Annotated in this window: 41 protein-coding genes and 2 tRNA genes (2 of these 43 cut by a window edge); 30 read left to right on the top strand and 13 right to left on the bottom strand. The window is 40.1% G+C overall.

Annotation, left to right across the window (positions count from 1 at the left end):
- From M2273_RS03220 to M2273_RS03185, 8 genes are all read left to right on the top strand, one after another.
- Positions 1 to 2,353 carry the 3' portion of a DUF3857 domain-containing protein gene (locus M2273_RS03220; protein WP_429392919.1) on the top strand. It extends 227 nt beyond the left edge of the window, so the window shows 2,353 of its 2,580 coding nt (coding positions 228–2,580); the start codon falls outside the window, past its left edge; the stop codon is at positions 2,351 to 2,353.
- A gap of 171 nt (positions 2,354 to 2,524) precedes the next feature.
- Positions 2,525 to 3,763, top strand: coding sequence for a Pycsar system effector family protein (locus M2273_RS03215; RefSeq protein ID WP_429392917.1), 1,239 nt, complete (start codon positions 2,525 to 2,527; stop codon positions 3,761 to 3,763).
- Positions 3,764 to 3,800: 37 nt separating this feature from the next.
- Positions 3,801 to 5,846, top strand: coding sequence for a polyphosphate kinase 1 (gene ppk1 / locus M2273_RS03210; RefSeq protein WP_429392915.1), 2,046 nt, complete (start codon positions 3,801 to 3,803; stop codon positions 5,844 to 5,846).
- Positions 5,833 to 6,723 (top strand): SdiA-regulated domain-containing protein, encoded by an 891-nt coding sequence (locus tag M2273_RS03205; RefSeq protein ID WP_429392913.1) that lies wholly within the window; start codon positions 5,833 to 5,835, stop codon positions 6,721 to 6,723. Before ppk1 ends, M2273_RS03205 begins: the two co-directional genes overlap by 14 nt.
- A complete protein-coding gene (locus M2273_RS03200; RefSeq protein WP_429392911.1) occupies positions 6,724 to 7,356 on the top strand; it encodes a phosphatase PAP2 family protein in 633 nt (210 codons plus the stop codon).
- On the top strand, positions 7,349 to 10,960 hold the full coding sequence (locus tag M2273_RS03195) for a BamA/TamA family outer membrane protein (RefSeq protein ID WP_429392908.1): 3,612 nt from the start codon (positions 7,349 to 7,351) through the stop codon (positions 10,958 to 10,960). Before M2273_RS03200 ends, M2273_RS03195 begins: the two co-directional genes overlap by 8 nt.
- A gap of 25 nt (positions 10,961 to 10,985) precedes the next feature.
- A complete protein-coding gene (locus M2273_RS03190) occupies positions 10,986 to 13,340 on the top strand; it encodes a GAF domain-containing protein (RefSeq protein WP_429392906.1) in 2,355 nt (784 codons plus the stop codon).
- Positions 13,341 to 13,392: 52 nt separating this feature from the next.
- The gene (locus M2273_RS03185) at positions 13,393 to 15,981 is read left to right on the top strand and encodes a BamA/TamA family outer membrane protein (RefSeq protein WP_429392904.1); all 2,589 of its coding nucleotides are present in this window, start codon (positions 13,393 to 13,395) and stop codon (positions 15,979 to 15,981) included.
- 143 nt (positions 15,982 to 16,124) lie between these two features.
- Here the strand turns inward: M2273_RS03185 and M2273_RS03180 are convergent, their stop codons facing one another.
- Positions 16,125 to 17,288, bottom strand: a complete 1,164-nt coding sequence (locus tag M2273_RS03180; protein ID WP_429392902.1) for a putative sensor domain DACNV-containing protein — start codon at positions 17,286 to 17,288, stop codon at positions 16,125 to 16,127.
- Between the two features lie 188 nt (positions 17,289 to 17,476).
- Between M2273_RS03180 and M2273_RS03175 the strand changes: the two genes are divergently transcribed.
- The 9 genes from M2273_RS03175 to M2273_RS03135 all read left to right on the top strand — a co-directional run bounded on the left by M2273_RS03175 (position 17,477) and on the right by M2273_RS03135 (position 29,768).
- Positions 17,477 to 18,061 carry a Crp/Fnr family transcriptional regulator gene (locus M2273_RS03175; RefSeq protein ID WP_429392899.1) on the top strand — a complete coding sequence of 195 codons (585 nt, stop codon included), beginning with the start codon at positions 17,477 to 17,479 and terminating at the stop codon, positions 18,059 to 18,061.
- A 47-nt stretch (positions 18,062 to 18,108) separates the two neighbouring features.
- A complete protein-coding gene (locus M2273_RS03170) occupies positions 18,109 to 19,284 on the top strand; it encodes an MFS transporter (protein ID WP_429392896.1) in 1,176 nt (391 codons plus the stop codon).
- A 114-nt stretch (positions 19,285 to 19,398) separates the two neighbouring features.
- The gene (locus M2273_RS03165) at positions 19,399 to 20,262 is read left to right on the top strand and encodes an SDR family oxidoreductase (protein WP_429392894.1); all 864 of its coding nucleotides are present in this window, start codon (positions 19,399 to 19,401) and stop codon (positions 20,260 to 20,262) included.
- Positions 20,263 to 20,379: 117 nt separating this feature from the next.
- Positions 20,380 to 20,898, top strand: a complete 519-nt coding sequence (locus M2273_RS03160; protein WP_429392891.1) for a DinB family protein — start codon at positions 20,380 to 20,382, stop codon at positions 20,896 to 20,898.
- A 189-nt stretch (positions 20,899 to 21,087) separates the two neighbouring features.
- Entirely contained in the window at positions 21,088 to 21,705 is a 618-nt protein-coding gene (locus tag M2273_RS03155; RefSeq protein WP_429392888.1) for a TetR/AcrR family transcriptional regulator, read from the top strand.
- 306 nt (positions 21,706 to 22,011) lie between these two features.
- A complete protein-coding gene (locus tag M2273_RS03150) occupies positions 22,012 to 23,151 on the top strand; it encodes an efflux RND transporter periplasmic adaptor subunit (RefSeq protein WP_429392886.1) in 1,140 nt (379 codons plus the stop codon).
- 24 nt (positions 23,152 to 23,175) lie between these two features.
- Positions 23,176 to 26,379 (top strand): efflux RND transporter permease subunit, encoded by a 3,204-nt coding sequence (locus M2273_RS03145; RefSeq protein WP_429392884.1) that lies wholly within the window; start codon positions 23,176 to 23,178, stop codon positions 26,377 to 26,379.
- A gap of 30 nt (positions 26,380 to 26,409) precedes the next feature.
- A complete protein-coding gene (locus M2273_RS03140; protein WP_429392881.1) occupies positions 26,410 to 27,831 on the top strand; it encodes a TolC family protein in 1,422 nt (473 codons plus the stop codon).
- 215 nt (positions 27,832 to 28,046) lie between these two features.
- Positions 28,047 to 29,768, top strand: coding sequence for a beta-N-acetylhexosaminidase (locus tag M2273_RS03135; RefSeq protein ID WP_429392878.1), 1,722 nt, complete (start codon positions 28,047 to 28,049; stop codon positions 29,766 to 29,768).
- Between the two features lie 39 nt (positions 29,769 to 29,807).
- On the opposite strand, the gene M2273_RS03130 is transcribed toward M2273_RS03135, so the two are convergent.
- Positions 29,808 to 30,149: a hypothetical protein gene (locus M2273_RS03130; protein WP_429392875.1), complete on the bottom strand. Its 342-nt coding sequence runs from the start codon at positions 30,147 to 30,149 to the stop codon at positions 29,808 to 29,810.
- A gap of 428 nt (positions 30,150 to 30,577) precedes the next feature.
- Here M2273_RS03130 and M2273_RS03125 point away from each other — a divergent pair, with 428 nt between their 5' ends.
- Both M2273_RS03125 and M2273_RS03120 read left to right on the top strand, forming a co-directional pair.
- A complete protein-coding gene (locus M2273_RS03125) occupies positions 30,578 to 32,377 on the top strand; it encodes a glycoside hydrolase family 9 protein (protein ID WP_429392872.1) in 1,800 nt (599 codons plus the stop codon).
- A 90-nt stretch (positions 32,378 to 32,467) separates the two neighbouring features.
- On the top strand, positions 32,468 to 33,640 hold the full coding sequence (locus M2273_RS03120; protein ID WP_429392869.1) for a DUF5009 domain-containing protein: 1,173 nt from the start codon (positions 32,468 to 32,470) through the stop codon (positions 33,638 to 33,640).
- A 419-nt stretch (positions 33,641 to 34,059) separates the two neighbouring features.
- On the opposite strand, the gene M2273_RS03115 is transcribed toward M2273_RS03120, so the two are convergent.
- The 3 genes from M2273_RS03115 to M2273_RS03105 all read right to left on the bottom strand — a co-directional run bounded on the left by M2273_RS03115 (position 34,060) and on the right by M2273_RS03105 (position 35,412).
- Positions 34,060 to 34,452, bottom strand: coding sequence for an iron chaperone (locus tag M2273_RS03115; RefSeq protein WP_429392867.1), 393 nt, complete (start codon positions 34,450 to 34,452; stop codon positions 34,060 to 34,062).
- A 43-nt stretch (positions 34,453 to 34,495) separates the two neighbouring features.
- Complete coding sequence (locus M2273_RS03110; protein ID WP_429392865.1) at positions 34,496 to 34,963, bottom strand: VOC family protein; 468 nt, start codon at positions 34,961 to 34,963, stop codon at positions 34,496 to 34,498.
- A 227-nt stretch (positions 34,964 to 35,190) separates the two neighbouring features.
- On the bottom strand, positions 35,191 to 35,412 hold the full coding sequence (locus M2273_RS03105) for a hypothetical protein (RefSeq protein ID WP_429392864.1): 222 nt from the start codon (positions 35,410 to 35,412) through the stop codon (positions 35,191 to 35,193).
- Positions 35,413 to 35,762: 350 nt separating this feature from the next.
- On the opposite strand from M2273_RS03105, the gene M2273_RS03100 reads away from it, so the two are divergent.
- Positions 35,763 to 36,815: a proline iminopeptidase-family hydrolase gene (locus M2273_RS03100; protein WP_429392861.1), complete on the top strand. Its 1,053-nt coding sequence runs from the start codon at positions 35,763 to 35,765 to the stop codon at positions 36,813 to 36,815.
- Between the two features lie 150 nt (positions 36,816 to 36,965).
- Here the strand turns inward: M2273_RS03100 and M2273_RS03095 are convergent, their stop codons facing one another.
- Entirely contained in the window at positions 36,966 to 38,516 is a 1,551-nt protein-coding gene (locus M2273_RS03095) for an MFS transporter (RefSeq protein WP_429392859.1), read from the bottom strand.
- Positions 38,517 to 38,758: 242 nt separating this feature from the next.
- Between M2273_RS03095 and M2273_RS03090 the strand changes: the two genes are divergently transcribed.
- From M2273_RS03090 to M2273_RS03080, 3 genes are all read left to right on the top strand, one after another.
- Positions 38,759 to 39,124 carry a VOC family protein gene (locus tag M2273_RS03090; RefSeq protein ID WP_429392857.1) on the top strand — a complete coding sequence of 122 codons (366 nt, stop codon included), beginning with the start codon at positions 38,759 to 38,761 and terminating at the stop codon, positions 39,122 to 39,124.
- Positions 39,125 to 39,325: 201 nt separating this feature from the next.
- Positions 39,326 to 40,312 carry a 3-keto-disaccharide hydrolase gene (locus tag M2273_RS03085; protein WP_429392855.1) on the top strand — a complete coding sequence of 329 codons (987 nt, stop codon included), beginning with the start codon at positions 39,326 to 39,328 and terminating at the stop codon, positions 40,310 to 40,312.
- Positions 40,313 to 40,588: 276 nt separating this feature from the next.
- On the top strand, positions 40,589 to 40,897 hold the full coding sequence (locus tag M2273_RS03080) for a hypothetical protein (RefSeq protein ID WP_429392852.1): 309 nt from the start codon (positions 40,589 to 40,591) through the stop codon (positions 40,895 to 40,897).
- A 123-nt stretch (positions 40,898 to 41,020) separates the two neighbouring features.
- On the opposite strand, the gene gap is transcribed toward M2273_RS03080, so the two are convergent.
- From gap to hscB, 5 genes are all read right to left on the bottom strand, one after another.
- Entirely contained in the window at positions 41,021 to 41,998 is a 978-nt protein-coding gene (gene gap, locus M2273_RS03075; RefSeq protein WP_429392850.1) for a type I glyceraldehyde-3-phosphate dehydrogenase, read from the bottom strand.
- Positions 41,982 to 42,863 (bottom strand): GlxA family transcriptional regulator, encoded by an 882-nt coding sequence (locus M2273_RS03070; RefSeq protein WP_429392847.1) that lies wholly within the window; start codon positions 42,861 to 42,863, stop codon positions 41,982 to 41,984. Before M2273_RS03070 ends, gap begins: the two co-directional genes overlap by 17 nt.
- 383 nt (positions 42,864 to 43,246) lie before the next feature.
- Positions 43,247 to 43,972, bottom strand: a complete 726-nt coding sequence (locus M2273_RS03065; RefSeq protein WP_429392844.1) for a 3-keto-disaccharide hydrolase — start codon at positions 43,970 to 43,972, stop codon at positions 43,247 to 43,249.
- Positions 43,973 to 44,172: 200 nt separating this feature from the next.
- Positions 44,173 to 44,252 (bottom strand) — tRNA-Leu (locus M2273_RS03060).
- A gap of 30 nt (positions 44,253 to 44,282) precedes the next feature.
- Positions 44,283 to 44,807 carry a Fe-S protein assembly co-chaperone HscB gene (gene hscB, locus M2273_RS03055; protein ID WP_429392841.1) on the bottom strand — a complete coding sequence of 175 codons (525 nt, stop codon included), beginning with the start codon at positions 44,805 to 44,807 and terminating at the stop codon, positions 44,283 to 44,285.
- Between the two features lie 155 nt (positions 44,808 to 44,962).
- Here hscB and kdsA point away from each other — a divergent pair, with 155 nt between their 5' ends.
- From kdsA to M2273_RS03025, 6 genes are all read left to right on the top strand, one after another.
- Complete coding sequence (gene kdsA / locus M2273_RS03050; protein WP_429392838.1) at positions 44,963 to 45,739, top strand: 3-deoxy-8-phosphooctulonate synthase; 777 nt, start codon at positions 44,963 to 44,965, stop codon at positions 45,737 to 45,739.
- A 4-nt stretch (positions 45,740 to 45,743) separates the two neighbouring features.
- A complete protein-coding gene (locus M2273_RS03045; RefSeq protein WP_429392835.1) occupies positions 45,744 to 46,679 on the top strand; it encodes a KpsF/GutQ family sugar-phosphate isomerase in 936 nt (311 codons plus the stop codon).
- A gap of 62 nt (positions 46,680 to 46,741) precedes the next feature.
- Positions 46,742 to 48,079 carry a nucleotide sugar dehydrogenase gene (locus M2273_RS03040; RefSeq protein WP_429392833.1) on the top strand — a complete coding sequence of 446 codons (1,338 nt, stop codon included), beginning with the start codon at positions 46,742 to 46,744 and terminating at the stop codon, positions 48,077 to 48,079.
- A gap of 221 nt (positions 48,080 to 48,300) precedes the next feature.
- A complete protein-coding gene (locus tag M2273_RS03035) occupies positions 48,301 to 49,704 on the top strand; it encodes an undecaprenyl-phosphate glucose phosphotransferase (RefSeq protein WP_429392830.1) in 1,404 nt (467 codons plus the stop codon).
- 1 nt (position 49,705) lies between these two features.
- Complete coding sequence (locus M2273_RS03030; protein WP_429392827.1) at positions 49,706 to 50,494, top strand: ABC transporter substrate-binding protein; 789 nt, start codon at positions 49,706 to 49,708, stop codon at positions 50,492 to 50,494.
- A 94-nt stretch (positions 50,495 to 50,588) separates the two neighbouring features.
- Positions 50,589 to 50,673: transfer RNA gene (locus M2273_RS03025), tRNA-Leu, on the top strand.
- Positions 50,674 to 50,981: 308 nt separating this feature from the next.
- On the opposite strand, the gene M2273_RS03020 is transcribed toward M2273_RS03025, so the two are convergent.
- Together M2273_RS03020 and M2273_RS03015 are read right to left on the bottom strand one after the other, a co-directional pair.
- A complete protein-coding gene (locus M2273_RS03020; RefSeq protein WP_429392824.1) occupies positions 50,982 to 52,322 on the bottom strand; it encodes an NB-ARC domain-containing protein in 1,341 nt (446 codons plus the stop codon).
- Positions 52,323 to 52,435: 113 nt separating this feature from the next.
- A complete protein-coding gene (locus M2273_RS03015; protein WP_429392822.1) occupies positions 52,436 to 54,361 on the bottom strand; it encodes a WD40/YVTN/BNR-like repeat-containing protein in 1,926 nt (641 codons plus the stop codon).
- Between the two features lie 576 nt (positions 54,362 to 54,937).
- On the opposite strand from M2273_RS03015, the gene M2273_RS03010 reads away from it, so the two are divergent.
- Positions 54,938 to 57,671, top strand: partial view of a patatin-like phospholipase family protein gene (locus M2273_RS03010; protein ID WP_429392819.1) — the 5' portion only. Its footprint extends 719 nt past the window's final position; 2,734 of the gene's 3,453 nt are visible here — the first part of the coding sequence; it begins with the start codon at positions 54,938 to 54,940; its stop codon lies off the right edge, out of view.

The raw sequence follows: 57,671 nt of genomic DNA, 5'->3' as shown, positions 1-57,671 counted from the left end.
TGTTATAAAAGAGATAGTTTCTGAAACCGGTATACAAAATGCATCTCAAATATCGGTAGGTTTTGACCCGGCCTTTGAACGGCTTGATTTTCATGATATCACCATCTGGCGGGATAATAAACCGATTAACCGGTTAAAAACATCGGCCTTTAAAGTAATAGCTGATGAACAGGATCTTTCGAATTTCATATACCAGGGTAGCTTTTCGGCCCTATGCATCCTTGACGACATCAGAAAGGGTGACCGCATAGAGTACGCATATACCATTACCGGCCGCAATCCAATATTCAATGATAAGTTCTGTGAAGATATTTATTTACAATGGTACCAACCCATTGCGCACCAGTATACAGCAATTATCACTTCATCACAAAGGAAATTAAATTTCAAGCCTTTTAATAAAGTACCTGAAGTGGTTATTTCTGAAAGTAATGGCTTAAAACGGTATGAATACGAGGATTTCCAGGTATCGGCTGCCCACGATGATAATAACCAACCGGCATGGTACAATGCCAGGGGATATATACAGATCAGTGAATATGATAATTGGGCTGGGGTGGTTAACTGGGCATTAGGTATAAACCCGGCAGCCACAAATATTAAGGGCGAACTGGCCGACCGTATAAAACAGCTAAAAACCATGGCTGGCGGCAATAAGGAAAAATACTTTAGAGAAGCGGTAAAAACCGTTCAGGACGAGGTGAGGTATATGGGTATCGAGATAGGGCAGTACTCGCACCAGGCAAATAAACCTGAAAAGGTATTTAAACAACGTTATGGCGATTGTAAAGATAAATCACTGTTATTGGTGTCAATACTTAAAGCAAATGATATTGATGCATCCATGGTTTTAGTAAATGCGGATCGTGGTGCACATATTGCAGAATATATACCAACCTATAATGCTTTTAACCACGCTGTTGTAGTTGCCACTGTTAACGGGAAACAAGTTTGGATTGATGCTACTATTGATTACCAGGGTGGTTCGGGTACTGATATTTATTTTCCGGACTATGGCAAAGGACTGATATTAAAGGCAGGAAATACTGAACTTACAACCATATCGCCATCAAAAACCGGCAAAATAATTAATAAGGATATATATAAGATCAAGGATGCTAAATCGCCAGTTCTGTTTACGGTAAAAACCACTTATACCCTTAACCACGCCGATGATATCCGGAGTAGGCTGGCATCATCCGGCATGGCCGAAACAGAGAAAAGCTATTTGGAATATTATTCAAAGACATATTCAAAAATTGAGGCCAGGGATTCAATTATTGTAGTTGATGATCTGCAAAAGAATGTACTAACCACTACCGAAACTTACCTGATCAATAATTTCTTTAGAAAAGATTCTACAACAAATAAATTAGTAGTTGATCTTTTTGCAAATAGTATATCACAACAGCTTCCATCTATAACAGGGCAAACAAAAACACCTGTATCAGTTTCCTATCCTTATGATCTGGAATATACCCAACAGGTGATATTGCCTGTGAGCTGGGATATCACCGAAAGAAGGAATACTATCAGTAGGGATTATTATCGGTTTGCATCTCATTATACCTCATCGGGCGATACCCTGTTGCTTAATTATAAGTTTGCATATCTTAAAGATTATGTCCCTGTCGACAAGCTTTCTGAATTCAAGGATGATATAAAGCAGTTGAATGATAGTGGTTTAAGTTATAGCTTTTCTTATACGCCAAATGATGGCTCAACAATATCAAACGCCAATAACTTTATGGTGATTTTTGCTGGTTTGCTTACTGTAGGACTCATCTGTTTAGGTGTTTGGATCTACCAGCGCGAAACTCCAGGCATTGTTTTTAGTTATGGCGCTACATTTACACCAATTGGCGGCTGGCTTATATTGATTGCCATTGGTCTTGCCTTAACTCCTTTAAATGTAGTTATATCACTGTTTACTAATGACTATTTTAATTTAAAGACATGGAATTTACACACAACGGATAAACTCGATCTTAATTTTAAAATAATAATAGCGTTTGAAACAGCTGGAAACATCATATTAATGTGTTACGCTGTGTTTTGCCTGATATTGCTCTTAAACAAACGTGATATATTTCCTAAAGCCATAATTGGTTATCTTTTGTTTAATGTAACATTTTTATTGATTGATTACCTTGTAGCTTTACCACTTCATAACGATCTGATTTCGCAAAAAGCTTTATATACTTTGATCCGTATATGTATTACTGCGGCCATCTGGATACCTTATTTCAGAATATCTACAAGAGTTAAGGATACTTTCATAGTTCCTTATCCGCCTTATAATTACAGTTATGAAGGACCTGAAAACCTGGTTGAAGAATCTAAAAGTTTATAAGCTTGATTTAACCATTCCTTGTTTGTTCATTATTTCTAAATAAAACACCTAACTATTTGAATGTTAATTTGGAGTGTTAAACTTTAATAATAATTAAGGGTTTAAGCCATTTCTGGCTGTAATTAAAGATTTTTAGAATAAATTTGTCTACTTTAACCATAAAAAGCTACCATGAAATTTCAACAGTTGTTAGACGAGGTTAAGCATTATGTAATATCGTATTTTGATGTACATCATGATCCTGAACTAATATATCATAATTTAAAGCATACAAAGGATGTTGTTGCTGCTGCCACACAGGTAGCTAATCATTATCAGCTAAGTGATGAAGACTTTTTTATAGTAATATCGGCTGCGTGGTTTCATGATACCGGTTACTTTACCGATAAAAATAATCATGAAACAAAAAGTGTTGATATTGCAAACCACCTTTTAAAGCAGCTTAATATAGAAGTTTCTGTAATTGATAAGGTTAATGCGTGTATTATGGCCACGCGGATGCCACAAAAACCAACAAACCTGTTAGAAGAAATTTTGTGCGATGCCGATCTTTTTCACCTGGGTACAGATGATTTTCGCGATAAAACCAGGCTGATGCGTAAGGAAATGGAAGCCATAAAGCATACGGAATTTGATAAGGAGGCCTGGCGCACAATTAATATTGAGCTGTTGCAAACGCATAATTATTTTACTGATTATTGCCGCTTGCTGCTAAATGATCAGAAACAAAAAAATCTGGAGAAGTTAAAAGATAAACAAGCTGGTGTTAAAGAAAAAACTGAAGTGAACGAAGTACCTGAAGTAAATCTGGCTGACGTTGGTCTTGTTAAAGCTGATCTTGTTGATCATGATGATCATGACAAACATGAAAAAAAACATAAAAGTGACAGGCCCGAAAGAGGAATTGAAACCATGTTTAGAATAAGCTCAACTAATCATCAACGCTTAAGTGATATGGCCGACAATAAGGCCCACATCATGATCACGGTAAACTCTATCATCTTATCGGCTATTATCAGTTTGGTTTTACGTAAGCTTGATGAGCATTCAAACTTGTTCATTCCCACATTTATGTTGCTTACAGTAAGTTTGCTCACCATGATATTTTCAATATTGGCAACCAGGCCATCAATACCTCAGGGCTTATTTACACCCGATGATATTGAAAAGAAAACGGTGAACCTGCTTTTCTTTGGTAATTTTTACCGGATGTCACTTGATGCTTACAGTGATGGTATGTTAAAAATGATGGATGATAAAGACTTTCTGTACGGCAGTCTTATCCGTGATAACTATTCTCAGGGAGTTGTTCTGGGTAAAAAATACAGGTTGCTACGGGTGTCATATAATATATTCATGTTCGGGCTCATTCTCTCAGTAATGGCATTTCTTATTTCATCATTGATATAAGATACGTTATTATAATTCTAAATAAAATTTCTGCTGTATGGATAATTACTCATTTTTTGACAGGGATCTGAGCTGGCTGCTATTTAATGAACGTATTTTGATGGAAGCCGAAAAGGAGGATATACCTGTAATGGAAAGGGTGAATTTTCTTTCTATATATTCTTCTAACCTTGACGAATTTTACCGGGTAAGGATGCCTGTTATACTTGCATTGCACAAGCTGTCAAAACATGCCCAGGATGATAAGGAAGATGTTTTGCTGGAAGCCCAGCAGCTCATAGAGGGTCAACAGCAAAGGTTTGGGCAAATATTTACAGGCCGGCTTATTCCACTGTTAAAAGAAAACAAGGTTAAGCTGCTATTTAATGAACCACTCCCGGCAGCAATACAGAATAAAGTAACCGATTTTTTTTTTAGTCAGGTCATGGCTTTTTTGCAACCAATTGACCTGTCTGAAACAGGTAAGAAATTCTTTCCTGAAAACAATAAGTTATACTTTTTAGTAAACCTGGGTTTAAAACAGGCAAAGGAAAGAACAATATTGCTCAATATTCCGTCAAATCAGTTGCCCCGTTTTTATAGTGTGAATGTTGATGACGAGCAATACATTATATTCCTGGATGATATTATCAGGTATAACCTCAATAAGTTGTTTAAAGACGAAGAAATAAATGGTTGCTATAGTTTTAAAATCACACGTGATGCCGAACTTGACCTGAAGGATGAATATCGCGGTGATTTGTCTGAACAGATTGAAAAACAATTGCTAAAACGGGATATGGGTATAGCTACCCGGTTTTTGCACCAACCTGGCATACCTTTACGAACCCTGCATTTAATTACCGAAAAACTGGGTTTACAAGGCTCAAGTGTGGTAGAAGGGGGGATGTATCATAACCTTAAAGACTTGATGGGCCTGCCTGTTAGTTTACCTGGTGTGCGCTACAACAAATGGCAACCCATAACCAACAGCAGGCTAACCGAACAAGGTTCATTATTTGATTACATTGCAAAGCGGGATTGTATTTTTCATGCGCCTTACCAATCATATAACAGCATATTACGTTTCTTTAATGAGGCTGCTACCGATGTAAATGTACAGGAAGTATTTGTAACCCTTTACCGTGTTGCCAGCGACTCACGCATTGTAAATGCCCTAATCAGCGCTGCCAGCAATGGAAAAAAGGTAAGAGTAATGGTTGAACTTAAGGCCAGGTTTGATGAGGCTAACAACATTAAATGGGCCAAAAAGATGAAAGAGGCTGGTGTAGAGATCATTTATAGTGATAAAGCCTTAAAAGTACATGCCAAAATTGCATTGGTTAAAAGACTGGTTAATGGTCGCGTAATCTATTCAGGATTGCTGGCTACGGGTAATTTTAATGAAAGTACCGCGGCTTTTTATACCGATCATATTTTAATGACCGCCAATCCGTTAATACTGCGCGAAATGGAACTGCTGTTTATTTTCCTGGCCAAAAAAGCAAAAACATCTGATGGGTACCCCATTGATTTTAAACATTTGCTGGTTGCCCAGTTTAATTTACAACAGCGTTTTTTAGAACTGATTGACCGTGAAATTAAAAACGCTAAACAGGGATTGCCGGCGGCAATTACCATTAAACTGAACAATCTGGAAGAACGGATATTAATATCCAAGTTGTACGAAGCATCACAAGCCGGAGTTAAAATATCGCTCATAGTGCGTAGTATATGCTGTATTATACCGGGGGTAAAGGGCATGAGCGAAAACATTACCGTGCGTCGCATTGTTGACCGTTACCTGGAGCATGGCAGGATATTTATTTTTAACAACAACAATACTCCCGAAGTTTTTCTCGGTTCAGCAGATTGGATGAACCGCAATATTTATAGACGTATTGAAGTATGCTTTCCGGTTTATGATCAGGAGATCAGGAGAGAGATCACCGATATTATCGATCTGCAATTAAAAGATAATGTGCAGGCTGTAAATTTAAATGACCAGCTGCAAAATGTTGAAATTGAAAGGCATGAGCCTTTGATACAGTCACAACGGGCTATATATGAACTTTTACAGCAAAATATATATGACAGGGTTTAAAATTGATAAAGCTATGCGTAAAGCCATTACATTAATAACTGTATTGCTTGTTTCTGCCGGTATACTTTTAAATATATCCTGTAAAAACAAGCCCGAAGTAAGTAGCAATCTTAAGGGATACGACCTCAGTAAACCTACTAAGTATAATATGCACATCAATTTAACCGAGATATCAGGCATTGATTTTCGTCATGGTAAAAACGATTCCTTATACGCTGAGGAAGACGAGGATGGCAAAATATACTATTTAAAATTGGGTGATAAGAAAGTAAGTGAAAGCCGATTTGCCAAATCAGGCGATTATGAAGACATAGCCATTTGCAACAACTATGTGATCATGCTGCGCAGTGATGGTTCATTGTTTACTTTTCCATTTAACCAGGTGCGAAATAAGGTAATCCCTAACGTACAAAAGCTAAAGGATGTTTTGCCGGCAGGGGAGTATGAAGGCATGTATGCCGATGAAAAATCAAACCGCTTATATGTATTATGCAAACATTGCAACGATGATAAAAATAAGATTAGCAGTGGTTATATTTTGCAGTTACAGGCGGATGGCACAGTTAAACCGGCCGGAGGTTTCAGTATAAACGTAAAAGCTATTGAGCAGCTGAGTGGTAAAAAGCGTGGCGTCTTCCGTCCATCCGCTTTAGCTAAAAACTTAAATACCAATGAGTGGTATATCCTTTCGTCGGTTAATAAAATGCTGATAGTTGCTGATGCCAATTGGAATGTTAAAAATGTGTACGCCTTAAACCCGGCACAGTTTCACCAACCCGAGGGTATAGCTTTTGACAACCAGTTTAACCTTTATATATCAAATGAGGGTGATTTAGTTAGCCCCGGTAATGTGTTGAAATTCAATTCTATAAAATAGATGATAAAAGGCAAAAAGTTTTTTTTAGTATATTTTGTTGTTTTTGTCTTTACTGGTTATACCCATTGCTTTGCTCAGAATCTTGATGTTGATATTTTAAAGAGTATTAACCCAAGACACCCAACTTCGCTTTACTGGCGCAATACCAGTAACTCCGCTTACTATGCTATTGGCGCGGCTTCCTTCGGTACATTAATTTACGGTTTGGCAAGTAACGATGAAATAGCAAAACGTAATGCCACAGAAACCTTTATCTCTGTAGGCGCGAATGTACTGGTTACTCATCTGATCAAATTAAGCGTTAACCGTACACGCCCTGCCGATAAATATCCAAACGAAATATTCGTTAATTCAATGACGCATAACCAATCTTTCCCATCGGGGCATACCAGTTTGGCTTTTGCTACTGCCACAACGTTATCCATACAATACAAAAAATGGTACGTTACGGTGCCCGCCTATGTATGGGCCTCATCGGTAGGTTACTCCAGGATGTACCTGGGCAAACATTATCCAAGTGATGTACTGGCCGGGGCCGCGGTAGGCATTGGTACAGCCTGGGCAGGACACTGGTTCAATAAAAACCTTTTCCAACAACGTTATAAGAATAAAAATACCTTAATCCATGATTAAAAAATTACCCCTGTTGTTTATTTTATTATTAGGTCGATTTGCGGGCCAGGCACAGGATTCAGTGCGTTACCGTGTTATACTCATCGGCGATGCCGGTGAAATGGATATGCAGCAAAATGCCGTTTTAAAACATGCTGCTAATAACATTATTAAAAATAAAACTACGGTGATGTACCTGGGCGATAATATATATCCGCATGGTATGGGCCTGCCAGGTAGTCCTGAAGAGGAGGAAACAAAAAAGATCCTGCAATCACAATACCTGCCCATGCGGGCCAAGGGGGCACCTGTTTATTTTGTCCCGGGTAATCATGATTGGGATAAAATGGGTCCGCAAGGGCTGGCAAAGATAAAACGGCAGTGGCAATACCTCTATGAACAACAGGATAGTTTGCTTAAAATGGTACCCGCAAACGGTTGTGCTGATCCTGTGGAGATAAACCTAACCGAGAACCTGACCGTTATTGCCTTTGACAGCGAATGGTGGTTATTCCCCTTCAATAAAGATAATCCCGGTGTAGAATGTGAATGCAAGACCAAAGATGATATAATTGATAAAATACAGGAAATATATGACAGGAACCGGAATAAGGTGATCCTGCTGGCATCGCACCATCCATTTCAAAGTTATGGTACGCATGGCGGTTATTTTTCCCTTAAAGACCACCTATTTCCGTTAACAGCGGTAAACCATAATTTGTATGTTCCACTACCTGTAATTGGTTCCTTATACCCATTTCTGCGGTCGACATTTAACAATCCTGAAGATCTTGGACATCCCTTATATAAGGATATGATAAAAAGGATCGATGGCGTTTTTGCCGGGTTTCCCAATATGATCCATGTGGCCGGTCATGAGCATGGGCTGCAGTTTATAAAAGACAAGCAGATACAGATAGTAAGTGGTGCCGGGGCTAAAAATACGTATGCTATAAAAGGTAAAAATTCCTTATTTGCCGATGCAACACAAGGCTACGTCATAGCCGATATATTAAGCGATAATAGTATGCGCTTTACCTATTATATTGATGATGAAGCAGGTGTAAAACAAGCATTTACCTTTACCCAGCCATATACTCCGGTACAAAACCTGATTGATGCGGCTACTAAGCCCATTACAGCTGATAGTGTGACAGTTAAAGTACATCCTTCATATAATGACGTAAGCGGTTTTCACCGGCTTTTATTTGGCGAAAATTATCGTAAGGAATGGGCAGCTGATACCAAATTACCCGTAATTAAAATATCTGAGATATATGGGGGCTTAACACCTGTAAGGATAGGAGGTGGGTTCCAGACACATTCGCTGCGCCTGGTTGATAAGAATGGTAAAGAATGGGTAATACGTAGTGTGGAGAAAAGTCCGGAGAAAATATTACCCGAGGAGTTCCAGGAAACTTTTGCAAAGGATTGGGTAAATGATGCCATGAGCGCGCAACATCCTTTTTCGGCCCTTATTGTTCCGCCGTTGGCCGATGCCGCCCATGTACCTCATGCTAATCCTATGATCGGTATAATATCGCCAGACGAAAAGCTGGGCAAATACAACAAGATTTTTGACAATAAAGTAGTTTTACTGGAAGAAAGGGAACCTGGGGGCAAATCGGCCAATACCACAAAAATGATCGAGGACCTGCTGAAGGATAATGATAATAATGTGGACAGCCATGAGTTTTTGCGCGCCCGTTTACTTGATCTGTTAATAGGCGACTGGGACAGACATAGCGATCAATGGCGATGGAAAAATGAAAAAAGCAAATCAGACAAAAGCGATTTTTATACAGCTGTACCCCGTGATCGTGATCAGGTTATGTATACTAACCAAGGTATACTGCCAACCATAGCTGCTCAACCCTGGCTGGCACCAAACCTGCAGGGCTTTAACGGCGAGATATATGATGTAAGGTACTCTTTATGGAAAACCATGTTCATGGGCAGGTTTCCGGCCATGCAGTACAACTATGATGAATGGATGAAAATTGTAAATGATTTTGTAGCTGCCGAAACCGATGAGGTTTTAGAGGCTGGTTTAAAACGTTTGCCCCAGTCATCATACAAATTAAGGCATGATGTATTACTCAGGCAGTTAAAGGAGCGGAGGGCTAATATCCCGGCAGCCATGTCATATTACTATAAGTTTGTAAACGAGATTGTTGACATACATACTACCAATAAAGACGAATTGGTAAACATTAAAGATATACCGGGCCAAGGTCTTAACGTTACGATCAACAAGATCAGCAAGAACGGGAATGTTAAGGATACGCTGATGAATACCAATTACAGTCCCGGTATTACCAAAGAAATAAGGCTGTACATTGCAGGTGGTGATGACAAGGTTGTTTTAAATAATGCTACGTCGCCCATTAAGTTAAGGTTCATTGATAGCACAGGAAACAAAAGCTACGATATTGTTAAATCAAGAAACACGGTACAGCTATATGACAGGGGTAAGAAGTTAAGTATTACTGGCGACAGCTCATCTGTAAACAAACATATTTCTGCCGATAGCGCCAATACCGCTTATTTAAGGGTTAATTTGCTAAGCAATACCATGCCGCTGGCCAATATCGAAATAAACCCTGATGAAGGCGTTTTGCTTGGTGTCGGATTTAAGTATACCCACCAAAAAGGGTTTCGCAAACTGCCTTATAACGATGTGCAAACGGTATTTTTGAGTCATTCATTTTCGACCAAAGCATTTAAACTAAAATATGCGGGCGAGTGGATACAGGCTGTTGGCAATGCCAATTTCCTCATGCAATTTCAGGTGAATGCGCCTGGCAACCTTAATTTTTTTGGCAGAGGGAACGAAACCGTTTTTGATAAAACCGGCGACTACAAAACTTTTTACCGCGCCAGGTTCAATACCGTTCAGTTTGATCCGGCATTAAGCTGGAATAATAAAAGCGGTACCATAATAACTGTAGGTCCGTCATTTCAATACTATAGTTTTGACGATAAGGATAATACAGGCCGATTAATTACAAATCCATTACTTACAAATGCTGATGATAGTTATACCTTTGACAAACGAAAAGTATTTGCAGGGATTGTTGTAAACTTTACCAGAGATAAACGTAATAATAAGATACTCCCGGCATGGGGAAGCTACGTAAATGTTAAACTACAGGGTTATACCGGTTTAAATACATATTCAACAACTTTTACACAGCTTATCCCACAAGCGGCATTGTATAAAAGTTTAAATACCAAAGGTACCATAGTATTGGCCGAAAGAATTGGCGGTGGTATCACTGTTGGTAAAACAGCCTTTTATCAATCTTTATTTTTAGGCGGGCAGGATAACTTATTAGGTTACAGGTTATACCGGTTTGCCGGGCAGTACAGTTTGTACAACAACCTCGAGCTGCGTATAAAGCTGGCAGATTTTGCCAGTTACATTGTTCCGGGGCAAATAGGTATCTTAGGCTTTTATGATGTTGGCCGGGTTTGGAAAAAAGGTGAACATTCTGATAAATGGCATAACGGCACTGGTGGTGGTATTTATGTAGCACCAGCGAGGCTCGCTGTAATAAAAGTAGTAGCAGGTCACTCTGAAGAAGGATGGTACCCATATCTTTCAACAGCTTTCAGATTTTAGTTTTGGGTAATTTTTTATAACAACAATGCACACTGAGGTTTTAAATATTAGCAAGGACGACTGTTTTTTATGCCAGGTACAAACGTGCCTGTCATTTAATCCGTTTGTGGAGCATTTGAAAGAACGGATACAAACAGAAAAGACACTTAAAAGTGAATTTTACAAGTATGTATTAGACAAATTTGAACAGGATACCTGCATAGATCTGGATATGCATCCCGAAAATGCTGAAAAGTATAGGGAGATGCTTGAACTGATCTATAGTATACTTACGCCTCCTATTTTAAACGAAAAAGAGTTTTATTGGGCGTTGAGTACACCCGTACCCGAAAAAATATTTTTTAGTACCGATGCCTTTTTTGATTTTCATTCCAGCCACCATTCTGGTTTACATTCGGTAAATATTAGCCAGGGCGAATTATTTAGCCAGCGGCAAAAACGGTTTATTTACAATTTAATATTGGATCGGCTTTATGGCTTTTCAACCGTGTTGAAAAATGAATTGCTGTATGCCTATGTTGATCCTGAAACAAGCCTTTCGCGATATTATAACATTCAAACCAATACCCAGTTCATCAATATAAAATTAATAGGCGATTTGCCGGCGCTTACTTTTGAAACAATTGAGCCCTATATTAATGATTATGAAGGAATCGAAAAATTAGAGGACATATTGCCGCTTACAAATTTCAGGTTTGAAGGTTTTTCGGTTATCACTTTAACTGATGTAACACTTCCGCATGCTATTGAGAGCATCAGGAATGAATTGGTTAACCATGCCAATACAGAAACTGATCAGTATAACCTCATTATAGATTCACTTAAAACCCTGTCCGAAAATCCGGCTATTGAATTTGGGTTACTACCATTTTTAACGGTTAATAATAAACTAATATTTGACACCAATGAGTGCTCACAGAGTGTATTGATCACATCGGCAAAGGAATTTAGCCTGGCCGAGGAGACATTTTACTCCATAACTGATGATTATAAGAAGAATCCGAGACCCGTATTTTTCAGATCGATTACAGAAGAAAAGGTATTAAAACACCCGTTCCTCAATGTTTTAAAGCAATCAGGCATAAAATCATACGGCATTTTCCCTGTTTATTACAATAAAAAAATGGCAGGGATAATGGAGGTTTACTCTTATGAAGAGATAGTTTTTTATGAAAAACTATTATCAAAACTGCAGGTAGCTATTCCGTTGATAGCGCAATTATTGCAAAATAGTATTGATCAGTTTGCTTCGCGTATTGAAAGAGTTATTAAAAATAAATTTACCTCACTGCAGCCATCGGTTCAATGGAAATTTAATGAGGTAGCGTGGAGCTATCTTAAAAAAGGCACCAGAAATAAAAAGAACCAGGAAATTGAAACTGTGGTTTTTGATGACGTTTATCCGTTGTTTGGCGCAGTTGATATCAGAAATTCGACCATTGAACGTAATAGCGCCTTACAAGAAGATCTGAAAGCCCTGCTTACCATCATAATGGAAACATTGGCTGTATTAAAAGGGCATATACACTTAACCCTTACCGACAAGCTAATATACAAATGTGAAGAATGGCTTGAAAAGGTAAGCGGATTTATAACCACCAATGATGAATTGATGCTTGATACTTTTCTGCATGATGAAGTTAACCCCTTTCTTAATCATTTCAGGCAAAACTATCCGGATGAGAAAGTGATCATTGACAGGTATTTTGATGCATTAAACGAAGAGACAGGTTCGGCGTTCGGCAACCGCCGCAACCTCGAAACCTCCATGCAACTTATTAATACCTCCATTAATCATTATCTTGAACAGGCACAGGAAGAAGTGCAGGAGTCGTTCCCATGCTATTTTGAAAAATTCCGTACCGATGGGGTGGAATATGATATTTATATTGGGCAATCCATAGCCCCCGACCGGGTATTTGATCTTCTGTATTTAAAAAACATCCGTTTGTGGCAGCTAAAATCAATGGCCGAAATTGCAAGGCTTACCTATGGGTTAACTGACCAGCTTTCAAGGCCGCTGCAAACAACACAGCTTATATTTATACATTCAAATTCTATCGATATAAGTTTCAGAAATGATGAAAGACGGTTTGATGTGGAAGGTGCTTACAATATCAGGTATGAGGTTGTAAAAAAACGCATTGATAAGGTTTTGATAGCCGGAACTATTGAACGTTTAACACAACCCGGCAAAATAGCCATGGTTTACTTTAACCAAACAGAAGCCGCAGAATATCAGGAATATATTAAGTACCTGCAGGAGGAAAATGTATTAGCCGATGATCTTGAATATCTTGAATTGGAAGAACTACAGGGTGTTACAGGTTTAAAAGCGTTAAGAGTGGGAGTTAATTACGAAATAGCTTTAGAAAAATAAAACTATTTTGTAATATGCATATATACTGCTATCGCGAAACAAGAACCTTTGTATGGTACCCCGTAAAAACCTGTTTAAATATTTATTCCTGTTTTTAACGGGCTTTTTACTATTAAACTCTTTACGATCACAAGCGCAAATATCGGGCGATAGCATAAAACTGGCTATTGAACCAGATTACAATAAAGTAAGCAAAACCCACCGTTTTTTTCTTGGCGAAAACTATCGTAAACTTTGGTCGGCTCCGGTTAAGCTAAGGATATTTCATATATCTAAAGAAAAGGGTGGTTTGAAAATTTTACAGAGGGGCGGGGGGAAACAAACCAAATCATTGCGCCTGCAGGATCCAACCGGGCAGCAATGGGTTTTAAGAACCATTCAAAAATATCCTGAAAAGGGGTTACCGGTAGATCTTAGGCCTACTGTAGCCAAAGATATATTGCAGGATCAGGTATCAGCCGCTCATCCATTTTCGGCATTAACGGTACCGCCACTGGCCCTGGTATTGGGTATACCTCATTCTAACCCCGAAATTGTTTATGTACCTGACGACCCGGCGCTGGGTGAGTACCAACAAGATTTTGCCAATCAGGTTTTTTTATTCGAAGAGCGGGAACCGCTGGATGCCGAAAAAACAGATAATACAGAAAAGGTACAACGTAAACTACAGGATGATAACGATAACCGGGTTGACGAAAAGATAGTTTTAAGGGCGCGCCTGCTGGATATGCTTTTAGGCGATTGGGACAGACACGAGGATCAGTGGCGGTGGGAGAAGATAGATGGTAAGCATGAAACAATTTATGAACCCGTTCCCCGCGACCGTGACCAGGTATATTACAAAACATCGGGTTTATTTCCGTGGATAGTATCTCACCAGTGGTTAAAATCAAAGTTTCAGGGCTATAGCAATCAAATAAGGGACATTAACGGCTGGAATTTTAACGCCCGGTATTTTGACCGTTATTTTTTAAACCAATTAAGTGAGGATGATTGGAAAGAACAGATAGCTTATGTTCAGGGTAAACTGACTGATGATGTTATCAATAAAGCGATAAAACGTATGCCCGATACCATTTATCAACTTTCAGGTAAAGAGATCGCAAATAAAATGATAGCCCGCAGAAATGTGCTTGCCCAGCAAGCTTTAGAATATTACCGGTTTATATCCAGGGAGGTAGAGATACCTGCAAGTGATAAAACGGATAAGTTTAGCGTCAATAATGAAACTGGTGGCAACTTAACAGTAACGGTTAACAAAATTAAGAAGGATGGCAGCATTGATAAAGTAACCTACCAACGCACATTTAAACCTGATGTAACAAAAGAAGTTAGGCTATACGGTTTTGCGGGCGAGGATGTTTTTTCGGTGACCGGTACCGAGCCTTCACCAATAAAAGTACGCATGGTTAGCGGTGATGGGGTGGATAGTTTTTATGTAGATAATAACCTGCATAATAAACGTAATTTATATGTGTATGATCGTTCTGATCAGCAAAATAAGTTGCCGCTGCCATCGCAGGTAAAAAATAAAACATCAACAGACACCGCTGTAAATCAATATGACAAAACCAGTTATAAATTCGACAGGTTTGAACCCATCATACTGGCAAATTATAGCAATGATATTGGCATATTACTTATTGGAGGGTTCTCTTATGAAAAACATGGGTTTAGAAAAGAACCCTATGCTTTCAGGGAAGAGTTTTTAACCAATTATTCCCTTGAACGGAAATCATTGTTGTTCACCTATGTTGCTGAGTGGAAAAAACTGATCGGTAATAATGATCTGGGTATTAATATATTGTCGAGGGGGCCTAATAACCTCAGTAATTTCTTTGGAATAGGGAATAATACTGTTTTTGAGAACCAGGGAGACCATAAAATGCCTTATTACCGTAATCGCTATGATTATGTTACCGGCGATGTTTCTTTGCATCATACTTATGGCAACCTCCGATTAAGCGCGGGCATAGCTGGCCAATTTTACAACAGCAAGGCATCAAATAATACCAAGCGCTTTTTAAATGGCTATGATCAATTAAACCCCGATGAAAGTGTTTTTGGTACGAAGCTTTATGCGGGACTAACTGCTAATGCCCAGTTAGATACACGTAACAAAAGGATCATACCCACCCAGGGAGTTCTCTGGAATACAACTATCAGCGGCTTTAGCGGAGGTGGTGGAGGCAGCCATAATACCTATGGACAGATCTTGTCTGAGTTTAGCTTTTATTTAAACCCCGACAGGGATTCTGTTTTGGTGATCGCCAACCGTACAGGTTTAGGAACTACAGTTGGTGATGCCGCTTACTTCCAACTCATGAAACTGGGGGGCGCGCAAAACTTCAGGGGTTTTCATACCAACAGGTTCACCGGTAAAACCATCGCTTACAATAACCTCGAATTGCGTTTAAAAATACTTGATTTTAGTTCGTACCTGCTTCCGGGGTCAGTGGGATTGATTGGCTTTAATGACATAGGCCGTGTTTGGGTACCCGGTGAATCGTCAGATCAATGGCACGACGGTTATGGTGGTGGCATCTACCTGATACCAGCGCAGCTTGTCTTGATTGAAGGTGTGGTTGGTTTCTCCAAAGAGGGTGCCTTGCCTTATATATCTGTTGGTTTCAGGTTTTAAAAGAATAACGCGTCATTGCGAGGAACGAAGGCAGCAAAGGGCCTGTCATCCTGAGCTTGTCGAAGGATCGCGCGGAGAGGCTTGCCCACCATGCTTCGACAGGCTCAGCATGACAGCTTTATTTTGAATCTATATATGTGAGGTCACAATAACAAAATATCTATCTGATGCGCATGAACCATGTTTACAATCGGAGACCATGCAAATACCGTAAACCGGCCATCCTGCGAAGCTACCAGTGCAATGGCATCCTGTTGATCAAACACAAATTGAGCGGCTGCCAGGTGCCGTGTGCCACCGTTTTGAGCCGGGTGTATTACTTTGGTTGAACAGCCAACCACAGGCTCAGTAACAATGATCTCTTCAACTCGTGCGCTTTTTGATGAGCGGCCTATTTTGGCTCCAAAAGCCAACAGCTCGTGCTTATCATTTATTACCGTTGCACCATCAATAGATGTTAAACCGCCAATGGTATCTACGGCCCTGCGCAGTTTTTCCTGCCACGAGGTATGGTATTTTTCAATCCCCTCATGTATCATCAGATCAGTAAGACCTGAAAATGCCGGGGATACAGGATAGGAGATAGGTGTAATGATAGATTCCATCCACTCTTCATTACCTGTGGGCACAACCAGTAATATGCCCCCGCGTTTGTGGGCCTGCATGGAGGCCGCCAATTGTACCAGTACGTTTACAGGGTCGTTCCAGGATGAGGGCAGGGTAAAATCAAGCATAGAGGTAAGTATTGTAGGGCAGTCTGAAAGGGTTGAACCCTGCTCATCCACTACTTTTATATCATCACCTTTTAAAATGGCAATGTTCACAAATTTGCCAAATCCATCAACCCGGCGATGTTTTACAACCAGCAGGCCTGGTTCAATTACCTCTAATACAAAACAATAGGCCGGTATTGCCAGGGTGGTTCCCCATACATAAAGTTCGCCATCCTCAATCCACACGCCCAGATGTATCCCCGGTTGCTGAACAGCAGAAGCAAATTTTGTTAAAATGTTTGGTGCAAGCGATATTTTATGACCAAACAGCAATGGTTGTCCGGCACTTTCAGGAGGCAGAAAAGCAAGTGTAAATTTTGGTGAATATCCCTCTTCACGGCGCAAACTGGCCCAAAAGGCGATGTCAATTATCGTTTCAATTATATTAATATCGGGTGTAGGGGCAGCAAGATCGGCCTCATCTCCGGCAGCATTTACTTGCGAGTGAAAATACTTAAAATGCCGCTCTATTGATGGAGCCACAACCCGGGCAGCTTTATAAGTAGGTTCAGATGTTGTGCTGCTGGTTTTCATTTTTTAATGAGTAGGTTTTAAGCGTAAATTGCTTTGTTTATTTAATTTATGTTCTCAAAAATAATGCTTATTAACTATGGGCACAAACAAATGGCTCAAAATTGCAATTGCCGGATAATTCTGTTTTGATAAAATTATATCTTTATTTTTGATTGACTGCATTACCGCTAATGCTGAAATTAACTACAATGTACAATATACTTTTACAATATATTATTGATTATTCATCGTTGCCAGTATCTGACGAGGACTTTAAGCGGATACAGGATGCCTTTAAACCTAAAAAACTGCGAAAAAGACAATACCTTTTACAGGAGGGAGATGTATGCAAATATCTTTCATTTATTACAAAAGGCGCGTTGCGTCAATATTCGGTAGATCATAAAGGCATTGAACACATCGTAAGATTTGGTATTGAACGATGGTGGGTGGCCGACTATGAGAGTTTTACCACACAGCAACCAGGTACCTATAATATTGATGCGTTGGAAGATTCTGAATTATTACAAATTACCAGCGCGCACCTGGAAGAACTTAAAAGAACAGTTCCGGCTGTTGATGCTACCATGAAAAAGATAGATCAACGCAGCTATATCTCACATCAAAAAAGGATTCGCTCGGCCATTAGCCAAACTGCCGAAGATCGTTATAATGAACTGATGAATAATTATCCAGAATTGGTTCAGCGTTTTCCTCAAAATATGATCGCTTCTTATCTGGGTATTTCCCCAGAAACTTTAAGCCGTATCCGTAAACAGATTGTTTCAAAGTAGGGTTTTACACTTATAAATTATCCATACTTTTGCACTTTAAAATAAGTATGGATCAGGTAACGGCTCCCGGGAAATTAAAATTACGAATTGCCTGCGGAGTATTCTTTTTTATTTCGGGTTTTGGATACTCATCCTGGGCCTCACGTATCCCATCAATACAACAGCAATTACATTTAAATGAGGGGCAGTTAGGAGCGGTATTATTTGCCTTGCCAATAGGCTTAATGCTCACTATCCCTTTAACCGCTAAAATGCTTAAGCATTTTAGCAGCAGGAGCATAATGCTTGTGGGAGCTATTGCTTTTAATCTTTTATTGTGTGTACCCGGTTTTACAGCATATATGTGGCAACTGGTTGTACTACTCTTTTTCTTCGGATCGGCCCGTAATATATTTAATCTGTCTGTAAATGCGCAAGCGGTAGGTGTGCAGTCGTTTTACGACAAATCTATCATGGTTACCTTTCACGGCATCTGGAGTATGGCTGGCTTTGCGGGTGCCGCGGTAGGTTATTTAATGGTATCATATAATGTTGCTCCATCTTATCATTTATTGTTTGTGGGGATAGGCATGATCATTATAACAGTCATCTTTTATCCATATGCTTATCATGAAAAGCCAGTTGTTCAGGCTAACAGATCTGTTTTTTCGTTACCTGATAAACACCTGCTAAAATTTTCTTTGATCTGTTTTGCTTCTATGGCCTGCGAAAATACCATGTACGACTGGAGCGGGATTTATTTTCAAAAGGTGCTGCATGCTTCAAAGCCGGCCGCAACAGCGGCCTTTGTGGTTTACATGGTAGCCATGACCATTGGGCGGTTTACAGGCGATAAATTGGTTGCATCGGCAGGGATAAAGAAAGTGTTGAGTTTTAGCGGTATTTTGATCCTGACAGGCCTGTTGTTTTCGGTAACATTGCCCTATACCTATACCGTTTATTTAGGGTATGCTATGGTGGGTTTGGGCGTATCATGTGTAGTGCCCTTAGTTTTCAGCATGGCCGGTAAATCGCAAAGTATGAATACCGGGCAGGCGCTGGCTGCAATATCTACAGTAGGTTATCTCGGGTTTTTAATAATACCACCGGCTGTTGGTTTTATAGCTCAGGCGGCTGGCCTGCGTTGGGCGTTTGGTATTGTTGCGGGTTTTGGGGCACTTATTATTTTAATGGTATCTAAAATTTCGGAAGCAAAACCAGAAGTTTTGCCGCAAAACTTATAATTATTCTATTTATTGTAAAAGGCTTGACAAATGTCAATGCAATTTTCTGCCTTATGTCATTTGGCAGGTTTTGTGGTCACCGCACCTTTGTTATGTAAATAAATACATAACAAAATGAAAAAGATAATTTTTATAACCGGCACAAGCACCGGTTTTGGTAAATTAATGACTCAAACTTTATCAAAAGAAGGTCACACCGTAATTGCTGCAATGCGTGGCGTAAATGGTAAAAATCAGGCAGCAGCCCAGGAACTTGCTGCATTGCCCGGTGTCGATGTTATTGAGCTGGATGTAACCAGCGATACATCTGTAAATGAAGCTATAGCACAAAGCCTGGCCAAACATGGCCGTATAGATGTATTGGTTAATAATGCCGGTGTAGCAGGTTTTGGTTTAACCGAAGCTTATACACTTGACCAGGTAAAACGCTTGTTCGATGTTAATTTTTATGGGGTGCTGCGTACCTATAACGCGGTATTGCCATCTATGCGGGCAAATAAAAATGGCCTGATCGTCAACATTTCAACAGGTGCCAGTGGCTTTACAATGCCTTTTATGGTGCCTTACATGGCTTCAAAATTCGCGATGGAATCTTTAACAGAAGGCATCCAGCAGGAATTAAAAGCTTATGGTATCGAAAACGTATCCATTCAAAGTGGTGTATACCCAACCGAAATGAATAACGGTAGCAAAACTGGTTTTAATGCTGATAAAGAAGATATTATTGCCGCTTATGGTGATGGCGCCACCAATGCTTTTAATAAGATGGGTACAGCTTTATTTGGAAAGATGGCTGAATTTAAAATGGACCCGCAAACCATTGCCGATGGGGTTCTTGAATTGATCAATAAAGAAAAGGGAACCCGCCCGCTGCGTTTCCCGCTCGATGCAATTGCTTTAGGCGCTGATCATGAATTTGTAAAATCACGCGCAGATATCAAAGATAAGTGGTTAAAGAATTACGGATTTACTTTATAAGTAATACCTTGGTGCCATAATAATATATTACATAAAACATATTACATAGAATGTCACGCCGAACTTGTTTCGGTGTGACTTCAGATTTATATAGTCATAAAAAATCAAAACCAAATCATGGAAACTCAACCGGAAATAAATACCCAACCAACTGAACTTTTTATTAAAATAGCTGTATCCAATTGGGAATTACAGAACACCAGACTAAACGGATTGTTAAATAAGCTGACTGATGAAAAGTTACTTTCAGAAACAGCGCCGGGCCGTAATAGTGGCCTTTATTTATTAGGACATCTTACTGCGGTGAGCGATGGTATGTTCACATTTCTGGAACTTGGCGAAAGGCTTTATCCGCAGTTAGATCATATTTTTGTGAAAAACCCGGAGACATCCGAAATTGAAAAACCTTCAATTACTGAGATAAAAGAATATTGGAATAAGGTAAATATATTGCTTAAACAAAAAATGGATGCAATGCAGCCCGCTGATTGGTTTACAAAACATAGCGCCATATCTGCAGAGGATTTTGAAAAGGAACCACACCGCAACAAGCTTAATATACTCATCAATCGTACCAATCATCAGAGCTATCATATGGGGCAGTTGATCTATTTGATAGAAAAAGCCTCCGTTTAAACATCTTTTACCTGACATTAAGATGAAATGAATTTGACAAAGCGATGGTAAATAAAATTCAAATCCTGTATACTTTTGCCTAACGCTGTTAAATAAATTAATGAGTGTTAAAACCGGGTGATAAAATTTGTTCCCGGTTATTTTTGAAAAATCATTTAACGCTGTTAAATAATTTAATCACATAAAAAAGTGGCAAGTAAAGAACGAATACAACGCTTAAAAGATGAAACCAGGATAAACATCCTGGAGGCATCACTCCAGATTGTGAAAGAGGAGGGATGGCAGTCTTTAAGTATGCGTAAAATTGCCGATGTAATTGAATACACCGCGCCTATCATATATGAATATTTTGCAAATAAAGAAGCTATACTGCTTGAGCTTACCCGAAAAGGATATTTAATTTTATCCAGAGATTTGCAGGAAGCCCGTGGTAAGCATCGCCTTCCCGCTAAGCAGTTGGAAGCTATGTGGCTGGCTTATTGGAATTTTGCCTTTGATAACAAAGAGCTTTACCAGCTGATGTTTGGAGTAGAGATGAATTGTTGCTGTGACCTTGTAGAAACCCTGCCTGAGTCAGAAAACCCATCCACACTGTTTAGCGAAGTAATAATTGAGCTAATGGATATAGAAAATCCATCCAAAGATTTGATCTGTTTAAAATATTATACTTTTTGGTCGGTTGTTCATGGTCTTATTTCTATCAATATTCTCAGAAGGGGTTATTCTGATGAGGTAAACCGCCAGGTGTTAAAAGATGCCATTGGCAGTATAATCAGATCTATTGAGAGAGAGAAAGAAAAGGTGTAATTTTTTAATCTATAAATAACGGTGTTAAATAATTTAACACTGTTAAATGAAACTTCTAAGCATCTACGTAATAATAAAATATAAATAAAATGGACATTAACTTTTACCTACTACTAATCAGAGGTGTTAAAAATATTAACACCGCTAAATCAAAGCAATCATGTAAAGAGAGTTAGCTACGCTAACGCATTTGTAAGTGATTGCAAAATATAACTAAGAATATAACTCAATCAACATATACATCTACCAGCCTTTGGGCTGGGTTTTTAACACCCTATCATTTATCATCATTAAAATTAATCATTCATGAAAAGTATCATTTTAGCGCTCATCGCCCTCTCATTATATGGTTGCTCTTCAGCGCCGCAAACACAGCAAGCTCCGCCGCCACCATCATTACCTGTAGCAACCATTGCTTCAGGAACAGAAACCACTTACCAGGAATATCCTGCATCAATAGAAGGTACTGTTAATGTAGAAATACGCCCGCAGGTAAGCGGAACTTTAGATAAAGTTTTTGTTGACGAAGGCGCCTTTGTAAACGCAGGTCAGCCAATTTTCAAGATCAACGAACAGCCGTACCGTGCAGCTTTAAACAACGCGCTGGCGAACTTACATTCCGCTGAAGCATCACAAATAAATGCACAGCTGGAAATTGATAAGCTTACCCCGCTTGTTCAAAATAAGGTAGTATCTGAGTACCAGTTAAAAACCGCCAAAGCTGCTTACCAGGTTGCTACAGCCAATATTGAATCGGCAAAAGCAAACGTATCAACAGCACAGATCAATGTGGGGTATACCCTGATCAAAGCCCCTGTAAGTGGTTACATTGGTCGTTTAGAAAAGAAACAAGGTAGTTTAGTTGGCCCACAAGATGCCACCTCACTTACTCAATTATCAGATGTACATGATGTACACGTTTATTTTGCTTTAGGCGAAAAGGACTTTGTAAACTTTAAAGAACAATATCCTGGTCAAACCCTAACGGATAAATTAAAACAACTGCCATCAGTATCATTATTACTGGCAGATGGTACCGAGTACACCAAACAAGGTAAAATAGATATGATCGACGGCCAGTTTGATAAAAACACCGGAGCAATTACCGTACGCGCAACTTTTGCTAACCAGCAAGGTCTGTTACGTTCTGGTAACACCGGTAAAGTTCGTTTAAGCCTTGAACATAAAGACGCTTTAATAATACCTGAGTCAGCAACTGTTGATATGCAGGATAAAGTGTTTGTATTTACCGTTGGTGATAGCAGTAAGGTGAAAAAGGTCGCCATTGGCATTGTTGGTAAAAACGGAGCCAATTACCTGGTTAAAGACGGCGTAAAAGTAGGCGACCAGATTGTGTTAAGCGGTGTTGATAAATTACAAGAGGGTATGGTAATCCAACCTCAAAAGGCCACAGATAAAGTAGCCGCCGCTGTAACAAAAAACTAATACATACACTTAAACTTTAAAGTCATGTTTCAAAAATTTATAGAAAGACCGGTACTCTCAACTGTTATCTCCATATTATTGGTGATAGTTGGTGTGCTTGGTTTAACAAAATTGCCCTTAGAGCGGTTTCCGAATATCGCCCCCCCGTCGGTATTGGTTTCTGCTGTGTACCCGGGCGCAAATGCCGAGACTATTTTACGTTCCGTTACGCCTTCATTGGAAGAAGCGATTAACGGTGTGGAAAATATGACCTATATGACATCCACTGCCAGTAACGATGGTACATTGGGCATCACCGTTTACTTTAAACAAGGTACCGACCCCGATCAGGCAGCTGTGAACGTTCAAAACCGTGTTTCTCAGGCAACAAGCCAATTACCTGCAGAGGTGGTACAATATGGTATAACTACTACTAAACAGCAAAATAGCTTTATTGGAGCTATGGGTATTTACTCAGAAGATCCCAAAAAATACGACGCGATCTTTGTAAATAACTACGCACAGATCAATATCATTCCCGAAATCAAACGTATTCCGGGTGTAGGTTCTGCCAGCGTATTTGGTGGTATTAAGGATTACTCCATGCGTGTTTGGTTAAATCCTACTCAATTAGCAACTTACAAAATTACACCCGCCGAAGTGATGGCCGCTATACAGGACAAAAATCTGGAAGCAGCGCCTGGTAGGTTAGGGGAGCGAAGTAATGAAGCATTTGAATATGTAATTAAATATAAAGGTAAGCTTACCACGCCAGAGGAATATCAAAATATTGCTATCCGTGCAAATTCAGATGGTTCTGTATTACGTTTAAAAGATGTAGCACGTGTTGAACTGGGTGCTTATAGCTATAGCAGTGTGAACCGCTTAAACGGGCATGAGGGTATTACTATTGGTATTATACAATTGGCAGGCTCAAACGCCAACGAAATCCAGATTGCCATTGATAAGCTGATGGTGAAATTATCAAAGGATTTCCCTGTAGGTATCAAATACAATCAGTTTTATCGTACCAAAACCGACCTGGATGAGTCAATTGACCAGGTTGAACACACATTGGTAGAGGCTTTTATACTGGTATTTATCGTGGTATTTATATTCCTGCAAGATTTCAGGTCTACATTGATCCCGGCTATAGCGGTTCCGGTGGCCATTATTGGTACCTTCTTCTTCATGAACCTCTTCGGTTTCTCTGTTAACCTTTTAACCTTGTTCGCTCTTGTATTAGCCATAGGTATTGTGGTGGATGACGCGATTGTGGTGGTGGAGGCGGTGCATGCCAAAATGGAGCATGACCCGAGCCTAACCCCAAAAGCGGCAACTACCGAGGCAATGCATGAAATTACCGGTGCAATTATATCCATTACGCTGGTTATGGCGGCGGTGTTTTTACCGGTTAGTTTCATGACGGGTTCAACGGGTATATTCTACAGGCAGTTTGCGTTAACTATGTCTATAGCAATCATTATATCAGCTGTAAACGCGTTAACATTAAGCCCGGCATTGGCTGCCTTGTTCCTTAAAAATAAACATGCCGGAGGTGATCATGATAAACCCAAACAAAGTTTCACTCAGAAATTTTATGCAGGCTTTAATGGCGGGTTCAACTATATGACCAACAGGTATGTTGGTGGCTTGAAATTTCTGATCCGTAATAAATGGATTAGTATGGGGGGCCTTGCATTAATAGTTGCTGCTACAATTTTCCTGGTAAACAGAACAAAAACGGGCTTTATTCCTACAGAGGATCAGGGCTTTGTGGCTATCGCTGTTTCAACACCATCCGGAACTTCATTAGCTAATACCAGTAAAATAATCAACCAGGCAGAAAAAGAGTTGAAAGCCATGCCATCAGCAAGATTTGTTATGGCGTTGTCTGGTTTTAACTTCTTAACACTATCCAACAGTCCATCAGCGGGTCAAATTTTCCTGTTGTTAAAACCTAATAAAGACAGAGGTGCCGTTAAGAATATTGATGATATACAAAATATAATAAGAGGGAAATTAGCCGGCATACCAAGCGGTACTTTCTTTGTGTTTAGTTTTCCAACTGTTCCTGGCTTTAGTAACGTAGAAGCCATGGACGTACAGCTACAGGACAGAACCAATGGCAGATTGGATAAGTTTAGCGGTGTAGCCAATAACTTTATCGGAAAGCTGATGGCAAAACCTGCAATTGCTTTCGCTTTCACTTCATATAAAGCAGATTATCCTCAGTTACAATTAGAAGTTGATGATGAAAAGGCTAATCAGTTAGGGGTAAGTGTTAGAGACATCCTGGCTACTATGCAGGCTTATTTTGGTACTGCACAGGCATCAGACTTTAATCGCTTTGGTAAATACTACCGTGTGGTAGTTCAGGCTGATATTGCCGACAGGACTGATCCTGCGTCTATTGATCGTGTGTTTGTTAAAAACAAGGCAGGAGAAACTGTGCCTATTAACACGCTCGTTAAACTAACTCGTGTTTATGGTTCAGAAACTGCTTCACGTTATAACCTGTTTAACTCTATCGAGGTTCAGGCTATCCCTAAACCGGGCTATAGCTCAGGTGATGCGATCAAGGCTATAGAGGAAACAGCTAAAGAACAATTGCCAACTGGTTATGCTTATGAGTTCTCTGGTCAAACACGTGAGGAAATTTCCTCAGGCGGACAATCGGCTGTGATATTTATGCTTTGTTTGATATTTGTATATTTCTTATTATCAGCACAGTATGAAAGTTACATCCTGCCATTGGCGGTAATACTTTCAATCCCTACAGGTATATTCGGGGTGTTCGTAGTGTTAGGTTTAACCGGTATCGAAAACAACATTTATGTACAGGTAGCTCTGATCATGCTCATCGGTCTGTTGGCTAAAAACGCTATTCTTATTGTGGAATTTGCTGTACAGCGGCGTAAGCAGGGGCATAGTTTAGTTGACTCGGCCATCGAGGCAGCCAGATTAAGGATAAGGCCAATCGTCATGACATCACTGGCATTCGTATTTGGTTTGTTCCCGATGAGTATCGCTACAGGTCCATCTGCACAAGGTAACCATTCTATAAGTATTGGTGCCGCTGGTGGGATGGTGTCAGGAGTATTGTTGGGTTTATTTATCATACCTGTATTGTTTGTAATATTCCAGAAACTGCAGGAAAAAATTAGTGGTGTGCCTTTAGCTGTATTGAACAAAGGAGATCACAATGCAGATGTTCATACAAAAGACCTTGAACTGGCAAATAATTAATTGAGCATTGTTATTAATAATAAAAATAAAATGAAACGATATATAAATCCATATGCCTTTTTGATATTGCTGGTAGCTTTTGTAAGCGCCTGTAAAGTATCAAAGGATGTGGCTACACCCAAGCCCGAGTTACCTGTAGCATTCAGGAACTCGGCTACTACCTCCGATAGCAGCAGCATTGCTGATATACAGTGGAAAAACTTTTTTACCGACGCTACCCTGCAAAAACTGATTGACAGCGCCATAGCTAAAAATTACGATATGCAGATAGCTGTTAAAAACATTGAAGCATCACAGCTGCTGTTTAAACAGGTAAAATGGAACTATGTACCAGAACTGAACCTGAACGTAACGGCCAATACCAACCGTCCGTCAGATAATAGCGTTACCGGTTTGAGCTTAACTCAATATAACATCGGCACCAAGCACATTGAGGATTATAACGCAAACCTAGGTTTAAGATGGGAAGCCGACATCTGGGGCAAGATTCGTAACCAGAGCCGTTCGGCGTTGGCGCAGTACTTGCAAACTAATGAGGCCAAAAAGGCTATCCAAACCAATATAGTAGCCGGTGTATCGCAAGGTTATTACAACTTGTTGATGCTGGATGCACAACTGGATATAGCCCAGAAAAACGTAAGGCTGAATGACAGTACTTTACGTATTATTCGCCTGCAGTTTGATGCTGGTCAGGTTACTCAGTTGGCCGTACAACAGGCCGAAGCTCAGCAGCTTTCAGCAGCACAACTGGTGCCTGGTTTTGAACGCGATATTGCCATACAAGAAAACGCGATTAAAATTTTAACCGGTGCCCTGCCCGACAAAGTTGAGCGTACTGCCCATTTAGATGAGTTAACCATTCCTGAAAACCTTTCAGCTGGTGTACCGTCAGCTATTGTAAGCCGCAGGCCCGATGTGAAAACCGCAGAACTTGCCCTGAATGTTGCTAACGCCAACGTAGGTATAGCACAGGCTAATATGTACCCTTCATTAACTATTACTGCTAATGGTGGTTTAAATACCTTCAGGGCAAGTAACTGGTTTACTGTTCCGGCATCGTTATTTGGTACAGTTGCCGGCGCTTTAACTCAGCCATTGCTGCAACACAGGCAATTAAAAACACGATATAAAGTGGCTTTGGTTGACCGTGAAAAAACCGTACTGCAATTCAGGCAATCAGTTTTAAATGCAGTAGGCGAGGTGTCCGATGCGCTGGTTCGTATAGAAAAACTGAAAACACAACAGTCTATCATCGCTAACCGTGTAAGCACCCTGGAAAAAGCTACCAGTAATGCTAACTTACTGTTCAGCAACGGTCAGGCTACTTACCTGGAAGTGATTACCGCGCAAAGCAGTGTATTGCAAAGCGAACTTGATTTGGCAACTGTTAAAAACGCGCGTTTAAACGCCATGTCGGATTTGTACCGCTCATTAGGCGGTGGTTGGAAATAAGCAATAACTCCATCATATATAATTACAAAGCGACTATGCTCCGGCATGGTCGCTTTTTTTGTTAGCTATTTTTACTTCAAAGCCAAAACCAGGGGCATCAGATAGTGATGCGTTTTTTATTTTCCTCTACTTTAACATATTACAAATAAATTACCCTGATATATCCAAAAAATCCCTATCATAGTGCACCCCAGTAATTTTGAACTTTTTATTTAATGAAACTTAAACTTTTAGCGGCGCTTCTTTTGTTTTCTGGTTATTTAAAGGCGCAAAACGTAAATATTATTCCGCAACCCAAATCGGTTATTAACACTGCTGGCCAATTCAATTTTAATAGCCATGCTACAATTGGTGAAAGCGACACTTCTTTAATATCGTTAGCCAATTACTTTCAAAAAGAAATATCTAAGGCAAAAGGCATAACGCTTGTTGTAAGTAATAATGAAACAATCAGTGCTATTGACCTTGTATTGGTTAATACACCGCAAGCAACGGGAGCATATACGTTGAAGATAACACCTGAACACATCACTATCATATCGCAAAGTAAAGAAGGTATTTTTTATGGCTTAACGTCGCTGTTACAATTGGTAAAAGATCAGCAGCGGGATAACGATGGTGATCTTTGCATACCGGCCTGTAATATAGCAGACTTGCCGCGTTACCAATGGCGAGGCTTAATGCTTGATGAAGCAAGGCATTTTTTTGGTAAAGAAAAAGTTAAGCAATTACTCGATTGGATGGCTTATTACAAGCTTAATAAGTTTCACTGGCATTTAACAGATGTGCAGGGATGGCGCATCGAGATCAAAAAATATCCTAAACTTACATCTGTAGGTGGTGTTGGTAATTACAGTGATTCAGCTGCCGAAGCCCAATATTATACCCAGGACGATATCAGGGAAATAGTAGCTTATGCTGCCAGCCGGTTTATAACTGTGATCCCTGAAATTGATATGCCGGGCCATGCCACAGCAGCTAACAAAGCTTACCCCGAATTTACGGGCGGCAGTGTTGCTGGTTATCCGAATTTTACGTTTAACCCGGCCAATGAAAAAACCTACCAGTATTTAGCCGATATCATCAAAGAAACCAATACGCTTTTTCCGGCCCACATGATCCACCTTGGTGGCGATGAAGTTGCGTTTGGGATTAAAGCATGGTCGCTTGATACGGCTATGGCACATATGATGCAAAAAATGAATTTTGAAGGAGTTAGTGATCTTGAACGCTACTTTTTTAAACGGATGACGGATACTGTTACGAGCCTGGGAAGTAAAATACTGGCTTGGGATGAGGCCACCGGAACTAATCTGCCTGCCGATAAAACCATTATTTTTTGGTGGCGGCAAAATTTACCCGGCCAGTTACACCTGGCGCTCCAAAAAAACTATGAGGTAGTACTTTGTCCGCGTTTGCCTCTGTACTTTGATTTTGAGCAGGATAATAGCCATATATCAGGTCGCAAATGGAATGGTGAGGTCAATAAAATAACTGATGTTTACAATTTTCCGGATAGGCAAATACCGGCAGACGAATTGAGTTCAAAACTCATCATAGGTATACAGGCCAATATCTGGACGGAGCGTATAGGATCTGAAAAACGATTGGACTTTATGCTTTTTCCGCGTATAGCCGGTTTGGCCGAAGCAGCGTGGACCGCGCCCGAACTAAAAAATGAAGTTTTGTTTAATGAACGGTTAAAGGCAGACTTGAAGAATTATGATAGTGCAGGTATCTATTATTATAATCCATTTGATCCTGCATTTCATCCCGAAGCTATTGACTTTATTCCTCGTATCAAAGTATCTGAAATTCAAAGATATAAGCATCGTCATGCTTCAAAAAAATCGCATGTCAAATCCCCCGTAAAAGGTAAAAAGGGTTTAACCAAAAAACACAAAACATCAGGCAAACTGCATAAAAAAAGGAAATAACTTATTGGGTTATTTCCTTTCGTAATTATGTTTTTAAGCCTATCTGTAAGTAGAAAGGTGGGTTGTTTTTATGCTGAGCATAAATGATTTTCCGACGCTTATTTTTACGCTTTTATCTAATAAAAGGGCTTTTACCGCCTCGTCGGCTTTAATTGCCTCGTAAAGGTCACGTGCCACTGCCGATCCACTAATGTTATTCATAACCTTACCATTTTCCATGGTGATGTTAAATGTATAACCTGATTTTCCGCGGTCACCTGCCGATTCAAAATCAGTTATATTCAGTTTAAACTGCTGGTCTTCATTCAGGCTTTTTTTCAAATGCAAACGGATAACGGGCATGTACCTTTTCCAGGTAGTTAAATACTTTCTTTCTTCCATACTGTGCTTTCTATATAAAAATGGAGCCCTTGTGAGGAGTATTCTACAAGGGCTTCAAACGATGTTAAGAACGGGGACGTATCCCGATCTTATATTAAATAATTTGTTGTTTGTTAAATTTAAGGTAGCCTGGCTTTTAAACCGCCAATAATGTTACCACATTATTTTTCAAAGCTACCTAAATTAAAGGGTAATGAACTTATATAATTCATATAAAGTTCTGTAATTAACATTTTTATTAAATTCCTGCAAACAATCTATTATTAGGCTATTGGTAAACGTATAATTTTAATCTTGTAGTGGTTATATAGGGGTAACCAAAGTTAACTTTAAGCTTATTTATAAAGCTAATTAGTAATTTGCAGCTATAACCACAGGTTAATATAATGCTGTTAACACCATTTCTTTACCCAGAAAAAACTTCCTTAATGACGATCGCCAATTTTAAAATGAACCATACCGGGCAATTTAAAGCAATCCTCACCTGTTTTTTAGTTTTATTAGGTTCGGTCATCAAAGCCGCACCCATAATTTATGTTAATCAGGTTGCTTTTGATGCCCGTGGAGCAAAAATGGCCGTTATAAGTAATGATAATAAGCTAAGTGGCAATACTATGTTCACGCTGATAAATGCATCTGGTAAAGCCGAATTTAAAGGTACACTAAAAGGTCCGCAGCAAATAAATGAATGGGCACAGGGTAAATATTTTTACCAGGCCGATTTTTCCTTGTTCAAACAAACCGGCAAATACAGGGTAAGCATTACTGTAAACGGCAAACAATACCAGTCGGATGAGTTTGAGGTAAGCGAGAACGCGCTGGCGGTAAATACCATTCCATCCATTATTAGTTACTACAACAAACAAAGAGCTAATACGCCAACCGAATTGGAGGTTGATAAAGCGGTAATTCTTTATGGCAGCACAAAAACAGCCGATGTGCATGGGGGATGGTGTGATGCATCTGGCGATGTAAGTAAATATTTTTCGCACCTGGCTTATGCCAATTACATGTCGCCACAGCAAATACCTCTGGTTACGTGGTCAATGGTTAACGCGGTACAAACTGTGCCTGGTTTGCTTAATAAGTTGGGGGCTTATGAAAATATGGTTAACGAGGCGTTGTGGGGTGGCGATTATATGGTGCACTCGCTATCAAAAGAGGGCTATTTTTATATGACCGTTTTTAGTTATTTTAGTAAAGATCCCAAAGCACGCCGGATAGTGGGTTTAAGGGCCAACAGTGTTACTACTGATGAATACCAATGTGCTTTTCGTGAAGGCGGCGGTATGGGCATAGCGGCCCTTGCCAGGATCTCTCAGCTAAAAAAAGACGGGGAATTTAAATCGGCGGAATACCTTGATGCTGCAAAACGTGCTTTTGCCCACTTGCTGATTAACAATACTAAATATGACGATGACGGCAAAGAAAATATAATTGATGATTACTGTGCCCTAATGGCTGCAACTGAACTATGGATAGCTACGGATAGCTCGCTTTACCACGATGAGGCTCGTAAACGCGCGCAAAACATAGAGAAACGCATGAGCCCGGCTGGTTACTTTATAGCTAATGATACCGGCCGGCCGTTTTGGCATGCTTCTGATGCAGGCTTACCGATAGTTGCTTTGTGCAGGTATTTGAGTAAAGAGAGCAATACAGAAGATAGGAGTGCTGCCTTAGATGTGATCAAAAAAGCACTTGATTACAACTTGCGGGTAACCACAGCGGTAAGTAACCCTTTTGGTTACGCAAGGCAAACCTTCCGCATGGGTGATAAAATTAAAGACGGATTTTTTATACCACATGAAAACGAAACTGGCTGGTGGTGGCAGGGTGAGAACGCGCGCTTAGGATCATTAGCTACGGCTGCATTGATAGGGGGCAGGCTGGTTTACCCGGAAAAAGGTGGTTGGGGAGTGAAGAAGGGATTTGCCACTTATGCATCTGATCAAATATCATGGATATTGGGTTGTAATCCTTATTCCATGTGTTTTATGTACCAGTTCGGTAAAAATAATGTGCCATATATGAGCTCAAGTTTTGGTCATGGATCAGGCAAGGGAGGCATATCTAATGGTATTACCGGTAAAGAGGGTAATCCTGATGGCAGTGGGATTGATTTTAAAACACAAGACAAAGGCAATGAGTGGCGCTGGACGGAACAGTGGCTGCCTCATGCCGCCTGGTTTTTACAGGCCATCACCGCTATGGCCCAGCCTGAATAATATGAATAATACTTAATAAGTCACCTTAGTTATTATCTTTATCGGCTTTAGGTCATATTGTTAAATAAAGATAATAAACAAAGGCACCACATGAACCAACTACCCAGGCGTTTATTATCTATAGATGTGTTCAGAGCGGTTACCATGTTGTTCATGATATTTGTGAACGACCTGGAAGGCGCACATAACATACCAGATTGGATTGAACACGTGAAGGATAATGTTGACGGATTAGGTTTTGCTGATACCATTTTCCCGGCTTTCCTTTTCATTGTAGGGCTTTCACTGCCATTCTCCATCAATAATCGTTTAAAAAAGGGCGAATCATTTATTTCAATCGCCGGTTATATTTTGCTGAGGTCAATGGCTTTAATTATCATTGGCGTTTTTCATGTAAACCTGGAAACTTATAGTAATGTATCGCTGCTATCAAAACCCATGTGGGGTTTACTGGCTCATATTGGTTTTTTCATGATCTGGTTGGATTACCCTGCCGAAATGGTTAAAGCTAAAAAGTACGCACTTATGGGCACGGGTATAATTATACTTATTTTTTTAGCTATTGTTTACAGGGGCGGCAAACCTGGTCATATCCATATAATGCAGCACTCGTGGTGGGGCATATTAGGTATCATTGGCTGGGCTTATTTGGTTTGTGCAAGCGTGTATCTATTGGTTAAAGGCAGGCTTTGGGTATTAATTACCATGCTCCTGATCTTTTTGACTATAAGTATTGTTTCGCATTTGGAGTTGTTTGATATGGATCTGTGGGTAATAGATGATGCATCTTCAGTTTCACTGGTAATGTGCGGGGTAGTGATCTCGGTATTATATGCGCAACTGGCCGAAAAAGGAAAAGCAAAATACATTTGGGGCATTTTTGCAGCGATAGCCGTAGCTATGCTGGCCGGTGGTTTTATAGTAAGACCATATACGGGCGGTATATCAAAAATATACTCCACAACGGCTTGGGTAATGATATGCTCAGGCATCAGCATATTGGTTTTTGAACTTATGATATATCTTGTTGATGTAAGGGGAAAGCAAAACTGGTTTAAGCTTATCCGCCCGGCGGGCACAAGCACCCTTACCTGTTATTTAATTCCGTACTTTCAATTTTATATTTTAAAGCTGCTCCATGTTAAATACCCCCATATCATTAATTCAGGGACAGGGGCATTGATAAGAGCGATGGTTATCTCTTTTTTAGTGATCATTTTGGCAGGATACCTGGAAGGAAGAAAGTTCAGGCTAAAAATATAAAAGCCAGGGTATTTCACCTTACAACTATTTACAATTTCTGAATTATTAATCATTTACCTATCTTAGGCTTCAGTTAGCCGGGACTAATCAACCGCAGGCCAAATATCTACAAAGCCCAACCAATCATGTGCTTTACGGTTCTGTAATGGCGACTTGTATGTAGTTGCACAAAAAAATATCCTATGTTGGTAGCTATAATGAAGATCTTTATTTTTTTATGTATTTTAATTGTACCGCTGCGCGGTCCGTCAAGAAGAAGAGAAACCAAATATGACCAGCCGGAAAGTGCTAAGATTTTTTCAAAATATAGCGTTAATGAGCAAGGCATGTTAGAACGGATAAATAATGAACACAAAAACAAATAGGAGTAATCTCTATTAATTACTCCTATTTCTATATAAGTTGGGGCAACCCCGAATTTAATCTTTACTTTTTTTAGTTAGCGCTAAAATTTCATTCTGCGCTACACGGGCCAGTATAATTTTCCTGATCAGTTCAATTGGTATTACTTCATCAGGTAAAAAATGAAGGGTTGATCCGGAGACTTTAACATCCTTAAGATCTTCTTTTAAGGTTTTTACCAGAGCTGGGTTCATTGTATAAAAGCTGCAATACTTTTGATTCGTGCCAATGCCAACCAGCATATAAAGATACTTATAGCAGGGTAGCTGGTAGCTGATCGATTCTATAGCCTGCGGAACTGTTGTTTGGATGATTGATCGCAGCTTTTCAAGCGTAGCCCTAAACTCCACGGGTTGCTGTGCTATATATTCATCAGCAGTACGCGGAGTTGGGAAATTTGAACCTCTCATAATATAAATATAATGAAATCGATTTGGGTTATCACCAACGTTATTATTGCTCGTATGCTTCTTTTAAGGTTTTAATATCGAGCTTACCCATTTTCATTACTGCCTGCATTACGTTAGCCGATTTTTTAGGGTCCTGTATCCAATCATTTAGTTCAGCTGGAACTATCTGCCATGACAAGCCGTATTTGTCTTTAACCCAACCACAAAAGGACTTTTCACCACCATCAGAGGATAGCGTTGTCCAGTAAAAATCAATTTCCTCCTGGGTCTTACATTTAACAGATAATGAAACAGCTTCGGTTAATTTAAACATTGGGCCCCCGTTTAAGATCATGAATTCTTGCCCTTCAAGTATAAAGGTAGCCGCCAATACGGTTCCTGCAGGTTGATGTTGCCCTTCGCCATAATAGCTGATGTCTTTAAGTTTTGAGTTTTTAAATACTGTAGTATAAAAATTAATTGCCTCTTCAACTTTACCGTCGAACCATAAGCAGGTGGTGATCTTTTGCATAATAATTTCTCCTTTTAATTGTAATTACTGTTTTATCATTTTGTTTTGATATCTCAAAGTTACTTGCTCTGATTTCCATTAAAAGGGTGTGAAAGTGACAATCTGCGGGGGGTATTGCGCAATAGTGTAAGGCGATGAAAACAATAAAGCCTGATCCGTTAAACGGGTCAGGCTTTATACATCCAAAAGGATCAATATTGAAACTTATTTGCCTAAGGCTTTATAAGTTAGGCGTTTTTTGATTTTTGTCCGGCGTATGGTAAAGATGATATAAAGATCACCATGCCTATACCAAAAGTAACAAATCCACCGTAAACAATTCCGGCTGACGCGTCAATTCCACTAACCGAATCGGCCGGGTTAAATGCGTGATTTGGGGTAAAAGCAATATAACCGCCTACAATTAATATGCCTATCGCTGTAATTAAAAGCCCTAATGTTTTTTTCATGTTCAGTAATGTGAAGCTATAATGCGACAAATGTATAAACTTTAATGTAATCAACAAAAAACCCGATGCTTAAATATCGGGCTATTGTGAATAATTTTCTCAATATAGGTTAAATCAGGCTTTGATTGATAATTTATCGATGCCATCTTGTTTGATTTAATTAGCCATGAACTAATTTATACAATAGGGTAGGAATAAGCCCCGTCTAAATTTAAATGTATTCTGTATCCCCACTTTTGGTGATAGTCGGATCTACCTTAAAGTTTATACATTAGCCCCGCATAAAAGCACATGCAAAAATAAATCTTTGGTAAGTTTAGATTTGAATTGGCTGCATTGAAAAAATGAATATGAAACATTTAAAGATCTTAATATTAATAGCCGCTACATGGTTATGTGCGTGCAAAAATCCCGAAGGGCAACAAAAAACAGAACTGAGCTTAAGCAGCTTTTTAAAAGATACCACCGATGGTGTACAATCGGGCGGGATAAAGGTTATCGCTATTAATACCCCTAAAGGAAAATTCAATGTATGGACAAAGAAAATAGGCAACAACCCTAAAATCAAGGTGCTGTTGCTTAATGGAGGTCCCGGTGCCACCCACGAGTATTTTGAATGCATGGAAAGCTTTTTACCAGCCGAAGGTATCGAGCTGATCTATTATGATCAATTGGGTACCGGTAATTCTGATAACCCAAAAGATACTTCTATGTGGAGCTTGCCTCGTTATGTAGAAGAGGTAGAGCAGGTAAGACAAGCATTAAAACTGGATAAAGATAATTTTTACCTGTTAGGGCATTCATGGGGTGGGATACTTGCTTTGGAATACGCGTTCAAGTATCAGCAAAATTTAAAGGGGCTCATTATATCAAACATGATGGCCAGCTGTCCCGACTATGGCAAATACGCTGATAATGTGCTGGCAAAACAATTTGACCCCAAAGTATTGGCACGTATTAGAGCTATTGAAGCAAAAGGCGATTTTCAAAATCCTGAATATATGCAACTGTTAATGCCCAATTATTACGCTAAACATATATGCCGCTTCCCGGTAGATGAATGGCCCGAGCCTTTAACCCGTTCTTTAGATAAAATAAATCAATCATTGTATGTAACCATGCAAGGGCCAAGTGAATTTGGCATTGCCGGCAAGTTGCTTAAGTGGGACCGCAAGGCTGATCTGCCCAAAATTGCTGTTCCGGCATTAAGCATCGGGGCGAAGTATGATACTATGGATCCCGCGCATATGCAATGGATGGCCACGCAGTTTCAAAATGGCAGTTACCTATATTGTGCAAATGGTAGTCACATGAGTATGTATGACGACCAGCAAACTTATATGAACGGCTTAATTAAGTTTATTAAAGGAGTAGATGCGGGAGAAAAAAAGATAAAATTATAAGCTGAACATCCTATACAACATTTAAACAAAAACGCCCGATGAACATATCGGGCGTTTTTGCTGAATCTGTTTGATTTTACCACCGTTATTGTTTACCGTAGTGATGTGCCGCAATCAAATGCAATGAAAGTATTTAAGGATCTGTTCTGATCAGGGTGCATTAGTCTTTTTTATGGTGCTATTCTTAATAAACAGGAACGACATCAATGCTCCCAAAAAAGCAAGTGCTGCGGATAGCTGCATTACCCTGGCATAAACATCAATAAAACTCGCATGGTATAGTTTTTTAACTGCTGCCTGCTCATGTTCATTAAAACCTGTGGTCACTTTAGCGTCACCCAGGTTAGCGGCCTGTGCCATTACTGCCTGTTTTTGTTTGGAGTTTAACTGAGTATGCTGTATTCGATGTTGTAATGATCCCGTGAAAAATAAAACGGCCAAAGCGCCTAAAATAGCATTGGCAAAAACATTTGATATACGCGTAAGGGCATTGTTTACACCAGATGCTGTTCCTGAAAAATGATCACTTACTGAGCCCATTACCGCCGCGGTGAGTGGCGCAACAGTAAATGACATACCCGCTCCAAAAACAAGAATCCCGGGAAAAAAGGTTGTCCAATAATCACCAGGGCCGTTGGTTTGTTTTACAAAAGATAAGATCAGCAGGCCTGCACCTGCGGCGGCGGGGCCACCTATCAATAATAGGCGGGGGCCATATTTATCTGCAAGACCACCTGCGAATCGTGCCATAGATATCATGAGTATGGTGAAAGGCAAAAAGGTAAGTCCAGATTGTAACTGACTGTAACCCTGTGCCTGAACTAAGTTTAATGAAAGGAATAACATACCCGCGCCAAGCCCGGCATACAGAAAAAAAGTAAGCAGGTTTACCCCCGTAAAAGTCATATTGGTAAATAATTTTAACGGCATCATGGGGTGCTTACTCTTACTTTCAATAAAGATAAAAGCAGCCAGCAATAACAAGCCGGCTCCCAAAGTAGTATATACCTGCCAGTTATTTAAACCAACGGCAGGTACCCGCAGAAAACCAAAAGTAAGCGATGCTAAGCCCAGCGCGATGGCTACAGCCCCGGGAAAATCCAAAGCATGGTCGCTTTCTTCGTCGCGACTTTCTTTCACTTTTTGCCATAGGATTAAAAGAGCAACCATACCTATGGGAATATTAATGAAAAATATATAACGCCATAAACCTGCATCGCCAAAGGCCCCACCCAGTATTGGGCCACCCAGGGTGACCACCGTAGTAAACGCCGACCATGTACCAATGGCCTTGCCCCGTTCTTTTTCATTAATTGAAGAGGATATCAATGATAAACTACCGGGTATCATCAATGCCCCTCCAATGCCCTGCAGCATTCTGAAAACTATAAGCAAAGTAACATCGGGTGCAAAACCGCAGGCCGCTGAACCTATTATAAAAATAAAAATGCCTGTCATGAATACTTTTTTACGGCCCAGCTTATCGCCCAATGATCCGCCTATCATAATAAGGGAGGCCAGCATAACCAGATAGGCATTTAGTATCCAGAAAAGATCGGTACCGGTTGCGTTTAAACTTTGTTGTAATGATGGTAATACTACGTTTAGTGCTGTGCCATCAATAAATGCCATTGCCGATGCCATGATTGATGAAACCATGATCCATTTACCAGCAGAACTACCAAGTGCAACTGTTGCCATAAAATAGGTTATATGGTAAATGTAAGAAAGTACAATCACAAAATTGTTCTTAGTAAAGTTAAATTATAAGTGCTTTTTCACTAAACAGCCAGACTGCCACCGAATGGAATGAAAAACACCCGTATTGAAATAATCGTTAAACTTTTTATCTTTACTCAACCTCAGCTCAGGAACAACGTTTTATTGCCAATTACCATAATTATCAGATTCTGAGCATTCAGCAACAATTAAAAACGAAAATAATGGAACATAAAGCCACGTCTATTCGACCATTCATTGGAGCCGAAAATTTTGAAATATCAAGAAGTTTTTACCGGGACCTGGGTTTTCAGGAAAGTGTTTTGGCTCATAACATGTCTTATTTTAAAACTGCGGGTTTAGGATTTTATTTACAAGATGCTTACGTGAAAGATTGGATAGACAATTCAATGATTTTTTTAGAAGTTGAAGACGTTAATCAGCATTGGAACGAATTGGTGGCTTTGGACCTTGCATCTAAATACGAACGTGTTAAACTAACACCAATCCGGGGATATGACTGGGGTAGGGAATGTTTTTTGCACGACCCGTCCGGAATCCTCTGGCACTTTGGTGAATTTTACAAATAGTTAAAACTGTCAATAAATTTTTACTACAGGTCATCATTGTTTTTTATAAGTTCATCACGTCTGGATATTTCAGCGGCACGTGTGGTGCCGGCCACTAATCAGGTAAATTTTTTTGGATAAAGAAAAATAAAAAAACTACCTTTCAACCTGTCATCGCAAGTGTATATAAAAGTTTGAAACTATAAATTGTTAAAATAGAATATGAGAAACTTATCCATGTTTGGCAATAATGCCATTTGCCGTTTTTTTTGCATGCAAATTATCCTGACGTTATTTGTTTTTTCGACAGTTAAGGCATCAGCTGGCGAGACAGAACCGAAGAAAGACCCCGATGTGATTGGCCGGTGGGACCTTACCATCACCAAAGCTGGCAAAAGCTTACCTTCCTGGTTAGAAGTGCAGAAATCAGGTACACATACGCTGATTGGTCGATTTGTATATGCTTTTGGTAGCGCGCGTCCTATTTCAAAAGTTAAACCTGATAATGGTAAATACAGCTTTTCTATTCCTCCACAATGGGAAGAAGGGAGCAGGAACATGGATTTTCAATTTGAAGTTAGCGGCGATAAAATAAAAGGCACCATGGTTTTTACCGATGGCGTTACTTATGAATTTACGGGTGTCCGTGCTCCATTACTTATCAAGTATAAAAGTCCGGTTTGGGGCACGCCGGTGAAATTATTTAACGGAAAAAATGTTAAAGGCTGGCATGCAGATGGCAAGAATCAATGGATAGCAGAGGGTGGTATTTTGAGAAGCCCGCATTCAGGCGCTAACCTGATAAGTGATAAAACTTTTACCGATTTTAAACTTCATATTGAATTCCGATACCCGCAGGGAAGCAACAGCGGCGTTTACCTGAGGGGCAGGTATGAATTGCAGATCATCGATACAAAAAGCGGCGACCCAGAGCCTATCAACAACCAGTTCAGCTCCATATATGGTTTCCTGCCGCCAAATAAAATGATGGCGAAAAATCCAGGCGAGTGGCAATCTTATGATGTTACACTGGTTGGCAGAATGATAACAATTGTAGCTAACGGAAAAACGGTAATATGCGACCAGGTGATCCCCGGCATAACCGGAGGAGCGATAAACAGTCAGGAAGGAGAACCAGGCCCGATACTGATCCAGGGTGACCATGGACCGATTGATTACAGGAATATTGTTATTACTCCTGTAAAGTAGTGGATACTAAGAGACAACAAAGCCTTCCTGAGCAATCAGGAAGGCTTTGTTATTTCAAGACATAGTTAGATTGAATCTTTCCATTGAATACACAACTTCGGCGCTTGTAAAGCGTATACAAAGTAACTCACGAATAAGAATGATCTCGATTGGAATACGGTGAGGTTGAAATAACAAAAACCATTGTAGAATTTAAGCCTTCAAGAGGCCAATAAGGAGCAACGTTGCACTATGGTTCAATTTCAAACGGCAAACGCCTGAACAATATAGGAATTGATGAAAACAGCAGAAGAAATAATTTGGTCAAAAGCAGCTCACGCCGAATATCCATCTTATTATAATGAAACAGACATTGAGGACATGATGGAATCCTACGCTGAGCAGTTTAAACCTCAATGGGTTCCGGTACAAGACGTTTTAACTTCAGAGCTTATTAACAACCTTGATAATCTCTACTTGTGGGATGGCCAAAAAAGGGTAACGGGCAGGTATAGCCCAAGTGATGGAAAGTTCTACGGTTACCTAACCAAGTCTGAATTTTTGGCAACACATTGTATGGAATTACCTGGCCCGCCCAATATTTAATATATCTCCCCACTCACTATGGTCGGTGTTATAACAACAGAGCCCTCCTGATTGCTCAGGAAGGCTCGTAACCAGTGACCGGGCCATATACTTCATTCGCAAATAACTATGGCCCGGTAAGATTTAAAGTACAGATACCAATTCGGCTATCCTGTTGGAAATGCCGACCTCATTATCGTACCAGGCGACTACTTTCACCAATTTTCCGATGGATTTGGTGAGATTACCATCCACAATGGAGCTGTGAGTATTACCCAATATATCTGCAGAGACGAACTGCTCTTCGGTATATTCCAAAATTCCTTTCAAAGATTGATCTGCATAGCTTTTTAAAATAGCATTGAGGTCTTTTGCTGAAACTTCCTTTTTAAGATTGATCGATAGGTCGACAATCGATCCGTCGATCACCGGGACACGGTAGGAGAATCCGTCCAACTTGCCTTTTAGCGCTGGCAAAACATCACCTATCGCTTTTGCAGCGCCGGTTGTGGTAGGTATTATTGAATGCGGTGCAGAGCGCGCCCTTCTCAAGTCTTTATGCGGCGCGTCCTGCAAATGCTGGTCGGCTGTAAAAGCATGCACAGTGGCCATAAAGCCGGATTCAATACCGAACTCCTTATCCAGTATGAATAATACTGGAGCAATACTGCCCGTTGTACAGGATGCTGTTGAATAGATCTGGTCGCCGCCGATCAGGTCATTGTTTACGCCATGCACAATGGTTTTGATCCCGCCGGTTGCAGGGGCAGTAATTAGTACCTTTTTTGCACCCGCGTCAATGTGAGCCTGCGCGGCCGATTTGTCAGTAAAGCGGCCGGTCGATTCGATGACCACATCAACACCCAGATCTCTCCATGGCAGGTTTTTAGGATCTTTTTCGCTCAGTAGTTGTATTTTTCGGTCATTTACCAACATGGCGCCGCCTTCTTGGGCAACCGAGCCTGGAAAGCGTCCGTGAGCGCTATCGTATTTCAACAGGTGGATCAACGTCTGCAGATCCGTCAGGTCGTTGATCGCAACAACCTCGATATCCTTTTTGTTTTGTAAAGCCCGTAGCGTCATCCGGCCGATGCGGCCAAATCCATTAATTGCAATTTTCATATTTCTGTAGTTTTAAAAATCTCCTGTAATCTGATGGTGTAACCATCAGGTGTCTTAAAAATAACCGTCTCATGGATACCAATCCCCCTAAACCGCAACGCAAAGCGATTTCTTCAAGCGACAGATCGCTTTGCTCCACATAAACACTGGCAGCTTCCACGCGAAGCTTTTCAATGAATTTGGCTGGGGAAATTCCAGTTTGCCTGGTGAATACCCGGGTGAAGTTCCGCGTACTCATGTTCAGTTGTTCCGCTAAACGGCCAATATTCAGGGGTTCGTGCAAGCGCCCTGCCAGCCATTCTTTTAACTGTACGGCCAGGGCAGAAGTATCAACCAGTGTCCCGAATTGCACCTGGTAAGCCTGCTTGTTCAGGTAAAAGAAAATGAGTTTCCTTGCTACATGGGCTGCAACGGCCCGCCCGCAATCTTCCTCTACCATCGCTAAAGCCAGGTCTATTCCGGAAGATACCCCGCCGGAGGTATACAACTGCCCGTCCCGGGTATGAAAATAATGATGGTCCAGTAATAGGCCCGACCTTTCTACAATGGTAGCGCCAACGCCTATCGTTCCGATCCGGCGGATTTGGTTATGCACGCCTGCCAGCCAGGTATAGAATTGCTTATAGTTTGATTCAGAGTCGTTCCCGACAATCAGTAGCGTATCAATACTACCCAGATCCCTTAACGCATTACCATTGATTTGTAGCCCGCCAATGCCTTTCATTGTTTCGCCATCCGGAGAAATCAATAATACCTCGTATATATCCCGGAGCGCATTGGCATGCCTGAAAACATCAGCAGGTCCTGCGAAATCCATCAAGAAGTTACCGGACATCACCACAATAGTGATCTTCTTCTTATCCATGTTCAAAATTATATAATACTAAACCTGTCTCAAAGGACATAAATTATACAATTTAGGCCATGTACCAGTTGCCTGGATATTGCCAAATTGGGTTCAATGACAGACCTAAATGAAACGAATGCGAAATTTTGGACTTTATGTTAGAGGCCTTTGGCATTCCGAACAGCCAGACGCGGCTGCCGTTGATGGACCTTCAGCCTATTGTCGGTGTTATCACCGCACCATTAAAACAACAAAGCCCTCCTGATTTCTCAGGAAGGCTTTGTACTGAAACGATTAGCCACTCTGTTTGATAGTTAAGGCCGATTTGAAATATCTAACCCGATTCCGATATCTATCGGGACTATCATTGATTGTTTTAATTTTAACCATTCGATGATTTTCTATAGTTCTTTTATTTTAATATTTCTGAACGCAATACCGGTAGCCCAGTCTTGCAGAACGAGATGGCCGCTGATATGCTTGCCGTATTCGGGGTAAGCGTGAAAATGCGAGTTTGCTACTTTTTGTGCCCAAGCTTTGGAAGTAAAGTCCTCCTCTGTGGTGAGTATACCATTAAGATAAAACTGCACTTTGCCGTTTTTTTGCCTTATTTCAGAATGGTTCCAGGTATTCTCAGGTTTGGTTTTCGCCAGTTTTTTTTGCGAAGACATTCCGAATAAGCAGCCTGAACGGTATTGCGGTTTGGCATAGTCTCGGTTGGCATTGTCGAGCAATTGATATTCCGGCCCTGATGCCCAACCTGTCGGAACATCTTTTCTTTCTAAAACGTTAATAAAAACGCCGCTGTTTCCTCCTTTTGGCAGTTTCCAGTCAAATTTCAGATCATAGTTCTTATATTCCTTATCGGTGATCAAATCACCCGGACCTGTCTTATCCATTGCATCACAGAATAGCTCCCCGTCCTTGGCCTTCCATACAGTGAATGCCCCCTGGCTGTTATACAAATGCCAACCGCTGGTCGAGCTTCCATCAAATAATAGCTTCCAGCCCTGTTTTTTTTCTTGTGCGGAGAGCTTATTGTTTTGGTCTCCACTGAAGGAGTAGCAAGTAAAGATGGCTGCCGATATAGCCAGGATAAATAAACATTTGGTGTAGTTCTTTTTCATAATTTTTCAGGTTCTGATTTATTGGCATCAATTTGCAAATAATTTTATCAAGATCGTTAAGATTTCTCCCTAAGAAACTAACATAATAGTCAAAGTGCAATTTGAACGGGATTATTATAGATGAAATAATATTCAACCTATGGTCGGTGTTATCACCGCACCATTAAAACAACAAAGCCCCTTCTTTCGAAGAGGCTTTGTACCCAGCGCCGGAGTCGAACCGGCACGGTTTCCCACAGGTGTTTGAGACCAGCGCGTCTACCAATTCCGCCAGCTGGGCATAGTATGTTGCAAGTGATCGTTGATTTTCTTACAAGCGGGCTGCAAATGTATCTAAACTCTCTTTAATTCGCAACAGATATTTTTGTCTGTAGTAAATTTCTGCAATTTCATTCCGTCTGCTTTCCTGCGCGGTATGGTCGATTTGTTCATAATCTGCAGTAAGTTCTGCAATCTTGTCGTTAATATCTCCCTCAATAGCAAGCACTTCCGCGGTAACTTGTGCCAGTTGTTCTGCATCTTCAACTTCCATCAGGCGCTCATTAATATCCATCATTTCCATTAAAAAATCTGCCGGAAGTTGTGGTTTTGCACCCTCAGATACCAGATCATGCAGCTTTAAAATGTATTTCATACGGCGTGCCGGGTCCGAAAGTACCTGGTAAGCCTTGTTATTTAATGTTGATAGTTCCAGTATTTCCTGTTGTTTGGCCTCATCCTCGCCCGCATAAAAATCAGGGTGATATAACTTACTCAGTTCGTAAAACTTTTTTTTTAGCGTGGCCTGGTTTGTATTAAATGATTCAGGGATGCCATAAAATTCAAAATAGTTCATAGCGCAAAGGTAAGGAGATGTAGACGTGAATTTCATTGATTTAATTGAATTACATGAATTTTGATGATCAGTTAACATTCATGATTGCGAATTACTTTCTAATTCGTGTAATTCATGGTTATCCTTATCTTTGCTCCTTATACCATAAATAAGCTATGTTGTTTGAACAAATACGGCAAAAGCCGTTCTTTATATTAGGGCCCTGTGTAATGGAAAACCAGGAACTTTTATATCAGGTAGCAGAGAAAGTTGCCGAAGCTGGTCAGCGCTACAATGTACCTGTGATCTTCAAATCGTCATTTGATAAAGCCAATCGTACATCTATCCATTCGTATCGTGGCCCGGGTATTGAAAAAGGTATGCAAATGTTGCAAAATGTAAAAGATCGTTTCGGACTGCCGTTTACAACCGATATTCATGAACCCGCACAGGCAGCCATAGCTGCACAAGTGGTTGATATATTACAGATACCAGCCTTTTTATGCCGACAAACAGATTTGCTGGTGGCTGCTGCCCAAACAGGTAAAATAGTAAATGTAAAGAAAGCTCAATTCCTATCTGGCCAGGATATGTTTTATCCGGCTCAAAAAGTGATAGAAGCCGGTAATACTCAGGTTATACTTACTGAACGGGGTAACATGTATGGTTACAATAACCTGGCTGTTGATTTCAGGAACATTTATGATATGAAGGCTTTTGGCCATCCCGTTTGTATGGATTGTACCCATTCGGTACAGCGACCAGGAGGGGCGGGGGGCAAAACAGGTGGCGACCGTACCTTTGTACCTATGATGGCATTAGCTGCAAAGGCTTTTGGTGCCGATGGTTATTTTATGGAGATACATCCCGACCCGGATAATGCGTTGAGCGATGGACCTAACATGGTTAAATTACAGGATCTGGATAAGGTAATGGCGCCTTTAGTGGGATAAATAAATGAAAGATATTGCCAAAAAGGTTTTTGATATTGAGATTGAATCGCTGCAACATGTGGCTGGTTTAATTGATGATGAGTTTTCGAAGGCCGTAGAAGCTATACTGGACGCTAAAGGTAAACTTGTAGTGACCGGCATAGGCAAATCTGGGCTTATTGGTAAAAAGATAGCCGCTACACTTGCCAGCACTGGTACGCCCAGTTTTTTTCTGCACCCTGGTGAGGCTTTTCATGGCGACCTGGGTATGGTTGGTACTGATGATATTGTGATGATGATATCATACTCCGGTGAAACCGAAGAAGTGCTCAGGATAATTCCATTTTTAAACTGGAACAAGAATTTAATTATCGGTGTTACGGGTAATCCCAATTCAACTGTGGCTAAAAACAGTCACCATCATCTCAATATAAAAATTGCCCGCGAAGCTTGTCCGTTGGAGCTGGCGCCTACATCATCAACTACAGCGGCCCTGGTAATGGGCGATGCGCTTGCCATAGCATTAATGGAATCGCGCGATTTTAAACAGCATGATTTTGCCCGTTTTCACCCCGGCGGAAGCCTGGGGCGTAAGTTGCTGGTTAAGGTGAAGGATCTGATGCGTACCGATAAACTGCCCTTTATAACAGAACAGGCTTCGTTTATGGAGTTGTTGCTTAATATGTCGGCAGGGCGCTTAGGCATGGTAATGGTGGGCGATGCCACTTATATTAAAGGTATAGTTACTGACGGCGATCTGAGGCGTGCTTTATTGCTTCACCCTGATACATCAACCTTAACTGTTGCCGAAATAATGACCATAAATCCTATCATCATTGATGGTGAGGAATTTGCAAGCCAGGCCGAACAATTAATGATAGAAAAAAAGATAACCACACTGCTGGTTGGTTCGGCGCAAAACAGAAGCATTAAGGGCGTTTACCAGATCTATAGTCAATAGAGTAGGTTGTGCTCACAAAAAATAAATCTATATTTACAACCTATCTACCGCTGCTATAAAACATGTTTGATCATCAGTCAAATCAACCCGTTGAAAAATTTGTACCGCCTGCAAATATCAGTATCGCAATTATTGGTTTGGGATATGTAGGCTTACCATTGGCTGTGGAGTTTGCTAAAAAATTCCCGGTAAAGGGATTTGATATTAAACAAAGTCGTGTTGATGAGCTAAATAGTGCCTTTGACCGTACCCTCGAAACTGAATCAGCTATACTTTTATCAGTATTAGCAACCGATATTACAACAGACAGGGGGCTTATATTTACGTCAGATGTTAATGATATTGCCTCATGCAACGTGTTCATTATTTCGGTTCCTACACCTACAGACCAGTACAACCGCCCCGATCTGAGCCTGCTGATCAAAGCCAGCCAGAGCGTTGCTGGGGTACTTAAAACAGGCGATGTTGTGATCTATGAATCAACCGTATATCCCGGTGCTACCGAGGATGTTTGTGTGCCTGTATTAGAGCAAATTTCAGGATTGAAATACAATAGTGAATTTTTTGCCGGATACTCGCCTGAGCGCATTAATCCCGGCGATAAGATTCATACACTTACCAATATTTTAAAAGTAACATCAGGGTCAACGCTTGAGGCTGCAGACTTTATAGATGGACTTTACCGCACTATTGTAACAGCCGGCACACATAAGGCGCCAAGTATAAAAGTTGCAGAGGCCTGCAAGGTGATCGAGAATTCGCAACGCGACATTAATATTGCTTTTGTAAATGAGCTGGCCAAAATATTTAACATTATGGATATTGATACCCATGCTGTTTTGGAAGCTGCCGGAACTAAATGGAACTTCCTGAATTTTAAACCGGGCCTGGTTGGTGGTCATTGTACCGGGGTTGATCCTTATTATTTGGCTCAAAAGGCGCAGGAGGTAGGTTATCATCCTGAAATTATACTGGCCGGCAGAAGACTTAATGATGGCATGGGTACCTACGTTGCTCTTGAAGTAATTAAGCTGATGATAAAAAACGATATATCAGTTAAAAAATCACACATATTGGTGCTTGGTTTTACCTTTAAAGAGAATTGCCCTGACGTGCGTAATACCAGAGTTATTGATATTGTTAATGTTTTAAGCGGATTTGATGCTCATTGTGAGCTATATGACCCCTGGGCTGATCCGGCCGAGGTTAAGCATGAATATAATGTAGACACCATAAAAGATCTGGATAAGTTAAGCGGAAATTATGATGCTATAATTGTAGCAGTTGGGCACAGGGAATTTTTTGATCTGAATTATGACAAGCTCAAGAAAAACAGCTCATCGGTTATATATGACATCAAAGGAATACTGGATAAGGATATGGTGAACGGTCGTTTGTAGATCCTATATATGCATTAAAATTAATGTTTGTTTTATCGACAGACATATTGGTTAGTTGCTTAATTATTTTATATTTGATTTTGTATAAATTTCTTAATTTTTAATTTTGTTGATAGTAATATGAAATTTTTGTAACTGGTTGCGCATTCAATTATCAGATTGTTATTTATAAATAAATATGCTAATTTAGCGTGCATTTTCTACTTCAATAAGCTCTATAAATGATTCACAGATACGCTACTTTTATTAAAGCAGTGAACCTTACTATTGATTATATTATACTTAATATAAGCATGGTAATTTCTTACTTCATCGAAGACAGATCGTATATTTTTTGGATAAATAACAGAAGGTATTTACCCATTGTATTGGTATTCAATTTAATTTGGTTGTTATCTGCCAATATCACCGGTTTATATGAACACGTTTTAAACAAAGATTCTATAAGAACTTATCGTGGTGTAATTAAAACGTACCTTTTGTTTGTGAGTTTTATATGCTTTACCATTATTATATTGATTGGTACCAAAGCTTATTTTATTACCCGCGAATACCTGTTTTATTCATTAGCCCTGTTTGGATTTTTATTGGGATTATGGAAACTGGTGTTTTTAACCATACGTAAAAGCGACCGTGCGTCATTAATTGATACCAGGGCCGTAATTATTATTGGCGGCGGCAGGATTGGATCAGACTTGCATAGTTTTTTTAAGCAAAACCCTGAACGTGGTTACAGCTTGGTTGGCTTTTTTGATGATAACCCTGAAAAGGTTATGGATAGCCGTCTTTACTTAGGCGGTACTGATGATTGTATCAGTTATGTGCTCAATAATAAGGTTGATGAGATATTTTGTACCCTTCCAAATTCAGAGGCCCTAACAATCGAAAGGCTAATGCTCGATGCTGATAAAAACCTTATTAGGTTTAAGTTCATACCTGAGTATTATGATTATGCTAAAAAACCAACTTTTATACAAAGTTTTGGACATATCCCGGTAATATCAGTAAGGCCTGAGCCACTCGAGAATATGCTTAACAGGTCAATTAAACGCTTGTTTGATGTGGCGTTTTCGCTGTTCATTATCCTGTTTGTTTTCAGCTGGTTGTTTCCTATACTGGCTATTTTGATCAAACTGGAATCAAAGGGGCCCATCTTTTTTGTACAGGAACGTTCGGGCAGGGATAATAAACCATTTAAGTGTTATAAATTTCGCAGTATGCGGGTAAACAATGATTCTGATAAAAAACAAGCTACCCGTGGCGATTCACGTATAACTAAAACAGGGGCATTTATACGTAAAACAAGTATCGATGAGCTGCCTCAGTTTTTTAATGTGCTATTGGGCAATATGTCAGTAGTAGGGCCAAGGCCGCACATGATTAGCCACACACAACAATATTCACAGCTGATAGATACCTTTATGGTAAGGCATTTCCTTAAACCAGGTATCACAGGCTGGGCGCAAATAAAAGGTTTAAGAGGTGAAACCCAAACCACACAAGCTATGCTTGAACGTGTGGAGGCTGACGTTTGGTATCTGGAAAACTGGTCGTTCCTGCTGGATATGAAGGTCATTTTCCTTACCGTATGGAATGTTGTAAAAGGCGAGAAAAACGCGTTTTAACATGGCTGTTTTTCACGATCAACTAAATCGTGTAATAAGCCTGCCAGCAGTGCCTAAAAGGATTATATCTGTTGTGCCATCACAAACTGAACTATTATTTTATTTAGGGCTCGATACCGAAGTTATTGGCATTACAAAATTTTGTATCCACCCGGAGCATAAATTTAAAGCCGTAACCAAAGTAGGGGGGACTAAACAATTAAATATCAATCAGATAAAGGCAATGCAACCCGATCTGATCATAGCCAACAAAGAAGAGAACGAACGTCGCCAGATAGAAGAGCTAATAGGCGTTTGTCCTGTTTGGATAAGTGACATTCATAACCTTGATAGTGCGCTGGATATGATCCAATCTGTGGGCACGCTCATCAACCGCGGGGTAGAAGCTAAAACTTTGTGTGCTGATATACTCAGTCGATTTGATAAACTCATCTTACCCATTTTAAACCAGCGTGTGGCCTATTTTATTTGGCGCAAGCCCTATATGGTTGCAGGGCGCGATACTTTTATTGATAGCATGCTGCAAAAATGCGGATTGATCAACGCGTCTGAAGCCGATAGATATCCTGAAGTAACGGCTCAAGGACTATTGTTGGCAAAACCCGATGTGATATTTTTATCTTCAGAACCATATCCATTCAGGCAAAAGCACATAGATGAATTTAAGGAAATACTGCCTAATGCAAAGGTAATATTGGTTGATGGCGAAATGTTTTCGTGGTACGGCAGTCGGTTATTGTATGCCCCGGCATATTTCAATGAGCTAATGTATAACGTAACATTAAATTAATAGCAAAGAAATGAGGCAGATAGCCAAAAAACAAAAATTATGTTTTATAGTTTAGCATAAAACGCTATCTTTGCGACCTGTTAAAAATCCTAATGCGGAAGTGGCGTAATTGGTAGCCGCACCAGACTTAGGATCTGGCGCTTCACGGCGTGGGGGTTCGAGTCCCTTCTTCCGCACCACATGGGAATGTGTCATTTTCCCGAGAGGGCTGCTCTAAAAGAGCAGCCCTTTTTTATTGATTATCTGCAAGTTATGACGAAAAGCCGGGTTGATGAAGGGTATTCTAAATGCACCGTCAGCATAATTGCCGCAGAAAATACCTTGATGCGGGAAAAGGCGGTTTGATTTACAGTCTTATAACGACAAAGGCGAACAAGTTGGGGTACCCATCAAAGGCAGCGCCATCTATAATAAGCCAACCGAAGAAACATGAAGGTTTTATGGCTCGGAATACAAATGTCAAAATAAAAGATGGAAAACAATCTTGTCAGGCGGTAGGTGTTGGGACGCCTTTTTCCATTGAGATTTCTATCACCTTCGCACTCCATGAGGGGTTGTTAGAACCAAGTAATTTTAAAAACCTCCCGTTAGTCAATAACTTGTCCCGATATCGAATTACGACCTCTTCGGCACTTAAATATTCTGCTAAGGAATCGTACATAAACTTCAAAAGATTATCATTTGCTTCTCCGGTTGATACCAGTAAGCCACAATTAAGGTAAATATCGACATGCTCATCTAAAGAATGGGCATGAACGAAATTTAAAGAAATCCACTTGGGCGTAATTTCTGAAGGAAATTGATCATCAGCTTTCGTTTCATAAATATAGTCCACTAATCCAATACTAGTAGTGGCCATTTTCCTTAAGTTACGAATAAGGGTTTTTTGGTCACTCAAATTATGAAATAATCCCTCGATATATTTATTATAAAGCTTGGAGACAGATACTGGCAGTTCCACAGATAAGGATTTTCCCTGGTCAAGTAGTGACGATGCTTCCAAAATGATAGCCTTTAAAATAATAATTGGGACCTGTTCATTCCCAATTTGGGCAGATCGAATGAAACCAAGAACTCTTTCTCTAATTATTTCTCTCTGATTGCCGAATTTGTCTGCGCCTGCGTAGGTTTCTATGAATCCGTCAAGCAGGTAATCAATAAATGCCAAACTAAGTGTATGTGGAATAACCTCGTTTATATTCCTGATCGCTAAAGATTTTCTGGATGTAAAAACGGTTAGAAACGTGTTTTTTCCGCCATTTTGCGGCTCGATAGCTGCAATCTCAAAATCATTCATCTCTGAAACGCCGTCAACAAGGGCAATTATCCTTTTTTTTCGTAATAATGCATTTAAAAGGGTATCGGAAATTTGAGCTTTTCCTGTAATCAAAAGCATCTGGTTTTTACAAGTATTGTCCAATGTTTCATCAATTCGATTAATAAAAACAGGCAGTGCGATTTTTTCCAGAAATCGCAAATTGGGATCTTTATTTGACACCCAATTGCAGATTTGTACGGCCAAAGTGGTTTTGCCACTTCCCCCTTGTCCTTGAATGACGACCGAGCATCTGTCTCCTGACTTTATTGTTTGTTTTAGTTCAGAAAGGCCTGGTGTATAGTTGTTTGTTGTTTTGTTGAAAGAAGTGAAGCTTTGATTGTTGATTTTTAACGGCGCAGGAAGCCATTTTAGGCGCTCGGAAATCTCCGGAGAACTTTGGAACACTTTCCAAAAGTCATCGACATAACGATTAACATAAGCATCGAGACAATGATCAGAATCAATCAGGAAAAGTAATAAATACTTCGAGGTGTTTTTCCGACATAACATGAAAACGTTTTTGATTTTGCAGTTATACCGTCTGAAACACTTATTAGAAAACGATATTTCTTATTATATTCCAGATCATCGTTGCTCCAATAAATCTGAGGTAAGTCATTTAGTTAAAAACTGCGGGTAAGCTTTTGACTTCCATTTATTGCGACGATGGAAACAACTAAATTTACCGAGTCTAATTTACCTTTATTAAGTTGTAGCTTGGGGATTTGGTGATTATTTTGGGATACAAGCTCAAATTTAATGATATCGAAGACACGATTATCCTTCTTAAGAGTCTTGAAATATCCATTATTTCCTATAACTTTTACTTCTCCATTTTGTTCCAAAAGATCGAATAAAGAATAATAAGTTAGTCTTGGCGATATCTGAAACCAATTTTCGCCATTATCCAAAGATTCTAAGATATTACCATCTGTGGTTAATAGCCATAAGCGATCCTTGCCAAAAATAAGATTTGTAAATTCATTAATCCGATCAAACTTTTTTATCGCATGCCAGGATTCTCCGCCATTCGTTGTTTTTAATAAAAAACTACCTGTTTTTACAAGTTGGCCATGCTTTTTTTGCGGTTGAACGATGATAAAACCATTATTGAAATCTTTATCAAAGATAATATTGGAAAAATTAAAATTCTCTCCATCTGATAAAGGGTGCTTTGACATCCAGGGGCCATTGGGTGAGGTAGAAATCCATAACATGCCATGGTTGCCAACGATAAAGCACTTTGTTAATGACTCGTTCGCAACAATGGCATTCAGCGAGTCCTTTTTGTCGAAATCATGATTAGTCCATTTTGCCCCGCCATCTAATGTATTATACAGTTTACCTTCATAAGTTATCAGCCAACCTGTTTTATTTGTCTTATCAAAACATAACCCTGTGATTTTACTATGACCGATCTGCGAACCTTTAAATTTCCGCTGCCCCGAAGAATAATATATCTTTCCTGAATCACCGGTGAGCCAGATATGATCTTCGTCATTACAGTAAGCGAACCTCATGCTTGGAGACGTATATGGTATTTGAAGGATCGGCGGACTATTATTTTTTTCACTTCGGAAACTGTTACTCGTGAAGATAAAGGTTTGATTTCTAAATTTTATAAAACGATGTGAATCATCTCTCGATAAAGTATCGCCGTAAAATGTTATACCACCATCAGTAGTCGATAAGCGTCTACCGTAATCCACTACAAAGAAGCAGCCATTACGACTATCAAAAAAATGCATTTTTTTGATAGTTAAAAATTTATTTTTCAGTGAAAATGCTACTTTCCAATTCCGTCCGCCGTCTTCAGTTTTGCAAAGCAGGGTAGTGTCTGCAGCTAACCATCCAGTTTTCGCATCGACCATTGATATGTTGTTTATTCTGCATTTGAGCATTGGTGTTTTTGTATGTGAAATCAGATTGGCATTCTTACCAAGACCAATGGTGAAAATTGTTCCGCTATCTGTCCCCACAAAACATTTATTGTCGGTCACATCAAATGCTGAAAATACGCTTTTATCGAGGTCATTTATTTGATCAGACAGTTCATCAACTATTAAGTCAGTCCACTTTTTACCTTGATCATATGTAACTAATAAACTTGCTGAGGCGAGAATGAAGCCATATTTGTCATTGATAAATTTCACTCTCAATAACTTATTTTCTACGTTATAGCTATAGCCACGCCAATTCACCCCACCATTATAAGTCTGGAAAATCTCGTTCTGATTGGTAAGGATAATTCCATATTTGTTATCAGAACTGAAAGAAATAGATTCTATATTGTTCCATGTGGCCTCATGATAAATATTTTCCCATGATTTGCCACCATCCTTGCTTCGAAGAATGATTCCATTATTTCCGGCAGCCCAGCCATTAAGATTATCCGGCGAAAAATAAATACAATTTATATAAACATCAGTAGGTACATGGGTGGAAGTGATCCAATTTCGTCCACCATCAACGGTATATTGAATAGTCCCATAATCTCCACAAACCCATCCATAGTTTTTTGTTTTCGAATAATATTCACCTTTTACCAAAAAGTTATTGTTTTGATATCTCGATTCGTTTAGATACCGAGATATAAGAGTTTGTCCCCGCAATTGAAAGGGCAAAAACAAAATAGCAAAAAAGAGGAAGGGGGATTTTAGTGTCATCCTTTTAGGCTTTATCTAAAATACATATAAAATTATCAGCTATATCTAATATTGGGTTGTTTTTTTTAATTAAGTAATTGGTTGATAGGTAATTAATCCATCTATTTCTAAAAACCAGACACTTTCGGACGCGGTTACTCGATATCGAGATCAGCAACAGCCACCTATTTAATACAGCTGATGATCTGCGATCATTAGAGTAGAAGTATCGGCGGTCATTCTGAGGTAACTTTTATGTTCAACAGGTTCTTCGTAAGCTACATAGATGGAAACCTGTTTATAATATTAGTTTAGGTTTAATAGATAGAAGTAATTAAATATTATTAATTTTCACTAAAGAATCGAACCTCAAACCGCTTATTTAAATTCCGCTTGAACAAGCAGCAAATTGATCTTTGATGATATTCGCCTAATTATTACCTAACCGACAATTATTTCAGTTTTTAACCCTTTCTTATCATGGACATTATAACCGATCTAACCTCCCGTGCTGTATCATTTATCTCGGTATACCGGGACATTTGCAAAAGCTGTGAACTGGAAGCCAACCTGCAAATTGAGCAGGTCAAAGGAAATTTCGAAGTATTTAACCTTAAAGACCTTAGGGTACGGGGAAAAATCGATAGCCAATTCCATGAAAATCCGGAAGAAACAGCACTGCGAAAGCGAAATGACCTTATCGACAAACTATTGATCAGCTTGGTATGGAAAGGAAATATAAAAGATAATAAATTGATATTGAAGGACCTGGCCGGTTCGATAATTTTCCTTGTAGATATTCTGATCAAGAACCAGGAAACTGTAAAAAACTTGCATTACAAGCCAGAAGAAATACAGGCTATGAATATTGATTCCAGCCCCTACTTCTGGCGTGTATGTTTTCGGTATATGCTGTATCAGAATCCGGAAATTCGTATTGAGTTCGCCAAAAGCCTGGAATACATACCGTTGCTGATCTTACTCGCAGTTGGTGGAAAAGGAAAAAAGCCTTACAAAAAGCGGCTATACCAGGTTTGGGGAAAGGGGGCGGAGAGGTTAGGAGTCAACGAAACACGAAAATATTGGCGGCAAGGCAAGAAAATAACTGATGAATGTAAAGACTGGAGGGATTGGTGGGCAGGTGATTTTACCGGAACAAGTAAAGGAAAATATACAGACGAAAAGTCACTCTATCAAAACCCTAACTCCCGGATCAACCAGATCTTTAGGCTATTGACCGATGACACGGCTCTTTTGAGCCTTCTCAAAACGCAGGAAATACCTTTGCCCTTTGAAAGTCTATATCATTTGGAAATGAATGAGATTGTTAAAACCAGGAATAAAAGGACAAAGGATGGCTGTATAAGCGACCTGTGGCCTGTTAAACCCTTTCCCACTGACGCCAATGACCCGCTTGACCGGGCAAAGCAATTGCAGTTTGCAGGCCTGGCGCTTTCGGGCGGTGGGATACGGTCAGCTACATTTAATCTTGGGATTATACAAAAACTTGCAGAACTAAATGTACTTAGCCGGTTTGATTACCTGTCCACGGTTTCCGGGGGAGGGTATATAGGTTCATGGCTGGTTTCCTGGATATACCGATCCGGATCTGTTACCAAGGTCAGTAACCGGCTTAACCCCAAACTGTCATCAGATCCCATGGGTGAGGAGGTTCGGCCTATCAGATGGCTTAGGATGTATAGCAATTATCTCTCACCAAAAACCGGGATCATGTCCGGAGATTCCTGGACAATAGGAATGACATGGCTGAGAAACGCGTTTGTCAATCAGGTCATACTGGTGCTCCTGCTTTGTACTATCCTTTCAGCCGTAGTCATGACCCATAGCCTTTGGCACAGCTGGAGTAAAAAATTAGTGGGGGTTTCCTGGGATCATGTCTTGGTGATAAGTGCGGTTTTGTTGCTTTTCGGGGCGATCATAACCGGGCTAGCTATGCGGGTTTTTGATCGGACGGATTCGCCGCCAAGTCGATTTAAGATTGGCTCGAGTAGGTTGCTGCCTATATGGTTGGTCGTCTGGGCAACATTGACCGGTTTCATTGGCAGTGCCTGGCTTGTCGCTAATATCAATGGCGAAAAAACGACCGAAGATTACTTCAAAATGAATTTGCCTATTGGCATATCGGGATTCTTCGCCATGATAGTCATAGCGGTCCTGGGGCGTTACCATGCCAGGAGTAAGACAAAAAAAAGCGAGTGGAAGCTATGGAGTGCCGTGGCCTTAACCTCTGTCCTGTCGGCAGGGTTTGGTGTTTGGTTATTGGCTTTAGTGTGCGACGTTTTGACCGCCATCGGTTCAACACAGGTAAATACTGAAGAATATCAATTTATTTTCGGTACGCCGCTGGTTTTGGAAGCAACCAGTGTTTGCGTAGTTTGCCGTATGGCACTAATGGGCGACCTTTTCCCTGAAGAACGAAGGGAATGGTGGGGACGGGTCGGTGCCGTCGTACATCGTTTTATCCTCATTTGGATATTGATCTCAGCATCGGCCCTTGTTTTACCGTTTTTGATCGCTCAGTTGCTTCCCTCCGCGGATAGCAAGATATTACCTGCGGCTATTGCTACTTGGAGCGCTGCCATCGGTACAGCAGTGAAACTCGCTTTTCAATCGAAATCAGATGGTGACAAGGTAACAAATGGTGTAGATTATGTGAACTTGTTTGTCAAATTCGCCCCTTATCTTTTTATGATCGGTTTTTTGATGATCGGTTCCAATATCTTTGAAGCCTTAAGCTACAAAATATTTCCCTATATCCGGGGCTGCAGTTTTTTCAGCAATGATTTCAGAACTTATTTAGCGCTAACCCTTATACTGGGTGCCATAACTTTTATATTAAGCTGGCGAGTGGGGGTCAACGAATTTTCCTTACATCACTTTTACCGGAACAGGTTAAGCCGTGCCTACCTTGGAGCGACACGCCGAAGGACCTCCAGAGACAGTACAGCCAACCGGTTTACCGGATTTGATGATAATGATGACATCGCCATGAAGGACTTAGCGTATGACGAATATTTGTATTCCGGGCCATACCCGATCATCAATACAGCTTTGAACGCGACTACTGTTTCAGCATTGGACAGGCAGGATCGGAAAGCTGAATCCTTTATCTTTTCGCCACTCTTTTGTGGCTTTGATTTCAGTCCTACAAATTCGGCGGCGGACTCGAGTAACGGGATATTTCAATATGGGT

It is taken from the genome of Mucilaginibacter lappiensis (assembly GCF_050433765.1).
In the GTDB taxonomy this organism is placed as follows: domain Bacteria; phylum Bacteroidota; class Bacteroidia; order Sphingobacteriales; family Sphingobacteriaceae; genus Mucilaginibacter; species Mucilaginibacter lappiensis_A.
Note: the sequence above shows the minus strand (reverse complement) of the source record. Positions and strands in the feature narration are given on the sequence as shown.

Bases quoted from the DNA above. Each gene is read 5' to 3' on its own strand.
- M2273_RS03215 (WP_429392917.1), top strand. From the start codon at position 2,525: ATGAAATTTCAACAGTTGTTAGACGAGGTTAAGCATTATGTAATATCG.
- ppk1 (WP_429392915.1), top strand. From the start codon at position 3,801: ATGGATAATTACTCATTTTTTGACAGGGATCTGAGCTGGCTGCTATTT.
- M2273_RS03205 (WP_429392913.1), top strand. From the start codon at position 5,833: ATGACAGGGTTTAAAATTGATAAAGCTATGCGTAAAGCCATTACATTA.
- M2273_RS03200 (WP_429392911.1), top strand. From the start codon at position 6,724: ATGATAAAAGGCAAAAAGTTTTTTTTAGTATATTTTGTTGTTTTTGTC.
- M2273_RS03195 (WP_429392908.1), top strand. From the start codon at position 7,349: ATGATTAAAAAATTACCCCTGTTGTTTATTTTATTATTAGGTCGATTT.
- M2273_RS03190 (WP_429392906.1), top strand. From the start codon at position 10,986: ATGCACACTGAGGTTTTAAATATTAGCAAGGACGACTGTTTTTTATGC.
- M2273_RS03185 (WP_429392904.1), top strand. From the start codon at position 13,393: ATGGTACCCCGTAAAAACCTGTTTAAATATTTATTCCTGTTTTTAACG.
- M2273_RS03180 (WP_429392902.1), bottom strand. From the start codon at position 17,288: ATGAAAACCAGCAGCACAACATCTGAACCTACTTATAAAGCTGCCCGG.
- M2273_RS03175 (WP_429392899.1), top strand. From the start codon at position 17,477: ATGTACAATATACTTTTACAATATATTATTGATTATTCATCGTTGCCA.
- M2273_RS03170 (WP_429392896.1), top strand. From the start codon at position 18,109: ATGGATCAGGTAACGGCTCCCGGGAAATTAAAATTACGAATTGCCTGC.
- M2273_RS03165 (WP_429392894.1), top strand. From the start codon at position 19,399: ATGAAAAAGATAATTTTTATAACCGGCACAAGCACCGGTTTTGGTAAA.
- M2273_RS03160 (WP_429392891.1), top strand. From the start codon at position 20,380: ATGGAAACTCAACCGGAAATAAATACCCAACCAACTGAACTTTTTATT.
- M2273_RS03150 (WP_429392886.1), top strand. From the start codon at position 22,012: ATGAAAAGTATCATTTTAGCGCTCATCGCCCTCTCATTATATGGTTGC.
- M2273_RS03145 (WP_429392884.1), top strand. From the start codon at position 23,176: ATGTTTCAAAAATTTATAGAAAGACCGGTACTCTCAACTGTTATCTCC.
- M2273_RS03140 (WP_429392881.1), top strand. From the start codon at position 26,410: ATGAAACGATATATAAATCCATATGCCTTTTTGATATTGCTGGTAGCT.
- M2273_RS03135 (WP_429392878.1), top strand. From the start codon at position 28,047: ATGAAACTTAAACTTTTAGCGGCGCTTCTTTTGTTTTCTGGTTATTTA.
- M2273_RS03130 (WP_429392875.1), bottom strand. From the start codon at position 30,149: ATGGAAGAAAGAAAGTATTTAACTACCTGGAAAAGGTACATGCCCGTT.
- M2273_RS03125 (WP_429392872.1), top strand. From the start codon at position 30,578: ATGACGATCGCCAATTTTAAAATGAACCATACCGGGCAATTTAAAGCA.
- M2273_RS03120 (WP_429392869.1), top strand. From the start codon at position 32,468: ATGAACCAACTACCCAGGCGTTTATTATCTATAGATGTGTTCAGAGCG.
- M2273_RS03115 (WP_429392867.1), bottom strand. From the start codon at position 34,452: ATGAGAGGTTCAAATTTCCCAACTCCGCGTACTGCTGATGAATATATA.
- M2273_RS03110 (WP_429392865.1), bottom strand. From the start codon at position 34,963: ATGCAAAAGATCACCACCTGCTTATGGTTCGACGGTAAAGTTGAAGAG.
- M2273_RS03105 (WP_429392864.1), bottom strand. From the start codon at position 35,412: ATGAAAAAAACATTAGGGCTTTTAATTACAGCGATAGGCATATTAATT.
- M2273_RS03100 (WP_429392861.1), top strand. From the start codon at position 35,763: ATGAAACATTTAAAGATCTTAATATTAATAGCCGCTACATGGTTATGT.
- M2273_RS03095 (WP_429392859.1), bottom strand. From the start codon at position 38,516: ATGGCAACAGTTGCACTTGGTAGTTCTGCTGGTAAATGGATCATGGTT.
- M2273_RS03090 (WP_429392857.1), top strand. From the start codon at position 38,759: ATGGAACATAAAGCCACGTCTATTCGACCATTCATTGGAGCCGAAAAT.
- M2273_RS03085 (WP_429392855.1), top strand. From the start codon at position 39,326: ATGAGAAACTTATCCATGTTTGGCAATAATGCCATTTGCCGTTTTTTT.
- M2273_RS03080 (WP_429392852.1), top strand. From the start codon at position 40,589: ATGAAAACAGCAGAAGAAATAATTTGGTCAAAAGCAGCTCACGCCGAA.
- gap (WP_429392850.1), bottom strand. From the start codon at position 41,998: ATGAAAATTGCAATTAATGGATTTGGCCGCATCGGCCGGATGACGCTA.
- M2273_RS03070 (WP_429392847.1), bottom strand. From the start codon at position 42,863: ATGGATAAGAAGAAGATCACTATTGTGGTGATGTCCGGTAACTTCTTG.
- M2273_RS03065 (WP_429392844.1), bottom strand. From the start codon at position 43,972: ATGAAAAAGAACTACACCAAATGTTTATTTATCCTGGCTATATCGGCA.
- hscB (WP_429392841.1), bottom strand. From the start codon at position 44,807: ATGAACTATTTTGAATTTTATGGCATCCCTGAATCATTTAATACAAAC.
- kdsA (WP_429392838.1), top strand. From the start codon at position 44,963: ATGTTGTTTGAACAAATACGGCAAAAGCCGTTCTTTATATTAGGGCCC.
- M2273_RS03045 (WP_429392835.1), top strand. From the start codon at position 45,744: ATGAAAGATATTGCCAAAAAGGTTTTTGATATTGAGATTGAATCGCTG.
- M2273_RS03040 (WP_429392833.1), top strand. From the start codon at position 46,742: ATGTTTGATCATCAGTCAAATCAACCCGTTGAAAAATTTGTACCGCCT.
- M2273_RS03035 (WP_429392830.1), top strand. From the start codon at position 48,301: ATGATTCACAGATACGCTACTTTTATTAAAGCAGTGAACCTTACTATT.
- M2273_RS03030 (WP_429392827.1), top strand. From the start codon at position 49,706: ATGGCTGTTTTTCACGATCAACTAAATCGTGTAATAAGCCTGCCAGCA.
- M2273_RS03020 (WP_429392824.1), bottom strand. From the start codon at position 52,322: ATGTTATGTCGGAAAAACACCTCGAAGTATTTATTACTTTTCCTGATT.